The 56,607-nt window shown below is 70.4% G+C and carries 53 protein-coding genes (1 of these 53 only partly in view); 20 read left to right on the forward strand and 33 right to left on the reverse strand.

Annotated elements, in window-relative coordinates; genetic code table 11:
- Positions 1–329 precede the first annotated feature (329 nt).
- Positions 330–2,450 (reverse strand): MMPL family transporter, encoded by a 2,121-nt coding sequence (locus tag F0U47_RS00005; protein ID WP_149748270.1) that lies wholly within the window; start codon positions 2,448–2,450, stop codon positions 330–332.
- 132 nt (positions 2,451–2,582) lie between these two features.
- Here F0U47_RS00005 and F0U47_RS00010 point away from each other — a divergent pair, with 132 nt between their 5' ends.
- The 3 genes from F0U47_RS00010 (at position 2,583) to F0U47_RS00020 (ending at position 5,445) form a co-directional block, all read left to right on the forward strand.
- On the forward strand, positions 2,583–3,713 hold the full coding sequence (locus F0U47_RS00010) for a sensor histidine kinase (protein WP_149748271.1): 1,131 nt from the start codon (positions 2,583–2,585) through the stop codon (positions 3,711–3,713).
- On the forward strand, positions 3,710–4,378 hold the full coding sequence (locus tag F0U47_RS00015; RefSeq protein ID WP_149748272.1) for a response regulator: 669 nt from the start codon (positions 3,710–3,712) through the stop codon (positions 4,376–4,378). The genes F0U47_RS00010 and F0U47_RS00015 overlap by 4 nt, the downstream gene beginning before the upstream one ends.
- A 299-nt stretch (positions 4,379–4,677) precedes the next feature.
- A complete protein-coding gene (locus F0U47_RS00020) occupies positions 4,678–5,445 on the forward strand; it encodes a YqjF family protein (RefSeq protein ID WP_149748273.1) in 768 nt (255 codons plus the stop codon).
- A gap of 29 nt (positions 5,446–5,474) precedes the next feature.
- On the opposite strand, the gene F0U47_RS00025 is transcribed toward F0U47_RS00020, so the two are convergent.
- From F0U47_RS00025 to F0U47_RS00040, 4 genes are all read right to left on the reverse strand, one after another.
- A complete protein-coding gene (locus F0U47_RS00025) occupies positions 5,475–5,720 on the reverse strand; it encodes a hypothetical protein (protein ID WP_149748274.1) in 246 nt (81 codons plus the stop codon).
- A 134-nt stretch (positions 5,721–5,854) separates the two neighbouring features.
- The gene (locus F0U47_RS00030) at positions 5,855–6,601 is read right to left on the reverse strand and encodes an ANTAR domain-containing protein (protein ID WP_149748275.1); all 747 of its coding nucleotides are present in this window, start codon (positions 6,599–6,601) and stop codon (positions 5,855–5,857) included.
- Positions 6,598–7,287: a GAF and ANTAR domain-containing protein gene (locus F0U47_RS00035; RefSeq protein WP_149748276.1), complete on the reverse strand. Its 690-nt coding sequence runs from the start codon at positions 7,285–7,287 to the stop codon at positions 6,598–6,600. Before F0U47_RS00035 ends, F0U47_RS00030 begins: the two co-directional genes overlap by 4 nt.
- A gap of 102 nt (positions 7,288–7,389) precedes the next feature.
- Complete coding sequence (locus F0U47_RS00040; RefSeq protein ID WP_246159339.1) at positions 7,390–7,962, reverse strand: DUF488 domain-containing protein; 573 nt, start codon at positions 7,960–7,962, stop codon at positions 7,390–7,392.
- Between the two features lie 37 nt (positions 7,963–7,999).
- Between F0U47_RS00040 and F0U47_RS00045 the strand changes: the two genes are divergently transcribed.
- Entirely contained in the window at positions 8,000–8,986 is a 987-nt protein-coding gene (locus tag F0U47_RS00045; RefSeq protein ID WP_149748278.1) for an NAD-dependent epimerase/dehydratase family protein, read from the forward strand.
- A 323-nt stretch (positions 8,987–9,309) separates the two neighbouring features.
- Positions 9,310–9,792, forward strand: coding sequence for a hypothetical protein (locus tag F0U47_RS00050; RefSeq protein WP_149748279.1), 483 nt, complete (start codon positions 9,310–9,312; stop codon positions 9,790–9,792).
- 206 nt (positions 9,793–9,998) lie between these two features.
- On the opposite strand, the gene F0U47_RS00055 is transcribed toward F0U47_RS00050, so the two are convergent.
- From F0U47_RS00055 to F0U47_RS00070, 4 genes are all read right to left on the reverse strand, one after another.
- Positions 9,999–10,568, reverse strand: a complete 570-nt coding sequence (locus tag F0U47_RS00055) for a hypothetical protein (RefSeq protein ID WP_188111096.1) — start codon at positions 10,566–10,568, stop codon at positions 9,999–10,001.
- A 9-nt stretch (positions 10,569–10,577) separates the two neighbouring features.
- Positions 10,578–11,726 carry a zinc-dependent alcohol dehydrogenase gene (locus F0U47_RS00060; RefSeq protein WP_149748280.1) on the reverse strand — a complete coding sequence of 383 codons (1,149 nt, stop codon included), beginning with the start codon at positions 11,724–11,726 and terminating at the stop codon, positions 10,578–10,580.
- A gap of 13 nt (positions 11,727–11,739) precedes the next feature.
- Positions 11,740–12,051: a DUF1360 domain-containing protein gene (locus F0U47_RS00065; RefSeq protein ID WP_188111097.1), complete on the reverse strand. Its 312-nt coding sequence runs from the start codon at positions 12,049–12,051 to the stop codon at positions 11,740–11,742.
- A 189-nt stretch (positions 12,052–12,240) separates the two neighbouring features.
- Entirely contained in the window at positions 12,241–13,029 is a 789-nt protein-coding gene (locus tag F0U47_RS00070; RefSeq protein ID WP_149748282.1) for an MOSC domain-containing protein, read from the reverse strand.
- Positions 13,030–13,112: 83 nt separating this feature from the next.
- On the opposite strand from F0U47_RS00070, the gene F0U47_RS00075 reads away from it, so the two are divergent.
- Positions 13,113–15,476: an ATP-binding protein gene (locus F0U47_RS00075; RefSeq protein ID WP_149748283.1), complete on the forward strand. Its 2,364-nt coding sequence runs from the start codon at positions 13,113–13,115 to the stop codon at positions 15,474–15,476.
- A gap of 10 nt (positions 15,477–15,486) precedes the next feature.
- On the opposite strand, the gene F0U47_RS00080 is transcribed toward F0U47_RS00075, so the two are convergent.
- The 9 genes from F0U47_RS00080 to F0U47_RS00120 form a co-directional block, all read right to left on the reverse strand.
- Positions 15,487–15,666, reverse strand: coding sequence for a hypothetical protein (locus tag F0U47_RS00080; RefSeq protein WP_149748284.1), 180 nt, complete (start codon positions 15,664–15,666; stop codon positions 15,487–15,489).
- Positions 15,663–15,914, reverse strand: coding sequence for a hypothetical protein (locus tag F0U47_RS00085; protein ID WP_149748285.1), 252 nt, complete (start codon positions 15,912–15,914; stop codon positions 15,663–15,665). Before F0U47_RS00085 ends, F0U47_RS00080 begins: the two co-directional genes overlap by 4 nt.
- An 11-nt stretch (positions 15,915–15,925) precedes the next feature.
- Positions 15,926–16,126 carry a hypothetical protein gene (locus F0U47_RS00090; protein WP_149748286.1) on the reverse strand — a complete coding sequence of 67 codons (201 nt, stop codon included), beginning with the start codon at positions 16,124–16,126 and terminating at the stop codon, positions 15,926–15,928.
- A gap of 178 nt (positions 16,127–16,304) precedes the next feature.
- On the reverse strand, positions 16,305–16,571 hold the full coding sequence (locus F0U47_RS00095) for a hypothetical protein (protein WP_149748287.1): 267 nt from the start codon (positions 16,569–16,571) through the stop codon (positions 16,305–16,307).
- A gap of 50 nt (positions 16,572–16,621) precedes the next feature.
- Entirely contained in the window at positions 16,622–17,182 is a 561-nt protein-coding gene (locus F0U47_RS00100; RefSeq protein WP_149748288.1) for an NUDIX hydrolase, read from the reverse strand.
- 104 nt (positions 17,183–17,286) lie between these two features.
- Positions 17,287–18,498, reverse strand: coding sequence for a hypothetical protein (locus F0U47_RS00105; protein ID WP_149748289.1), 1,212 nt, complete (start codon positions 18,496–18,498; stop codon positions 17,287–17,289).
- Positions 18,499–18,596: 98 nt separating this feature from the next.
- Positions 18,597–19,880: a hypothetical protein gene (locus F0U47_RS20925; RefSeq protein ID WP_188111098.1), complete on the reverse strand. Its 1,284-nt coding sequence runs from the start codon at positions 19,878–19,880 to the stop codon at positions 18,597–18,599.
- A gap of 37 nt (positions 19,881–19,917) precedes the next feature.
- Positions 19,918–20,313 carry a cupredoxin domain-containing protein gene (locus F0U47_RS00115; RefSeq protein WP_149748290.1) on the reverse strand — a complete coding sequence of 132 codons (396 nt, stop codon included), beginning with the start codon at positions 20,311–20,313 and terminating at the stop codon, positions 19,918–19,920.
- Between the two features lie 74 nt (positions 20,314–20,387).
- A complete protein-coding gene (locus tag F0U47_RS00120; RefSeq protein WP_149748291.1) occupies positions 20,388–20,942 on the reverse strand; it encodes a DUF6529 family protein in 555 nt (184 codons plus the stop codon).
- Positions 20,943–21,140: 198 nt separating this feature from the next.
- Between F0U47_RS00120 and F0U47_RS00125 the strand changes: the two genes are divergently transcribed.
- The 4 genes from F0U47_RS00125 to F0U47_RS00140 all read left to right on the forward strand — a co-directional run bounded on the left by F0U47_RS00125 (position 21,141) and on the right by F0U47_RS00140 (position 25,848).
- Positions 21,141–21,866, forward strand: coding sequence for an anti-sigma factor (locus tag F0U47_RS00125; protein ID WP_188111099.1), 726 nt, complete (start codon positions 21,141–21,143; stop codon positions 21,864–21,866).
- A 40-nt stretch (positions 21,867–21,906) separates the two neighbouring features.
- On the forward strand, positions 21,907–22,584 hold the full coding sequence (locus F0U47_RS00130) for a YcnI family copper-binding membrane protein (RefSeq protein ID WP_149748293.1): 678 nt from the start codon (positions 21,907–21,909) through the stop codon (positions 22,582–22,584).
- Positions 22,581–24,263 carry a copper resistance CopC/CopD family protein gene (locus F0U47_RS00135; RefSeq protein ID WP_149748294.1) on the forward strand — a complete coding sequence of 561 codons (1,683 nt, stop codon included), beginning with the start codon at positions 22,581–22,583 and terminating at the stop codon, positions 24,261–24,263. The genes F0U47_RS00130 and F0U47_RS00135 overlap by 4 nt, the downstream gene beginning before the upstream one ends.
- A gap of 175 nt (positions 24,264–24,438) precedes the next feature.
- Complete coding sequence (locus F0U47_RS00140; RefSeq protein WP_188111100.1) at positions 24,439–25,848, forward strand: glycoside hydrolase domain-containing protein; 1,410 nt, start codon at positions 24,439–24,441, stop codon at positions 25,846–25,848.
- Between the two features lie 16 nt (positions 25,849–25,864).
- Here the strand turns inward: F0U47_RS00140 and F0U47_RS00145 are convergent, their stop codons facing one another.
- From F0U47_RS00145 to F0U47_RS00180, 8 genes are all read right to left on the reverse strand, one after another.
- Positions 25,865–29,251, reverse strand: a complete 3,387-nt coding sequence (locus tag F0U47_RS00145; protein WP_149748296.1) for a pyruvate carboxylase — start codon at positions 29,249–29,251, stop codon at positions 25,865–25,867.
- 150 nt (positions 29,252–29,401) lie between these two features.
- Entirely contained in the window at positions 29,402–30,031 is a 630-nt protein-coding gene (locus tag F0U47_RS00150; protein WP_149748297.1) for an MBL fold metallo-hydrolase, read from the reverse strand.
- The gene (locus tag F0U47_RS00155; protein WP_149748298.1) at positions 30,028–31,113 is read right to left on the reverse strand and encodes an S-(hydroxymethyl)mycothiol dehydrogenase; all 1,086 of its coding nucleotides are present in this window, start codon (positions 31,111–31,113) and stop codon (positions 30,028–30,030) included. The genes F0U47_RS00150 and F0U47_RS00155 overlap by 4 nt, the downstream gene beginning before the upstream one ends.
- Positions 31,114–31,162: 49 nt before the next feature.
- Positions 31,163–32,029: a formyltetrahydrofolate deformylase gene (gene purU / locus F0U47_RS00160; RefSeq protein WP_149748299.1), complete on the reverse strand. Its 867-nt coding sequence runs from the start codon at positions 32,027–32,029 to the stop codon at positions 31,163–31,165.
- Between the two features lie 100 nt (positions 32,030–32,129).
- On the reverse strand, positions 32,130–32,468 hold the full coding sequence (locus F0U47_RS00165) for a DUF202 domain-containing protein (protein ID WP_149748300.1): 339 nt from the start codon (positions 32,466–32,468) through the stop codon (positions 32,130–32,132).
- Positions 32,453–32,839 (reverse strand): YidH family protein, encoded by a 387-nt coding sequence (locus F0U47_RS00170; protein ID WP_149748301.1) that lies wholly within the window; start codon positions 32,837–32,839, stop codon positions 32,453–32,455. The genes F0U47_RS00165 and F0U47_RS00170 overlap by 16 nt, the downstream gene beginning before the upstream one ends.
- A gap of 11 nt (positions 32,840–32,850) precedes the next feature.
- Positions 32,851–33,792, reverse strand: a complete 942-nt coding sequence (locus F0U47_RS00175; RefSeq protein ID WP_149748302.1) for a formylglycine-generating enzyme family protein — start codon at positions 33,790–33,792, stop codon at positions 32,851–32,853.
- Positions 33,793–33,808: 16 nt separating this feature from the next.
- On the reverse strand, positions 33,809–36,172 hold the full coding sequence (locus F0U47_RS00180) for an arylsulfatase (RefSeq protein ID WP_149748303.1): 2,364 nt from the start codon (positions 36,170–36,172) through the stop codon (positions 33,809–33,811).
- 201 nt (positions 36,173–36,373) lie between these two features.
- Here F0U47_RS00180 and F0U47_RS00185 point away from each other — a divergent pair, with 201 nt between their 5' ends.
- The 4 genes from F0U47_RS00185 (at position 36,374) to F0U47_RS00200 (ending at position 40,522) form a co-directional block, all read left to right on the forward strand.
- Positions 36,374–37,270, forward strand: coding sequence for a LysR family transcriptional regulator (locus F0U47_RS00185; RefSeq protein WP_149748304.1), 897 nt, complete (start codon positions 36,374–36,376; stop codon positions 37,268–37,270).
- 147 nt (positions 37,271–37,417) lie between these two features.
- On the forward strand, positions 37,418–38,389 hold the full coding sequence (locus tag F0U47_RS00190; RefSeq protein ID WP_188111101.1) for an ABC transporter substrate-binding protein: 972 nt from the start codon (positions 37,418–37,420) through the stop codon (positions 38,387–38,389).
- Positions 38,386–39,618, forward strand: coding sequence for a quaternary amine ABC transporter ATP-binding protein (locus F0U47_RS00195; protein ID WP_149748306.1), 1,233 nt, complete (start codon positions 38,386–38,388; stop codon positions 39,616–39,618). The genes F0U47_RS00190 and F0U47_RS00195 overlap by 4 nt, the downstream gene beginning before the upstream one ends.
- Positions 39,611–40,522: an ABC transporter permease gene (locus F0U47_RS00200; protein WP_149748307.1), complete on the forward strand. Its 912-nt coding sequence runs from the start codon at positions 39,611–39,613 to the stop codon at positions 40,520–40,522. Before F0U47_RS00195 ends, F0U47_RS00200 begins: the two co-directional genes overlap by 8 nt.
- A 111-nt stretch (positions 40,523–40,633) precedes the next feature.
- Here F0U47_RS00200 and F0U47_RS00205 read toward each other — a convergent pair whose 3' ends face one another.
- The 6 genes from F0U47_RS00205 to F0U47_RS00230 form a co-directional block, all read right to left on the reverse strand.
- Positions 40,634–41,623, reverse strand: coding sequence for an ABC transporter substrate-binding protein (locus tag F0U47_RS00205; RefSeq protein WP_149748308.1), 990 nt, complete (start codon positions 41,621–41,623; stop codon positions 40,634–40,636).
- Positions 41,624–41,662: 39 nt separating this feature from the next.
- Complete coding sequence (locus F0U47_RS00210) at positions 41,663–43,663, reverse strand: ABC transporter permease (protein WP_149748309.1); 2,001 nt, start codon at positions 43,661–43,663, stop codon at positions 41,663–41,665.
- Positions 43,660–44,736 carry a quaternary amine ABC transporter ATP-binding protein gene (locus F0U47_RS00215; protein ID WP_149748310.1) on the reverse strand — a complete coding sequence of 359 codons (1,077 nt, stop codon included), beginning with the start codon at positions 44,734–44,736 and terminating at the stop codon, positions 43,660–43,662. Before F0U47_RS00215 ends, F0U47_RS00210 begins: the two co-directional genes overlap by 4 nt.
- Positions 44,733–46,433 (reverse strand): choline dehydrogenase, encoded by a 1,701-nt coding sequence (gene betA, locus F0U47_RS00220; protein WP_149748311.1) that lies wholly within the window; start codon positions 46,431–46,433, stop codon positions 44,733–44,735. Before betA ends, F0U47_RS00215 begins: the two co-directional genes overlap by 4 nt.
- A 12-nt stretch (positions 46,434–46,445) precedes the next feature.
- Complete coding sequence (locus F0U47_RS00225; protein ID WP_246159340.1) at positions 46,446–47,885, reverse strand: aldehyde dehydrogenase family protein; 1,440 nt, start codon at positions 47,883–47,885, stop codon at positions 46,446–46,448.
- 241 nt (positions 47,886–48,126) lie between these two features.
- Positions 48,127–48,939, reverse strand: coding sequence for an IclR family transcriptional regulator (locus F0U47_RS00230; RefSeq protein ID WP_149748313.1), 813 nt, complete (start codon positions 48,937–48,939; stop codon positions 48,127–48,129).
- A 303-nt stretch (positions 48,940–49,242) separates the two neighbouring features.
- On the opposite strand from F0U47_RS00230, the gene F0U47_RS00235 reads away from it, so the two are divergent.
- Genes F0U47_RS00235 through F0U47_RS00250 form a run of 4 tightly spaced genes read left to right on the forward strand, consistent with a single transcriptional unit; the run spans position 49,243 to position 53,195 of the window.
- Positions 49,243–50,142, forward strand: coding sequence for a bifunctional methylenetetrahydrofolate dehydrogenase/methenyltetrahydrofolate cyclohydrolase (locus F0U47_RS00235; RefSeq protein WP_149748314.1), 900 nt, complete (start codon positions 49,243–49,245; stop codon positions 50,140–50,142).
- Positions 50,139–51,011 carry a dihydropteroate synthase gene (folP, locus tag F0U47_RS00240; RefSeq protein WP_149748315.1) on the forward strand — a complete coding sequence of 291 codons (873 nt, stop codon included), beginning with the start codon at positions 50,139–50,141 and terminating at the stop codon, positions 51,009–51,011. The genes F0U47_RS00235 and folP overlap by 4 nt, the downstream gene beginning before the upstream one ends.
- Before the next feature lie 7 nt (positions 51,012–51,018).
- Positions 51,019–51,864: a methylenetetrahydrofolate reductase gene (locus F0U47_RS00245; protein ID WP_149748316.1), complete on the forward strand. Its 846-nt coding sequence runs from the start codon at positions 51,019–51,021 to the stop codon at positions 51,862–51,864.
- Positions 51,861–53,195: a bifunctional folylpolyglutamate synthase/dihydrofolate synthase gene (locus F0U47_RS00250; protein ID WP_246159341.1), complete on the forward strand. Its 1,335-nt coding sequence runs from the start codon at positions 51,861–51,863 to the stop codon at positions 53,193–53,195. The genes F0U47_RS00245 and F0U47_RS00250 overlap by 4 nt, the downstream gene beginning before the upstream one ends.
- Before the next feature lie 44 nt (positions 53,196–53,239).
- On the opposite strand, the gene F0U47_RS00255 is transcribed toward F0U47_RS00250, so the two are convergent.
- Complete coding sequence (locus tag F0U47_RS00255; RefSeq protein ID WP_149748317.1) at positions 53,240–53,887, reverse strand: anthranilate synthase component II; 648 nt, start codon at positions 53,885–53,887, stop codon at positions 53,240–53,242.
- A gap of 117 nt (positions 53,888–54,004) precedes the next feature.
- Here F0U47_RS00255 and F0U47_RS00260 point away from each other — a divergent pair, with 117 nt between their 5' ends.
- Together F0U47_RS00260 and F0U47_RS00265 are read left to right on the forward strand one after the other, a co-directional pair.
- A complete protein-coding gene (locus F0U47_RS00260) occupies positions 54,005–56,443 on the forward strand; it encodes a GcvT family protein (RefSeq protein WP_149748318.1) in 2,439 nt (812 codons plus the stop codon).
- 52 nt (positions 56,444–56,495) lie between these two features.
- Positions 56,496–56,607, forward strand: the beginning of a protein-coding gene (locus F0U47_RS00265) for an aromatic ring-hydroxylating oxygenase subunit alpha (RefSeq protein ID WP_246159342.1). Its footprint extends 1,208 nt past the window's final position; the window shows 112 of its 1,320 coding nt (coding positions 1–112); it begins with the start codon at positions 56,496–56,498; the stop codon falls past the right edge of the window.

The following is a 56,607-nucleotide window of genomic DNA, read 5'->3' on the forward strand; positions in this document are numbered from 1 at the left end:
CGCGGACCAGCGCGACCAGGAGGCTGCGCCGGAGGGGGAGCGGACGGACGAGCCGTCCGAGGAGGAGACCGGGGAGTGACCCGGATCGCGCTGTTTCGATTTGGAGTGCCTCCGCCCCATGCCGTAACGTTGGGTTCACCGACGCGGGGTGGAGCAGCTCGGTAGCTCGCTGGGCTCATAACCCAGNNTGACCTGCGGAAACGCAGGTCACGGGCCACTTGCCATTTGAACCGTTCCGGCTTGTGTCGCGGTTGGGGACTCAGAAATCCCGCGCCAGGGTGAGCGAGGGCTGTCCCAGGGGCCCGGCGATGGCGACTTGGGTCCGGCGATCAGGCGCCGTCGGATGCCGCTCCGGTAGTGACCTCCACCGGCTTCTCCACCAGCACGGAGTCCAGCTCCGGCAGCAGCCGATCCAGCCACCCTGGCAGCCACCAGTTCGCGTCGCCCAGAAGCTTCATGGTGGCCGGGACGAGCACCAGGCGTACGACGGTCGCGTCGAGGAAGATCGCCGTGGCCAGTCCCACTCCCATCATCTTCACCACCGGGTCACTGCCCAGGACGAAGCCCGAGAAGACCGCCACCATGATCAGCGCGGCCGCGGTGATGGTGCGCCCGGTGCCGGCGATCCCCGCGATCACCGCGCGGGTGTTGTCGCCGTGGCCGCGGTACTCCTCGCGCACCCGCGACAGCAGGAACACCTCGTAGTCCATGGAGAGACCGAACAGGATCGCGAACATGAACAGCGGGATGAACGACACGATCGGCACCGTCGACTCCACGCCGATCAGGCCGGCCGCCCAGCCCCACTGGAAGACCATGACGAGTACGCCGTACGCCGCGCCGACGCTCAGCAGGTTCAGCACGACCGCCTTCAGCGGCACCAGAACCGACCGGAACAGCACCGTGAGCAAGAGGAACGACAGCAGCAGCACGGCCACCACGAAGCGTGGCATCCGCTCCTGCACCCGGTCACCGAGGTCGGTGAAGGTGGCCGTCTGACCGCCGACATGGGCGGTCGCCGCGGTGCCGTCGAGCACCGTCGGGAAGACCTCGCTGCGGAGCCTCGCGACGGTCTCCTGGGTGGCAACGTCTTGGGGCGACGTGGTCGGCTGCGCCACCAGAGTCGCCACCCCCGCTGCGAGGTCAAGGGTCGGTTCGCCGACCGAGTTGATGCCCGGGTCGGCTGCGATCGCCTCGGCCAGCGGCGCCACGACGGACCCGTCCTGGGAGATGTCGACCGCGATCACCAGCGGCCCGTTGGCCCCGGGGCCGAACCCGTCAGCGACCAGGTCGTAGGCCCGGCGTTCGGTCCTCGACTCGGGCTTGGTCCCGTCGTCCGGGAAGCCCAGGTTGAGCGCGAGAACTGGTGCGGCCAGGGCCAGCATGAGGACCGCTCCGCCGACGAGGTACGCCGTCGCGTTGCGGGTCACGTGAGCGCCCCATCGGTACCAGCCGGTGCCCGGCCGGTGCGGCGTGCGCCGGCGTCCGTTGATCCGGTGCCCCGCCAGTCCGAGAAGTGCCGGCAGCAAGGTGACCGAAGCGAGCACCATCACGAGCACCATCGCGGAGATGGCGACCCCACCACCGGTCACGAACGGGATCCCTGCGACGAGCAACCCGAGGATCGCCACGACGACCGTGCCGCCGGCGAAGATCACCGCCTGTCCTGCTGTTGCCAGGGCTCGGCCGGCCGCTTCGGCGACCGGCATCCCCAGGGCCAGGTGCTCGCGGTGCCGGGTGACCAGGAAGAGCGCGTAGTCGATGCCGACGCCGAGCCCGACCATGGCCGCAAGCTGCGGCGCCCACGCCGGGATGTCGATCAGGTACGTCACCAGCTTCATCGAGGTGACGCCGATGACCAGACCGAACAGCGCCATCCCGATCGGCAGCCCCATCGCGACGAAGGAGCCGAAGGCGATCAGCAGGACGATCATCGCGACGACGATCCCCGCGACCTCCCCGAGCCCGGTGGGTGCTTCCTCGAACGCGAAGAACAGATCGCCTCCGGTCTCCAGCGTCAGCGACGACTCGTCACGTAGGTCGGCGACGGCGTCCTTGAGGTTGTCCAGGTCCGAGGCATCGAGGTGCTCGATCGCGGGGTACTGCACGCGCACGAGTGCGATGGCGCCGTCCGGCGAGACGCTGCTCGTCGTACTCAGCACGTTGGGGAGGTCTGCGAGAGCGGCCTCCACCGGCGCCAGCTGCGCCGCAGCGTCCTGGTCTTCAAGCACGACGTGGGCGGTGATCCCGCCCTCGTCGGCCTCGGTCTCGGCGAGCAGCTCCGCCGCCCGGTGGGAATCAAGGCCGGGTGCCTCGAAGCTCTCGTCCAGCTCGCGCCCGAAGGCGACCGACGATGCGATGACGACGAGCGCGAGGACGACCCAGGCGCTGATGGCGACCCAGGGTCGGGTGGCAGCAGACCGGCCGAGCCGGTACAGGAAATTGGACATGTCTCCACGCTGTCGCGGCGGCGAACGATCCACATCGGGCCAAGGAGGGACCGGCGCCTCGGCCGAAAGTACGACGAGCGGCTCGTCCTTGTGCCCCGTGCGACGGGGCTGGCCGCTCCCTAGGCTGGCGTGGTGGTAGCCGCCTTCATCCGCTCGGTACTTGCCGAGCCCCGTGCCCCGGACCCGCCGGCGCGGGTGTGGTGGGACTGGGCGTTGGTCGGCGCTCTGCTGGTCACGGCCGTGGCGGAGGCGATCTTCCGCCCGGACGTGGCGTGGCGTCCCTTGGCCACCGTGGTCGCGCTCCTGGTGATCCCGGTCCTGCTCTGGCGGCGTACCCATCCGTTGCTGGTGACTGCGGTTGGCTTCGGCGGCGCGATGGTGCTGCACATCCCGGCCTTCGTCGAGGACGTCGTCGACGTGGGGCTGTACTCCATGGCCGGCATCCTGTTGCTGCCCTACGCGTTGTACCGCTGGGCTTCTGGACGCGAGGCGCTGGTCGGGACCGCGATCGTCGCCGTTCCGGCAGGCCTGGGTCTCGCGACCACCGCGACCCTCGGGGACGTGATCGGCGGCACCACCCTGCTGGTCGCGGTGTTCGCGCTCGGAGCCGCGATGCGCTACCGCGCGGTTGCGCGCCAGCGCGAGGTGCAGCAGGTCCGGACGCTCGAGCGCGGTGAGCTCGCCCGCGAGCTGCACGACACCGTCGCGCACCACGTGTCGGCCATCGCGATCCAGGCCCAGGCGGGGCGGGCGGTGGCAGCCACCGACCCGGCTTCGGCGGTCGAGGCGCTGGCAGTGATCGAGGCGGAGGCGTCGCGGACCTTGTCCGAGATGCGCACGATGGTCCGGGTGCTCCGCGACGGCGAGGCGGCCGACTACGCGCCGCAGCGGGGCATCACCGATCTGGACGAGCTGACCCGGATGAGCCCGGTGGTGCAGGTGCACCACGGCGGCGACCTCGCTGGCCTGCCGCAACCGGTGGAGGTGGCGGTCTACCGGATCTGTCAGGAGTCGGTCACCAACGCGATCCGGCATTCGCTGAACGCCACTGCGGTCACCGTGGGGGTCACCGGCGACGTCGGCGTCGTACGGTTGCGTGTGCACGACGACGGAGAAGCAGCCCGCCCTGCGACCACCGTGGGCTACGGCCTGCTCGGCATGGCAGAACGAGCCAAGCTGCTCGGCGGCGCCTTTAAGGCCGGGCCGGACCCGGTCGGCGGCTGGACCGTCGAGGCCACTCTCCCGCGGGAGGTGCCGCAGTGAGTGATCGGGCGACCATCCGGGTGGTGGTCGCCGACGACCAGCTCCTGGTCCGCACCGGGCTCACCATGATCCTCAACGCGCAGCCCGGGATCGAGGTCGTCGGCGAGGCAACGGACGGTCACGAGGCGGTGGCCGTGGCACGCGAGCTGCGTCCCGACGTCTGCCTCTTCGACATCCGGATGCCCGGCATCGACGGTGTCGAAGCCACCCGCCAGCTCGCGGGCCCAGGGGTGGAGGACCCCCTGGCCATCGTGGTCATCACGACCTTCGATCTCGACGAGTACGTCCACGGAGCTCTCAAGGCCGGCGCCAGAGGCTTCCTCCTCAAGGACGCCGGGCCCGAGCTGCTGGTCCAGTCGATCCACGCGGCCGCGAACGGCGACGCGCTCATCTCGCCCACCATCACCCGCCGCTTGCTCACCACGCTGGCCGGCCTGGAGCGCGCCACCCCGCCGGCCCAGCCGATCGAGCCGCTCACCGACCGCGAGGAGGAGGTGCTGCTCACCGTCGCCCGCGGCCGCACCAACGCCGAGATCGCCGAGGAGCTGCACATCACCCTGAGCACGGTGAAGACCCACGTCGCTGCGCTGATGAACAAGCTCGGCGCCCGCAACCGCGTCGAGGTCGCGATGTGGGCCTACGAGACCGGGCGGGTCAAGGAGTAGGGCCCGGCTGATCTCTGGTCGCGGCTACCTGGTCCGTTTACGGAGCGAGATCTACAGACGGGGCCCCTGAATGGCCAAGCGCGATGTGGCTACCTCCCTGCCGTCGACCGTGCCCTCGGCGCTCTCCACCGGCCGACAGGATGGAGGTCATGTGACGTGGTTGGTCTCACCGACCGTCCCTGAGTACGGCCGCCCGATAGCGTCCTCTGCTCGCGGTACATCCGGATGCGACCAGCTCTGGTACCAGGCGGCTGCAAGGACGCTTTGGCCGCGATGGCGATAGGAAGAGGCATTGCCCGATGGTCTCCATCACCGCAGAGCAGCATGTGTCGGTCCCGGTGCTGCGCGCATCCTGGCTGGACATGACGTTGGTTCATTGGCCGGTGCCCCCGGACCGTGTCCAGCGCCTCCTTCCCGCCGGGCTGAGGATCGATGAGTTCGACGGTACGGCGTGGGTCGGGTGGACCCCTTTCGTGATGGCGAAGATGCGTCCGCTGGCCGTCCCCGATCTGTCGTTCGGGTCCTCAAGCGTCCCCGGGCCTCGAAAGGTGTCGCGTATGCGGGACCTCTCCAGCACCGCGGAGACCAACCTCAGGACCTACGTGCGCGGACCGGACGGCCGCGACGGGGTGTGGTTCCTCAGCCTCGACATCGGCAACCCAGTTCTCGCTGCCGTCCTCAGGGGCGCCGTCGGCGCGCCCTACCACTACGCCCGCCTGACGGTGCAACGCCAAGGCGACACCATCACCTACGCCGGCTCCCGGGTCGGCGCCAGCCAGTCCTACCGACTCCAGACACGACCAGGAGCGTCCATTCACGAGCCGTCGGGCCTCGAGGTCTGGCTGAGCGGCCGATGGCGCGCCTACACCAAGCACCTCGGCCGACTCCTCGTCACGCCCGTGGAACACGAGCCCTGGCCGCTCCGAGCGGCCAGCCTGGATCTGGCCGAGGAGAATCTCACCGATGCAGTCGGCCTTTCCGGCCTGTCCGACCCGCCGCTCGTGCACTTCTCCGACGGCGTACACAAGGTCCGGCTCGGGCGGCCGACGCTCGTGCCCGGCCAGTGAGGGATCGTCGGCAGGGCTTTAGTCGGCGGCTACGCCGGCTCCGGGGTGAGCGGCGTCCTGACCAGCGCCAGGCAGACCTGGACGCCGCCGCCGCGTCGCGGACTTGCAGCCATGGTCACCTCGGCCCCGATCTCCTCGGCCGCCGCCCGACCCAGGCGGCCGAGGTGCTCGGCGCGAGCGGAGTCGTTGCGATCGATCGTCTCGAAGTAGTACCCGTGCCGTTCGAGCGAGGCCCGGATGGCTAGGCGTGTCAGTTCTTCATCGACGTCGTTCATCGTCGAGCCGACCCTTCTGGACCAGGCGCCGGACGACCCCGGGTCTAGAGGTCATGGCGCGCTCGGAATCTAGTCGGAAACGACGAGACCCGCCACTTTCGGGCCCACGGTGGCCAAGCAGAGGCGCCGGCGGTTCATGCCTGTCGGCGCTGGTGCGCGAGCACCACCGCCTCGGCGAGGTCACTGAGGTCGACGCCCGCCCGACGCGCAGACTCGTGCAGCGTCCGGGTTGCCTCGTCGATGCTGATGGCGTCGCGCTCGGCGATCATCCCGGCGGCGATGTTCACGCGGTGCTGCGCGCGCAGCTTCTCGGGGGCGTTGGCGGCACGGTGCCGGGTGTGGAAGGAGAGGTCGGCGTTCGTGACCGCCCCGGGCGCCCAGGCGGCGAAGATCTCAGCGAGGGCGACATGCTGGCCGTCGAAGCAGTGGGGCGCAGCGCCGTAGAGATTCACGCTGCTGGTGACCCGTCCCCTCATGTCGAGCATGGGCAGGGTGAGGGTGCTGGCCACGCCAGCAGCGGCGCTGGCGTCGGCGAACAACTGCCAGCGACGCTCGGCGAGCTCGTCGAGCGTGTACTGACGCGCGGCTTGGTCGTCGACGATGTTGGCGCAGGGGCCACCGTCGAGATACTGCACGGCGTTCAGGACCGCCACCGTGTGATCGGTCGCGACCAGGGTGAAGGTCAGGTCTTCGTCGAGGAGCGTGATGCTGAGTCCGATGCAGGCGGGGACCAGCTGTCGGACACGGGCGGCCCGCGCAAGGAACGTGCCGAGCATGTCGTCCTCGCCGATGGGGTCGAGCTGCCCGACGGCATCCCTGGTGGGCGGGATCGGCTCCATGCGGAGCTGTGAATCCTCGGTGTCGGTGTTCGACTCGCTCAACGCCTGCCCTCGGAATCTGGTGCGTCGGTAGTGGCGGTGAACTCGTTGGCGATCTCGCGCAGCTTGACGTTGCGGTCCTGGGAGAGGCGGGCGAGGAACGCGAACGCGCGCTCCTCGCTGAGGTCGTAACGCTCCATCACCACACCGACCGCAGTGCCGATCCGCTGGCGGGTGGCCACCGCCTGACGGAGGTCGGAGATCTCCTGGGCATAGCTGATGGCGACGGCGGCCTGGTGGGAGAACAACGCACCGAGCGGGCCGAGGTCGTCGAACGCACCCACGTGGTGGGAATAGAGGTCCAATGCACCCTGGAAACGCGGGGCGTCGAAGAGCGCGATCCCGGCTTGGGCCCGGATGCCCGCGTCGAGCGCCACTCGCGTGTAGTCGGGCCATCGCGGGTCGGCCTCGAGGTCCGACGAGACGACGTAGGCCTCATCGGTTGCGGTCTCGTAGCAAGGACCCTGCTGAAGGTCGTACTGCTTCGCATCGACCTCGCAAAGCACGTCGTGGGTCGGCGAGAAGGTCTCCAGCCGGTTGTCCCTGTGCCGGATCGTGATGCTTGCCATCGTGACGTCGGGCAGCACCTCGACGGCCGCCGCGGTGATCCGGCTCAGGGTCTCCTCGAGGTCCCCGGGGGACAGGGTCTGTGCCAGCCGGCGTGCGTGATCGAGCAGTTCGTCGTTCATCGGCCATCTCTTCCCGGCGCAGGATCGCCACCGTGCGCTGATTCGGGTCCCATCACTCGGTCGTTACCCCGTTGCGGTTCAGCCATGACACGAAAGAGCCCACTAACGGTCGTAGTACAAGCCATCAGTGGTGACGCGGGCACCGGCCGCCGGAACGTGTGTGGTGAGGCTGCCGTCGTGGCCGAGATGCGCCACCGCCACCCGGTGGAGCAGCACCAGCACGTCAGCGACCAGCCTGCGGTGGCAGCGCCACCACAAGCTCTCGCTGCACATCACAGCGACTCGTTCCTCAGAGTCGGCGGGGACTTCCTGCATGAGCTCGACGATCGCTGCCTGGAACTCCTCGGTGCGGGTGTGGGCGGCGTACGCGCGAAACGCCTCGACCCTCCACCACGGATCGCTTCCGGCCTGAGTCGGTGCAAGTCGCCGTCGACCACCCAGCCGCGGCTCCCACCGGTACCTGATGCCGCGGTCAGGCAGCCACCGCGCCAGCTCGTCCGTGGCGACGTGCGGTTGACGACGGCTTCCGGGGAACCTGCGTACGTCGACGACCAGCCCGACCTTCGCTGCCTCGAGCAGCGCCGTGAGGTGGGACTGGTCAGCGGTGCCATGCCCGAAGGTCAGCACGGTCGGAGTCACGTTCACAGCGGCCTCGAAGGAGTAGGTCGGAGCCACTATGCCCTCGTGGCCCACCGGCATCTACGGTGAACGGATGGCGGCTGAACACGACCTTCGCGTGGCAGTGACCGGTCCCACGGGCACATTCGGCCTGGCACTGGCGCCAGCGCTCGAGCAGGACGACCGGGTCTCCCGGGTCATCGGCATCGCACGACGGCCCTTCGACCCGCAGGAACGCGGGTGGAAGAAGATGGACTACCGGCGCGGAGACGTGCGCGATCCCGAAGCCCTCAGGGAGGCCTTCGACGGCGTCGACGTCGTGGTCCACCTCGCCTTCCTGATCATCAGCGGCGGCAGGGAGACGACTCGTGCGATCAACGTCGAAGGAACGCTCAACGCCTACCGGGCGGCAGCCCAGGCAGGCGCGCGACGTTTCGTGTATGCCTCGTCGATCGCGGCGTACGGCTTCCATCGCGACAATCCGGTCGGCATCCCGGAGGACTGGCCGACCCGACCCGCAGATCGGCTCTTCTACGCCCAGGAGAAGGCCGAGCTCGAGCACCTGCTCGAGGACGCGGCCGCCGCCCATCCTGATACCGAGCTCTACCTGCTGAGGCCCCCGATCGTCCTCGGTCCGGACGCCGTCGGCGCGAAGGTCCAGCTTCCGCGGCTCGTGAGGGAGGTCGCCGGCACCGTCCTCAAGGGGGCGCGCCGCCTGCCCGGGGTTCCGACGTTGGTCCCCGACCTGCCGGTCCAGCTCATCCACCAGGACGACGTCGCCTCGGCAGTGCACCTCTGCATCCTCGGGGCGGGCCCGGCAGGGGCATACAACATCGCCGCCGACGACGTCCTGAGTCTCGTCGACGTCGCGCGGGAGCTCGGACTGCGTGCGCTCCCCGTTCCCCGGCGACCGGTCTCGGCTGCGGCCCGGACCCTGTCGAAGCTGCCGCTGCCGTCGGCGGGCCAATGGGTCGAGGCCCTGAGCCACCCCGCGATCATGGACACGACCAAGGCGAAGGAAGAGCTCGGCTGGACGCCCCGATACTCAGCCCGTCAGTCATTGCGGGCGACCTTCGGTTGACGGGTCCGGTGGTCCGAACGGGATGGACTGCGGTCGACGCGGCCGGGTACTTGCCCCTGGGACACGTCCAGCCTCGGCGTGGCACCCAGCGCCCGATCTCGGTGCGCGATCTCCAGGAGAGTCGTCATGGCTCAGCACGTTCAACCCCCACCTCAGGCCGACCCGGCCCTGGTGCACCAGTTCATCCGACTTGTTGGCCGCAGACCGACGGCTGAGGAGCTGGTCCGGTACCAAGAAGCTCGCTCGCGGCGGGTCCGGCGTCGTGCCGACCAACTGCGTCGCGCAGCGGCACGAGTTCTCACCCGATGGTGAGCCGGGATGTCGTGAGCCCCTATCTCGGCATCTACCTCAGGGACCAGCTCGCGTTGGGCGTGCTGTGGCGCGAGCTGGCGCGGAGGGCACACCGTCGCAACCGTGGGACACCGCTGGGTGACGCCCTCGGACGTGTCGCCGAGGGCATCGCCGAGGACGTCGATACGTTCGAGTCGATCATGCGCGAGCTGGGGACGAGGACAAACCCGGTGAAGACCGGTCTCGCGGTGGTGGCGGAGCGGTGCGGGCGGCTGAAGCTCAATGGACGGGTCAGGTCCTACTCGCCGCTCAGCCGGTTCGAAGAGCTGGAGTTCCTGGCGATGGGCATCGACGCCAAGAAGCAGCTGTGGACGACGCTGCGGGACCTCGGGTCACTTGGTTCCCGCCTGCCGGGCGTGGACTTCGATGACCTCATCGACCGGGCGGAGGGACAACGGGCCGTGCTCGAGCCCTTCCGCGTCCGTGCGGGGAGGGACGCGTTCGGCCGCGACTGATGAAGACCGGGCCGATCCCCAGCGATGAGGACCGACCACCCCGCTCAACGGTTGCGCATGGCGGGAAGCACGAACTTCCACAGGACGAACAGCGCGACGAGGATCAGTACGACGAAGAGGATGAACTTCAAGGCGACCTCCTTGGGTTGTCGAGATGGTTCCCGGACCGCGAACCGTCATACCGATCTCGGGCATTTCGAACCGCGCTAACGCAAGCGGCGCAGGACCCGCAGCGTCGCCCAGGCGCCGAGCACCCAGGGTGCGCCGACGATGACCGGGTCGAGCGGGTGGTGGACGACGTCCACCCGGTTGTGACCGACGCGCGAGGACAGGCCGTGGTGGCGCGCCTCGGACAGGACGCCGGTCTCCGTGACCGGGTTGTCCGGTCGCCGGGTCGCGAGCGACCGCAACGCGTGGGCCTTGCTCTCGACGCGGTCCGCGGCCAGGAGCAGCAGCCAGTGCGCGGCGCGGGCCTCGCTGTAGCGCGCGTACGCGAGCTTCCGGATCGCGCCCGAGACGCCTCTCGGTGGGCACGACGTCCCGAAGACGGGGGTCAGCCGGGCGTGCTCGATCGAGCGTTCGCGGGGCTCGTGCTCGGTCTGCTCCTCCGGCAGGTCACCTGATGTGCCCTCCGGGATCGTGCCGTCGATCTCGCGCGGCACGGAGGGCCGGTCGGCCGGGTCGAGGTCGGCACCCCAACCCGGGATGCGCGACCGCAGCTCGTCCGCGGACGGGATGCCGCTCCTGCTTCCGTTGACGTACGGGACGGTGGACACGAGCCCTCCTCAGGCGGCCGGCGGTACGACGACCGGCTTGACGCAGCCGTCGAGCTTGGCGGAGAAGATGTGGTAGCCCTCGGCGATGTGGTCGAGGGGGATGCGATGGGTGATGATCTCGCTCGGTTTCAGGTAGCCGTTGCGGATGTGCTCGAAGAGCCGCGGCCACTGGCGCTTGACCGGACACTGGTTCGCGCGGATCGTCAGGCCCTTGTTGAAGGCGTCCCCGAACTTCACCGCGCTGAACATCGGGCCGTAGGCGCCCATGACCGACACCGTCCCGCCCTTGCGGACCGCGTCGATCGCCCAGTTCAGCGCGATCGGTGATCCCCCCTGGAGCTTCAGCTTTGCGCTGGTCAGGTGCTGGAGCAGGTTGCCGTCGGCCTCCGCCCCGACCGCGTCGATCACGACGTCGGCGCCGAGGTGGTCGGTCAGCTTCTTGAGCTCGACGACGACGTCGCCCACCTGCCCGAAGTTCAAGGTCTCGGCGTGTGCGAATGTCGCTGCGAGGTCCAGCCGGTAGTCCAGGTGGTCGACGACGATGACCCGTCCGGCGCCCATCAGCCAGGCCGACTTCGCGGCGTACAGACCGACCGGGCCGGCGCCGAAGACCACGACGACATCGCCCTCGGTGATGTCACCCAGCTGGGCTCCGAAGTACCCGGTCGGCAGGGCGTCGGTGCACATCAGCGCGTCCTCGGAGTCCATCCAGTCCGGGATCTTCGTCGGGCCTACGTCGGCGAACGGCACCCGGACGTACTCCGCCTGCCCGCCGTCGTACCCGCCGGTCGTGTGGGAGTAGCCGTAGATCGCGCCGACCGCCGTCGCGTTCGGGTTGACGTTGTGACAATTGGAGTAGAGACCACGAGCGCAGAACCAGCAGGTCCCGCAGAACACGTTGAACGGCACCATCACCCGGTCACCCGGCTGCAGCGTCTGCACCGAGGGACCGACCTCGTCGACCACGCCGATGAACTCGTGACCGAACGTCGTGCCGACCCGGGTGTCCGGCATCATCCCGTGGTAGAGGTGCAGGTCCGAGCCGCAGATGGCCGCGAGCGTTACCCGCACGATCGCGTCGTTCGGATGCTCGATCCTGGGGGGTGCCTTCTCCTCGACGCGGACGCGGTACGGGCCGCGGTAGACCATCGCTCTCATCGGCGGTTGCTCCTCAGTCCTGGTCCAGGTGCTGGGTCGTGAGACCGGTCAGCGCAGACACGGCGAACGTGCGAGCCACGGCGTTCGTGGCCCTGGGCCAGAGCAGCCGCCCCGCCGTCAACGCGGCGCCGAAGTAGATCGACAGGCACCACGGGCACGTCATCAGGTACGCCAGGCTCGACTCCTCGGGTGGCCCGGTCCGCTTCTGCACGGCCTCCCGGGCGGGCTCGGTGATCCGGTCGTCCCGGACGAGCTTCGCCAGGCGGTACGACGCAAGCCCGTCCACGACGAGCCCGGCCAACCGGTCCCCGCCCCGCTCACGCATGGTGGCCGGCCTCCGCCAGCGTCGGCACGAGAGCGTCATCGGTCTGCTCGGAGATCGGCTTCACGGGGGGTCCTTCGGAGAGTGGGCGTGCGACGCCAGGGGCTGCACCGCCACTTCTCGACGAGAGTCGAGTGGTACCCCGCGGACCCGCGGTCAACCCCTCCTCCGTGCGCGGGGTGCGAACCAGGCTCAGGCGTCCGTGCAGACTCTCAGGCTGTCTCCGACCGAGATCTTCCCGGGCTCGAGGACCGCGCCGTAGATGCCGAAGTTCGCGCCAGTCCCGAGCTCGGACTTCTGACGGCCTCGGTAGGCCGTGATCAGACGGAGCGTCTGGAGGTCCACGGTCCCGGAATCGGGATGCCGCGTAGTGGCGGCACACCGCTTCACCGGACCACCGGCGCGCAGGTTTGCGTCGCCGATCTGGAGCCGCTTCCCGTCCCAGGAGTCCTCGACGTGGGGGGTCCCGCCCGCGAACTCGATCAACATGCGGAAGCGACGCGAGTCGATGCGCGGGACGCCCGCGTGCCGCGCCAGCTCCTCGACCGAACCCGTCCCGAGCAAGGTCGCCGGCTGGACGTCGAAGGCGGATCCGCGGGCCTGGACGAGGTGGACCCGCCGGCTCACCATGTCGGAGAAGAAAGTGCTCCAGGCGGGGTCCGCGACGAGGTCGCCCACGAGGGTGCGGAGTCCCCACATGTCGGTATCGACGGTCGCGGCCGGCTCAGCCGCCCCTTCGGCCAGGACCTCATCTCCGCGAGAGACGACTAGTCGTCGACTCTCCCTGTCGTACGCAGCACTCAGGCCGTACAGCCCAGGATTGCGCGTGCAGCTCTGAAGCGTCCCGGTGTCGTCGACGAGGTAGAAGAGCCGATCGCCAGCGGCACCGTGCATCGTGAGGTCGATCGCATCAGGATGGTGGAGCGCCAGTCCCTTGACAGGAGTCACCGACAGGCGGGTGATGGTGTAGTCGATCGGCACGGGCTCAGCCTCCCATCACGTCGCCCGTCGCCGCCGCACTTCGCTCGTGGCGGCATCCGGCCGGGCAGTGCGACGATGACCTCATGGGTGCGTTGGCCTCGGAGACCCTGGCTCGACGGAAGGACAACCTGCCGGTCGAGGTGACGAGCTTCGTGGGTCGGCGCCGGGAGCTGACGGAGCTGAGGCAGCTGCTCACCACCGCCAGGCTGGTGACGGTCACCGGTCCGGGCGGGGTGGGCAAGACCCGGCTGGCGCTCCGCCTGGCCGCAGATCTTCGCCGCGTCTTCCCCGACGGTGTCTGGATGGTGGGGCTCGACGCACTGACCGCGTCGGGGATGGTGAGCCATGCGGTCGCGGCCAGCCTCGATGTCCAAGAGCTGGGGTCGGCGGATCCCGTCGCCTCCCTCGCGGCACAGCTGGAGGACCGCCGGCTGCTCCTGGTCCTGGACAACTGCGAGCACGTCCTCGACGAGTCCTCGGCCCTGGCGACGCACCTGCTGCGGACGTGCCCGGAGGTGCGGGTGCTGGCGACGAGCCGGCAGGCCCTGGGCGTTGCGGGGGAGTTCATCTTCAACCTTGCGCCGTTCAGCGTCCCGAAGGCCGAGGACCTCGACCAGCCGGAGCTCGACGTGCCCGGGCGCGACGCGGTCAGCCTCTTCACGGAGCGGGCTCGGGCCGTGGTGCCGGGCTTCGAGCTCACCCGGGACAACCGCGGCGAGGTCGCGGCTCTCTGCGCCCGCCTCGACGGCATCCCGCTGGCCATCGAGCTGGCATCAGCCCGACTGCGGGCACTGTCGCTGGCCCAGATCGTCGAGCGACTCGACGACCGCTTCCGCCTGCTCACCGGGAGCCGGAGCGCCGAGCCCCGCCAGCAGACGCTTCGGTCCGTGGTCGACTGGAGCTTCGACCTCTGCACGCCCGAGGAACGACGCTTGTGGCAGCGGGCCTCGGTCTTCGCCGGGGGTTTCGACCTGGCCGCCGCGGAGGCGATCTGCTCGGGCGACGAGCTCCCACGAGAAGCGGTGCTCGACGTCGTCGCCAGCCTGGTGGACAAGTCGATCCTCAACCGGGAGGACCATGGGGCATCGGCTCGCTACCTGATGCTGGACACGTTGCGCGAGTACGGCGGCACCCGTCACGCGGCGTCGGGCGAGGAGCGATCCACCCGCGAGCGACACCGTCGGTACTTCGCGAGCATCGCCGACGACCCCGTTTTCGGGCCGAGCGCGCGCGAGGTCCTCGACCGGCTGAGGCTGGAGCAGGGAAACCTGCGGGCGGCGCTCGAGTTCTGTGCGACCGACCCGGAGCAGGTCGTCCCCGGGCTCGACCTCGCCAGCTCGCTGTGGAAGTTCTGGACCGCGATCGGCGCGTTCGCCGAGGGCCGCACCTGGCTCGGTCGCCTGCTCGACGGTGCCCCGCAGGAGGCGGGGCCGAGCCATGCGCGAGCACTCTGCACGGCGGGTTGGCTGGCCTCGCTCCAGAACGACCTGTCCACGGCGGCCGAGCTGTTGCAGCGGAGCGCGACCGAAGCCGCCGACCTCGGCGACCGGTCGCTGGACGGCTACCTCGCGCTGTTCTCCGGCGGAATCGCCACCAGCGAGGGTCGGAACGCCGAGGCGAGAGCGTCGTACGAGCAGGCTCTCGAGGCGTTCCGGGCGACGGGCGAGCCGACCGGCATCGTCATGACGCTGCGCAGGCTGGCCATGGCCGAGTCGATGGAGGGTCGTCACGATCGCGCAGCGGCGTACTACGAGGAGTGCCTCCAGGTCTGCAACGACCACGGCGAGGTCTGGGAGAAGGCGTACACGCTCTGGGGGCGGGGCCTGGAAGCGTGGCGGCAGGCCGACCACGGACAGGCCAGGAAGCTCCTGAGGGAGTGCATCAGCATCAACTCGTCCTTCGGGGACGATCGAGGTGTCGCACTCGGCATCGAGGGGTTGGCGTGGGTCGCGGCGGACGAGCAGGAGGCGGAGCTCGCGGCCGGCCTGCTGGGCGCGGCCGACGCCATCTGGCGGACCTTCGACGCGCCGATGTCGGGATACCTCCACCTGGCGCATGCCCACGCGCAGTGCGAGGACGTCGTACGCCACACCCTCGGGAAGCAGGCCTACGCGGCGGCCTTCGAGCGCGGAGCCCAGCTCACCCCGGAGCGTGCGACGGAGTACGCGCTCGATCCGGACCGGTTCAGCGCCAGGTCGGGCCGTCGACCGCGTCCTGTGGACGCGTCGACACCGTTGACCCGGCGCGAGCAGGAGATCGCGGGTCTCGTGGCCAAAGGACTCACGAACCGGGAGATCGCCAGCCAGCTGGTCATCTCAGATCGCACGGCCGAGGGTCATGTGGAGCACATCCTCACGAAGCTGGGATTCCGGTCGCGCACCCAGATCGCGGCCTGGGTCATGGAGCAGGGGCTGCACCACGATCACGACGACCGGACCCGCGACTAGCTCGGCGGGCTCATCGACCGCCCGCGGGGCGGCCGGTGGTGGGGGCGTCGACGCACGAGCCGTCGGTCCAGGTCACGTGCACACCGTCGACGTCGGGCCGGGAGCCGGCGATGGTGCCGCCGGCGTTCCGGATCCTGTCCAGCAGCGGGACGAGGCGGTCGGCGGGGACCGTGGCCGCGTGCCAGTTCATGACGCCCGTCCGATCAGGTTCACCATGCTGCCGTGCATGACCTTGCCCGCAAGCGGGTGCGCGTCCCTCGTCGACGTCACGCTGAACCAGCCGTCCCAGTAGAGGGAGTCGGGACCGCGGCGGGTGCCGAACTCGAGGCGGACGTAGCCGACCTGGCGGTCTGCGTCGAGGACGCAGGAGCCGTCGCGCAGCGGGGACCCGAACGCGTCGCGCAGGTACTTCTCGTTCTGCGGGTGCACCGATGTCATCACTGCCTCCCTCAGCTCGCGTCGAGCAGACGGTCGGCCTCGGCGCGCAGGACGTCGGCCGCCGTGCGGCGGCCGTGGACCGCGGGTGCCTGGGGCTTCCAGTACGGCGTCGCGGCGGCCTCGTAGGCCGCCAGCTCGTCCTGCCGGCGGGCCAGGTCGAGCAGCCGCGAGCGCAACAGGTTGGCCGTCGCCGCGTCAATGGTGGTGGTCATGACTTCTTGCCTTCCTGGTGTCCGAGATGTCGGGGGCCTGCACTGCTACCAGTGAAGACTCGGCACCGTCCGTCCGCGACCGCAGAACTACCCACATCGGTACCTACGTGGTGTTCTGCGTAGCCGGCCCGAAGGAGGACGACCTGTCGGCGTCGATGAGCGGAACAGGCATGCCGGCTCACGATGCGCGCCCGATCAGGTGGACCATGCTGCCGCGCATGACCTTCCCGCTCAGCGGATGTGCGTCCCGCGTCGACGTCACGCTGAACCAGCCGTCCCAGTACAGCGAGTCCGGGCCACGGCGGGTGCCGAACTCGAGCCGGACGTAGCCGACCTGCTGGTCGGCGTCGAGGACGCAGGACCCGTCGCGCAGCGGCGCGCCGAAGGCGTCACGCAGGAACTTCTCGTTCACGGGGAGGACGGGGCCGAGCCTGGTGGTGTCCATGTCGACCCGCCTTCCCCGGGGAGCCCCTAGGCGGACTGTGTCCCCTCTCCCTAGGTGTTCGCTCCGGACGGCCCATCGGATTGCCGACGGCCTCCGCGATCGGTCTCACGGAGCCGCCGCAGCCGCGAGTACGCCTCGAGCCCGTCGGGCACCCAGGGCCATTCGTCCAGCCGCCGCTGCAGCTCGTCCTCCGGCAGGAACGCGCTCCAGGCGACCTCCTCCGCCTGGGGGCGCACCGGCACGTCGCACCGCACCTCGTAGACCGCCGACCACCAGCGTCGTACGCCGCCGTCGTCGAAGAGGAACCTGAAGAGGAGGACTGGTCTCGGCAGCCCGGAGACGCCGAGCTCCTCCTCGGCCTCCCGGAGCGCAGCGTCGTCGTAGGCCTCGCCCGCCCCCACGACCCCGCCGACGAACATGTCGTAGAGGGAGGGGAACACCAGCTTGGTGGCGGTGCGCCGATGGACGAAGACGCGACCCTGCGGGTCCTTGACCTCGATGAACACACATCGGTGCCGCAGCCCTCGCGCGTAGGCGTCGGCGCGCCGCGCCTGTCCGACGACAGCGTCGTGCTCGTCGACGATGTCGAGCATCTCGTCGGCGGAACTCATGACACCTCCACGTGACCGGACCGCGCGCCCGCTGGCCCATCCTCACGCACAGACTGCCCGGCCCGCGGCGAACGCCGCGAGCCGGGCAGTGACTCTGGTGGCTCCTACTGCAGAGACTTGTTCTGCGCGATGCCTCCGGCCAGGGTGGCGGCGGTCATCGACATGTGGTGGGCGGCGGCGTAGAGCCTGGCGAAGACCTTGCCGTCACCGGCGACGAGCGAGTCGATGGTGACGAACACGCTCTTGACGTGCGGCTTCAGCTCGTCCGCGACGGCATCGGCAGGCAGCTCGGGGACCACGGAGTTGATGATCTGTCCGAAGGAGGTGCGGTACTTGTTGAGATCCTTGGTCGCCTTGGCGACCATGGCTTCGTCTCCGGTCGCCTTGCCCAGGGTGTAGTTGACGAAGAAGCCGATGTGCTGGCGCCAGGACTCGAGGAACGGCTTCCTGGCCTCCGGGTAGGCGGATCCGACAGCCTTCGACAGGGCGACGGAGTTGTCGTCGAGGGCGGCGACTGCGGCCTGGACGGAGGGCTCTTCGAGGTCTCCACCCTTGCTGACGGCCTGGGCCAGGGCGATCCCGGCCAGGTAGACGTGCTCGTCGAGCAGGTAGGTCATGCCGGCGCGCAGCTCGGCGGCGTCGCTGTCGGCGGCGCCTTCCAGTCCCTTGTTCTCGGCGATGCCGCCGGCCAGGATCTCCGCGGTGTGCGGCATGTGTGAGGCCGCGACGGCCAGCTTGGCGAAGACCTTGCCGTCGCCGGCCACCAGGGAGTCGATCGCGGCGTAGACGGTGTTGACGTGGGGCTTGAGCTCGTCGGCCACGGCGTCAGCGGGAAGCTCGGGGACCACGGAGTTGATGAGCTGCCCGAAGGAGGTGCGGTACTTGTTCAGATCCTTGGTCGCCTTGGCGACCATGGCCTGGTCCCCGGTGGCCTTGCCGAGGGTGTAGTTGACGAAGAAGCCGATGTGCTGGCGCCACGACTCCAGGAAGGGCTTCTCGGCCTCGGGATACGCCGACCCGACCGCCTTGGACAGCGCGACCGAGTTCTTGTCCAGGGTGGTGACGGCGGCCTTCACCGTGGGTGCCTCGAGGTTCCCGCCCTCGTCGACGGCGGTCTTCAGGGCGATGCCGGCCAGGTAGACGTGCTGCACCAGCAGGTCGGTCAGCCCGGCCCGAAGGTCTGCTGCCGGCGTCGCCGTCGCAGCCTGGCCGGACTCGTTCTTGTCATCGGCGTCGGAGTCGGAGCATCCGGTGAGGGCGAGAGCCCCCACCAGGGCCACCGAGACAACTCCCGCAAAACGGCGGTACGACTTCATCTTCTTCTCCTCGTTGCGAGAGCCCTCGTGCCTGGAAACGGTTGGGTGCAGACACCTGCCGGCTCCCCGGCACGATGGGGAGCCGACAGGTGGGTCGGTCAGTTGAGCGACTTGTTCTCGGCGATGCCTCCGGCCAGCGTGGCGGCGGTCATCGACATGTGGTGGGCCGCGTCGTAGAGCTTGGCGAAGACCTTGCCGTCGCCGGCGACGAGCGAGTCGATGGTGACGAACACGCTCTTGACGTGCGGCTTCAGCTCGTCCGCAACCGCATCGGCAGGCAGCTCGGGCACGACGGAGTTGATGATCTGCCCGAAGGAGGTGCGGTAGCCGTCGAGGTCGTTCTCGGCCTTCGTCACCATCGCCTTGTCACCGGTTGCCTTGCCCAGGGTGTAGTTGACGAAGAAGCCGATGTGCTGGCGCCAGGACTCCAGGAACGGAGCCTCGGCGTCGGGGTAGGCGGCTCCGACAGCCTTGGACAGGGCCACCGAGTTGTCGTCCAGTGCGGCGACTGCGGCCTGGACGGAGGGCTCTTCGAGGTCCCCACCCTTGCTGACGGCCTGCGCAAGGGCGATCCCGGCCAGGTAGACGTGCTCGTCCAGCAGGTAGGTCAGACCGCTCCGCAGGGTCGCTGCGTCGCTGTCGACGGTGCCTTCCAGTCCCTGGTTCTGGACGATGCCGCCGGCCAGGGTCTCTGCGGTGTGCGGCATGTGCGAGGCGGCGATCGCCAGCTTGGCGAAGACCTTGCCGTCGCCGGCCACCAGGGAGTCGATCGCGTCGAACACGGTGTTCACGTGAGGCTTGAGCTCCTCCGCGACCGCGTCAGCAGGCAGCTCGGGGACCACGGAGTTGATGATCTGTCCGAAGGAGGTGCGGTAGCCGTCGAGGTCGTTCTCGGCCTTCGTCACCATCGCCTTGTCCCCGGTGGCCTTGCCCAGGGTGTAGTTGACGAAGAAGCCGATGTGCTGGCGCCAGGACTCCAGGAACGGAGCCTCGGCGTCGGGGTAGACCGACCCGACGGCCTCGGAAAGCGCCACCGAGTTCTTGTCCAGGGTGGCGACCGCGGCCTTCACCGAGGGAGCCTCGAGGTTCCCGCCCTCGTCGACGGCGGTCTTCAGGGCGATGCCGGCCAGGTAGACGTGCTGGACCAGCAGGTCGGTCAGTCCGGCCCGGAGCTCTGCTGCCGGCGTGACTGTCGCAGCCTGCCCGGAGGTGGTGGTGCTGGTGTCGGACGCGGTGGGCTCGTCGGCCGGCTCCGAGCTCTGCGACTGAGACTGACCGCTCGGCTCCTCGGAGTCGGCGGAGCCGGTGCATGCGGACAGGCTGACCAGGGTGGCCACGGCCAACGCAGCCATGCCGGCGCGGACGGTTCGGGATGACTTCATGTTCTTCTCCATTGCGAGTTGAGGTGGTTGGTGCCTGTCACTTGGTGACTTCGACTACGCCCGACATCCCTTTGTGGATGGAGCAGTAGTACGTGTAGGTGCCGGGCTCGGTGAACGTGTAGGAGACGTCCTCACCGGCCGCGAGCTGGCTGTCGATCGTGCCGTCGGGGTTCTCGGAGGTGCGCAGCCCGTCGCCGCCGAGCTCGAAGGTGCCGGTGGTCACGGTGTGGCCGATGCTGTCGCTCACGGTCCAGGTCACCGTCGTACCGGCCTTGACGGTGAGCTCTTCCGGCTCGAAGGCCAGAAGCTTGGTGGTCACCGTCTTGCCGTCGCTGGGGGATGCGGGGTCCGCGCCGGCGTCGTCCGAGCTGCAGGCTCCGAAGGAGATCGCAGCGCCGAAGAGGAGGGCCAGACCTGCTGCTCGTTGGTTCATGTCCAGGGATTCGGAGCCGCCGCACAAAGGGATTGGTCGGGATCGGTGGGGATCGGTCGGGTTCGGGAACCCGGTCACCGGCCGTACCCGACGAGCTGGAACCACCACCAGGAGCTGAGGTACCAAGCGACGACGAACGCGGTGAACAACGTGCCGCCGAGGACCGGGATCAACCAGCCAGGCAGCCGAGCCATCCGCAGGCCGATCATCTTGCTGGCGAAGGCGCCGTAGAAGACGCAACCGGCGACGGAGTGAAGGGTGGTGCGCGGAGTGAGGGTGTCGAACCCGAAGGCGTACACGCAGTAGTACGCGACGGGCAGGCTGAGGAGGAATGCCAGCACACCGTTCACGCGGTGGATCGGGCCCACCCAGGCTGGGGCGCGTCGGACCAGGGGTAGCCGGCCGTACATCCAGCTGGCCGTCAGCACCTGGGCGACGATCATCAGCAGCACCGCGGAGCTGAGCCACGCCTTCATCGACTGCATGCTCGTGAACCACCAGACAGGCAGGAGGCGCGGTTGTCCCTGCTGGGCGCCGACGACGCCCAGCGTGGTCGCCACGGCGACACCTGCCAGGAGACAGACGGCGAGACCAGCTCGGTCGAGCCCGGTGCGGTGTGCGTCGGCCATGTCGCGCCTCTCAGAGGGATGCCCGGTGATCGGACTCCGATGGGGTGCTGGTGCTTCGAAGTCGCCGCGTCCATCGGATTGGTCACGTCTCCCGCGTGCCCGACGAGCAACCTGCGCGAAGGACCAATCCGAGAGGCGCGTCGTCGCGAACTCCACCTGTCATCTCAACACCGACCATTGCCAGGAACGGAGGTCCTCGTGCGTCCACCGAAATGGCACCCGGCCCGTCGGGCACCGGGCGTCGTGCCCGGCGACGACGGGCACGCGCTCTCTGGTGCCTATGTCCTGGACGCAGTGAAGCCCCTCGAGCGACGACGGTTCGAGGCGCACCTGGCCGAGTGCGCCAGCTGCCGCCTCGAGGTCGCCGGCCTGCGCGAGACCGCGGCAGAGCTCTCCCAGACCGTCGCCACCGACCCTCCCTCCGACCTGAAGCCGCGCGTGCTGGGGGCGTCCGGACGGCTGGCGCAGGGACGTACGACGCTCGGCCGCCCGCAGCAGTGGAGCCCGAGCCGGTCGACCCGACTGCTGGTGGCAGCAGCGGCCGTTCTGGCCATCGGCGGCTCCTCGTACGCCCTCGGCCAGCAGCACGAGAACCCCTCGCCGGTGACCGCCGAGGCGGTCTTCGAGGCACCCGATGCACGAGTCCGCGGCGTTGCGCTGGAGGACGGGGAGTTCCGGATCGCGCTCTCCCCGAAGCTGGGCCTGGTGGCTGTCCAGGCCGACATGCCGCCGCTCCCGGCCGGCCGCACCTACCAGGCGTGGGTCATCGCCGACGAAGCGCGATCACTCGGCGTCCTCGAGGACGGCGAGGGCTTCGTGCCCATCCCGAGTGACGGCCGGCTCGCCGTGACCGTCGAGCCGGAAGGCGGATCCATCCAGCCCACCACCGTTCCCCTCTTCGCCCTCCCGCTTGAGAACGTCTGACCCCCCTCGCGCCCCCACGCCCTGATCGAGAGAAATCGCCATGACCCCCCGGAACCTGACCCGCATTCTCACCCCGATGGCAGCCGCCGCCACCTTCGGCCTGACCCTGGTCGCGCCGGCCGCCGCGCACGTCTCCATCACCCCGTCGACGACCACCGCCGGTGCCTACTCCGTGCTGACGGTGAGCGTCTCGCACGGCTGCGACGGCTCGGCCACGACCGAGGTCGAGATCCAGCTGCCCGAAGAGGTCCTCTCCGTGACCCCGACCCGCAACCCCTTCTGGGACGTGAGGACCACGACGGTCCCCCTGGACGAGCCGACCACCGACGCCCACGGCAACACCGTCACCGAGCGCATGGGCAGCGTCGTCTACACCGCGAAGGACCCGTTGCCCGACGGACAGCGGGACGCGTTCGATCTCTCGCTGCAGCTTCCCGACCAGGTCGGCACCCTGACCTTCCCCACGGTGCAGACGTGCGTGAGAGGCGCCACCGGGTGGGTCGAGTCTCCTGCCGAGGGCCAGAGCGCCGACGAGCTCGACCATCCCGCGCCCACCGTCACCGTCACCGAAGGTGACGCCGGGGCTGCCCCGGCAGACACCGTCGCCGGCCCGGCATCCGAGGGCGTCGACACGATGGCCGCACTCGGAGTCGGCGCCGGCGTCCTCGGACTGCTGGTCGGTGGCGCGGCACTGACCCGCGCGCGGCGCAGACCATGACCTCCGGCGACAACGGGCCCTCGTGGCAGTGGGTCGCCCGGCTCATCGCCGGGGTGGTCGCGGCTCTGGCCTCGGTCGTGATGTTCGCCGGACCGGCTTCCGCCCATGCAGCACTGGTCGACACCAGTCCCGACGACGGCGCGGTGCTGGCCGAGGCGCCCGACGACGTACGGCTGACCTTCAACGGGCCGGTGCGCCTCCTTGCCGACGGGATCCGGCTCTACGACGCCGCCGGTGAGGACTTCCCCGTGGCCGCGGAGGGCGAGGGTTCCGAGATCGTCGTGGAGACGCCGGCGGAGCTCGGAGAGGGCAGCTTCGTCGTCAGCTGGCGCGTCGTGTCCGCCGACGGGCACCCGCTCTCGGGATCGTTCACGTTCTCGATCGGCAGCCGCAGTGACACGGTCGCGCCCGCACCGGCGAGCGCCGACCCCTCCGCCGACGCACAACGGCTGCACAGCGTCACCCAAGGCGGTCAGTACGTCGCGCTGCTCCTCGCCGCGGGGCTGGTCGTCTTCCTCGGACTGCTTCCCCGCTCCGCGCCGGCCGCCGTGCGACGACGCGTGGCGAAGGTCGGCCTCGTCATGTCGGTCCTCGCGTCCGTCGCGAGCCTGCTGCTGGTGCCGCTGTCGGCTGCGATCGAGCGCGGAGCCGGCGTGGCAGCGATCTTCTCCACGACCGCGCTCTCGGATCCGGGCCCGGTGGCTGCCGAGTGGCTCGTGGCGTTCCTGGTCACAGGCGGGCTCTTCCTCGCAATGGCTGCCAGCAGGGGCGGCGGCGGTGCCCGGCCCGGCCGTCGGTGGTACGGCGTCGCGCTCATCGGCGTCACTGCCGCCCTCACCGGCCCCGCGCTGGTCGGGCACACCCGCTCCTTCGGCCCGGAGATGCTGTTGGTCCTGACCGACGTCGCGCACCTCGCGGCCGGAGCCGTCTGGCTCGGCGGGCTGGTCGGACTCGTCATCGCCCTACCGCGGCTCGCTGGTCACGGGCATCTGGGAGCCCAGGTCCTGTCCCGCTTCTCGACCGCCGCTGCTGCCAGCCTGCTGGTGCTCACGGTGATGGGCAGCGTGCTCTCGTGGCGCATCCTCGCCTCCTGGGACCTGCTGTTCCACACCTCCTACGGCATCCTGCTGCTGACCAAGATCGCCATCGTGGTCGTCGCGATCCTCGTCGCCGCAGCCAACAGGTTCGTTCTCCTGCCGCGCGTGCAGGACCCGGAGCGGCGTGACGAGACGGGGGCCGGCACCCACCCGATCCGCCGGGCGATCGCGGTGGAAGGCGTGCTCCTGGTCGGCGCTCTTCTCGTGACCGGGTTCCTGACCAACCAGGCTCCGCACCCGAGCCCCGACCTGGTCTCCGCGCCCGCCGCCAGCTCGCACGCGCAGTCGATCGGAGACCTTCGTATCGTCACCACGCTGGACTCCGGCACCGTCGGACCGAACACGGTGCGCATCGAGACCGAGGACACCTCCGGCGCACCCCGGACGCTCCCGCACCGCCCGGTCGTCAGCCTCAGCTCCGACAGCCACGACCTCGGCAGCCTCCCGATCACCCGTACCGGTCCGGCGACCTACGAGGCATCGGCGATCCTCCCCAGCACCGGCACCTGGGAGATCCAGGTCAGCCTCCGCCTGAGCAGGTTCGAGAACCCCGTGTTCACGGTCCCGGTCACCGTGAGCTGACCGGCCATTGCGGTCCGTGCTCCGGAGAGCGACACTCGTCGGAGTGCTGACGCGACCTGTTCGAGGCGGCAGACACCGACTGCGGGGGAACCGACAGCGAGCTCTGCCGATGAGGCGCGCGCTCACATCGTGGCGTACGCTGCGCGCGCCCGTGCCACCTCATGATCGACCGCCCATGCACCTCGACCGTCGCGTCACGCTGCCGCCAGCCGTCCTGGCCGTCCTCCCACTCGTCCTCTTCCTGCTCGCCGTGACGGTGGTGGGGCAGTGGCCCACCGACGCGCCGTCGGACGCCGGCGCCGCCAACCGCGGTGCGGTGACCGGCCGGGACGACGTCCAGCGACGCAAGCAGGTCGCCGCCGTGCCGCCGGCACCGCGCGGGTCGGCGTGGACCGGTCACGCGTTCGATGCCTGCCGCGCGCCCAGCCAGCGGGTGATGGACCGCTGGCGCACCGCGTCACCCTTCACCGGCGTCGGGATCTACCTCGGCGGCATCCACCGGGCGTGCGAGCAGCGCCACCTCACCCCACGCTGGGTGACGCGGCAGCTCCGCGCGGGGTGGAAGCTCCTGCCGATCTGGGTGGGGCCCCAGGCCTCGTGCACGGGCTTCGACCACCGCATCGTCTCGAGGCCCGGCCCGCTCGACCGCTACGGCGCCGCCCGGGCCGACGGCGCCCGCCAGGCCCGGTGGGCCGCGGCGACCGCCCGGTCCCTGCGCCTCCCGCGCGGCGAGCTGATCTTCTACGACCTCGAGGGTTTCGACACCCGCAACGAGCGGTGCCGCCGGTCGTCGCTCGCCTTCCTCGAGGCGTGGACCGAGCAGATCCATCGCAGCGGCTACCGCTCCGGCGTGTACTCCCACGTCAACTCCGGCATCGCCCTGCTGAGCCGGACGGGCTCGGCCTACACACGTCCCGACGCCGTCTGGTACGCCTGGATCGACCGGGTCGGTGGCATGCCGGGGGAGTACGTCGCCGACCCAGCGTTCATGCGCGCCAGCCGCGTCCACCAGTACGCGCTCGACACCAGTGTCGAGTTCGGCGGCATCGAGATGAGCATCGACTGGAACTTCGTCTCCCTGGGCGCCACCAGCCGGCCCTCGCGCCCGACGAGCTGCGAGGCGCTGGCGGGGCGCGTGCCACCGCGACAGGTGCGCGCGGGCGAGCGCGGGCCGGTCGTCAGAGCGGTCCAGTGCCTGACGTCGGCGGGGGTTGTGCACCCCGCGAAGGTGAGCGGACAGTACGACGCCGCCACGGTCCGCGCGGTGCGCCGCTTCCAGGCCCGTCAGGGTCTGCGCCCGACGGGCGCTGTCGACCGATCCACCTGGACCTCACTGCACGCGCGGGGCCACCAGCCGGTGCTGCGCAAGGGGGCACGCGGCGAGCCGGTCGCACGGCTGCAGCGGAGCCTCAACGCCGCGGTGAGAGCCCGGCCCCTCCGGGTCGACGGCTCGTTCGGTGACGCCACGAGCCGCGCCGTCGTGCGCTACCGCAAGCACCTCGGGCTGAAGGGCAAGAGCGTGGTCACGCCACGCGTCTGGACCGCGCTGAAGCGCGGCAAGGTGGTGCCGCCCCGGGGCAGGTAGCGGCCGGACGGGGCGGTCACAGCACCAGCAGCAGGTCTCCACCTTCGACCGACTGCGGCCGGCTGACCACCGTGCGCGACACCGTGCCTGCGATCGGAGCCGTGATCGACGCCTCCATCTTCATGGCCTCGATCGTGGCGACGACCTGGCCGGCCTCGACGGTGTCGCCCTCGGCGACCACGACGGTGGCGACGCCCTGGAAGGGCGCTGCCACGTGTGCGGGGTTGCCGGGGTCGGCCCGCTCCTGGCTCGGCGCGTCCACGTGGACCGACCGGTCCCGGACGGTGATCGGCCGGAGCTGCCCGTTGATGGTGCACATCACCGTGCGGTAGCCGCGCTCGTCGGGCTCACCGATCGCCTCGAGGCCGAGCAGGAGGGTCTTCCCGGGCTCGAGCTCGATCTCGTGCTCCTCACCTGCGCGCAGCCCGTACAGCCAGTCCACGGTGGGGAGCACCGAGGTGTCGCCGTACTGCTCCCGGGACTCGGCGAACTCGCGGGTGGGGCCGGGGAAGAGGAGCTCGTTGAGCGTCGTACGACGGTCGTCGGCGAGGCCCTTGCGCTGGGCGTCGGTGAGGGCCACCTCGGGCGGCGGGCCGGTTCGTCCCTGGAGCGCGCGGGTCCGGAACGGCTCGGGCCAGCCGCCGGGCGGGTCGCCGAGGTCGCCGCGCAGGAAGCCGATGACCGAGTCGGGGATGTCGAACCGCTCGGGCTCGGCGCCGAACTCGTCGGGGTCGGCGCCGACCGCCACCAGGTGCAGCGCGAGGTCGCCGACCACCTTCGACGACGGCGTGACCTTGACGACGTTGCCGAGGATGCGGTTGGCCGCGGCGTACATGTCCTCGATCTGCTCGAACTTCTCGCCGAGGCCGAGCGTGATCGCCTGCTGCCGCAGGTTGGAGAGCTGCCCGCCGGGGATCTCGTGGGTGTAGACGCGGCCGGTCGGTGCCGGGAGACCCGACTCGAAGGGCGCGTACAGCCGCCGGGTGGCCTCCCAGTAGGGCTCCAGCGCGCACACCGCGTCGAGGGACAGGCCGGTCTCCCGATCGCTGCGGTCGGTCGCGGAGACCAGCGCCGACAGCGGGGGCTGGGAGGTGGTGCCGGCCAGCGCCGCCGAGGCGGCGTCGACGGCGTCGACCCCGGCATCGATCGCGGCCAGCAGGGTCGCCAGCTGTCCGCCCGAGGTGTCGTGGGTGTGCAGGTGCACGGGGAGGTCGAACTCCGAGCGCAGTGCGGTGACGAGGGTGCGTGCCGCGGGCGCGCGCAGCAGCCCGGCCATGTCCTTGATCGCCAGGACGTGCGCGCCGGCCTCGACGATCTGCTCGGCCAGCTTCAGGTAGTAGTCCAGCGTGTAGAGGCTCTCGTCGGGGTCGGAGAGGTCGCCGGTGTAGCACAGCGCCACCTCGGCCACCGCCCGTCCGGTCGCCCGCACGGACTGGATCGCCGGCCGCATCTGCTCCACGTCGTTGAGCGCGTCGAAGATCCGGAACACGTCGACGCCGGTCTCGGCCGCCTCCTCGATGAAGGCGTCGGTCACGTCGGTGGGGTACGGCGTGTAGCCGACGGTGTTGCGTCCCCGCAGCAGCATCTGCAGGCAGATGTTCGGCACCGCCTGGCGGAGCGCGGAGAGGCGCTCCCACGGGTCCTCGTGGAGGAACCGCAGCGCGACGTCGTACGTCGCCCCGCCCCAGCACTCCAGGGACCACAGCTGAGGGGTGAGGCGGGCGACGTGTCCGGCCACCGCGAGCAGGTCGTGGGTCCGGACCCGGGTGGCCAGCAGACTCTGGTGCGCGTCGCGGAAGGTGGTGTCGGTGACCGCGACATCGGTCCGCTCCCGCAGCCGGCGCGCGAACTCATCGGGGCCGTGCCGCAGCAGCTCCTGCCGCGACCCGTCCGGCGCCGGCACCTCCAGGGAAACCGGCGGCAGCTTCGTCGCAGGGTCCAGCGTCGTCGGCGCCGGACCGTGGGGCTGGTTGACCGTGACGTCCGCCAGGAAGCTGAGGAGCTTGGTGCCCCGGTCGCCGCCCGCCCGGGCGCCGAGCAGGTGCGGGTGGTCCTCGATGAAGCTCGTGGTCACCCGACCGTTCTCGAAGTCGGGATCGGTGAGGACGGCCTGCAGGAAGGCGAGGTTCGTCGCCACGCCCCGGATCCGGAACTCCGCGAGGGCACGGCGGGCCTTCTCGACCGCGAGCTCGTGGGTCCGGCCGCGACAGGTCAGCTTGGCCAGCATCGAGTCGAAGTGGGCCGAGACCTCGGCGCCGGTGTGCGTCGTGCCGCCGTCGAGGCGGACGCCGGGGCCGCCCGGGGAGCGGTACGACGTGATCTTGCCGGTGTCGGGCCGAAAGCCGTTGGCCGGGTCCTCGGTCGTGATCCGGCACTGCAGCGCGGCGCCGCGGAGGGTGATCGAGTCCTGGGTCAGCCCGAGGTCGGCGAGCGACTCGCCTGCCGCGATGCGCATCTGCGACTGCACCAGGTCGACGTCGGTGACCTCCTCGGTGACCGTGTGCTCGACCTGGATGCGCGGGTTCATCTCGATGAAGACGTGCCGGCCCTCGCGGTCGACGAGGAACTCCACCGTCCCCGCGTTGCGGTAGCCGATCTCGCGCGCGAACCGGACCGCGTCGGCGCAGATCCGGTCCCGCAGGTCGGGGTCGAGGTTCGGGGCGGGTGCGATCTCGACGACTTTCTGGTGGCGGCGCTGCACCGAGCAGTCCCGCTCGAAGAGGTGAATCGTCCCCTCGTCGCCGCCCGTGCCGTCAGCAAGGATCTGCACCTCGATGTGCCGTGGGTCGACGACCGCCTGCTCGATGAACACGGTCGGGTCGCCGAAGGCGCCCTCCGCCTCACGCATGCAGGTCGTCAGCGCCTCGCGCAGCGAGGACCGGCGGTCGACCCGGCGCATGCCGCGGCCGCCGCCGCCGGCCACGGCCTTCACGAACAGCGGGAAGGGCATCTCCGCCGCCGACGCCATGAGCTCGTCGACATCCTTCGACGGCGCGACGCTGGCGAGCGTCGGGACGCCGGCGGCCTGGGCCGCCGCGACCGCGCTGGCCTTGTTGCCGGCGAGGGTCAGGACGTCCGCGCCCGGCCCGATGAACGTGATGCCGTGGTCGGCGCACGCCTCGGCGAGCGCCGGGTTCTCGGACAGGAAGCCGTAGCCCGGGTAGACCGCGTCGGCGCCCGAGCGCAGCGCGACCTCGACGATCGCCTCCGGGTCCAGGTAGGCGCGCACGGGGTGCCCGCGCTCGCCGATCTCGTAGGCCTCGTCCGCCCGGAGCCGGTGCTCGGACCACCGGTCCTCGTGGGGGAAGACGGCAACGGTGCGGGCGCCCATCTCGTACGCCGCCCGGAAGGCGCGCACCGCGATCTCGCCGCGGTTGGCCACCAGGATCTTCGAAAACGCCACGAGTGCAGTCCTCCTACGCAGTTCGGTTCTCGGGCACGAGCAGCGCTCGGTGCCGGTCGGTTTCGTCCGGCCGAGGCAGCCGGGAACGGTCTCTTGGATCCGGATCCCGTCGACGAAGGCGTCGACGTCGGCGAGACTGCAGCGACAGCGTCAGTGGCCGCGCTGGATCCAGGTCTGGAGGTCCGGTGCCTCGGCACCCACCGTGGTGTCGTCACCGTGACCGGTGTGCACCACCGTGCCCGGCGGCAGCGTCAGCAGCTTCTCGCGGATCGAGTCGATGATCGTGGGGAAGTCGCTGAACGAGCGGCCGGTGGCACCGGGACCTCCCTGGAACAACGTGTCGCCGGTGAACACCGCCCCGAGCTCCTCGGAGTAGAAGCAGCAGGCGCCCGGCGCGTGACCCGGCGTGTGCAGGGTCTGCAGGCGCGCGCCGCCGACCTCGAAGACGTCGCCGTCGGCCAGCTCGTGGTCCGGGGCGGACGCGTGCACCCGGTCCCACAGGACGCGGTCGCCCGGGTGGAGGTACGACGGCGCGCCGGTCGCCGCGCACAGCTCTGCCGCGGCGCGGATGTGGTCGTCGTGGGCGTGGGTGAGCAGCACCGCCCCCACCCGGCGGCCGGCGACGGCCTCCAGGATCGGCTTGGCGTCGTGCGCGGCGTCGATGACCACGCACTCGTCGTCGTCACCGACCACCCAGACGTTGTTCTCGACGTCCCAGGTGCCGCCGTCGAGGCTGAACGTGCCGGCCGTGACGACCTGGTCGCAGCGCACTCCGGTCACAGCTCCACCACCGAGCGCAGCACGTCGCCCTTGTGCATCTTCTCGAAGGCGTCCTCGACGTCCTTGAGACCGATGGTCTCGGTGACGAAGTCCGACAGCGGGAACCGGCCCTGCTGGGCGAGGTCGACGAGCATCGGGAAGTCGCGCGAGGGCAGGCAGTCGCCGTACCAGGAGGACTTGAGGGCGCCGCCGCGGCCGAAGACGTCGAGGAGCGGCAGGGTGACCTGCAGGTCGGGCGTGGGAACGCCGACGAGCACCACCGTGCCGGCGAGGTCGCGGGCGTAGAACGCCTGCTCGTAGGTCTCGGGGCGGCCCACCGCGTCGACGACCACGTCGGCGCCGAAGCCGCCGGTGAGCCGGCGGATCGCCTCGACGGCGTCCTCCTCGCGGGAGTTCACGGTGTGCGTGGCGCCGAAGCCCTTGGCCCACTCGAGCTTCCGGTCGTCGACGTCCACGGCGATGATCGTGCTGGCACCGGCGAGAGCCGCACCGGCGATGGCGGCGTTGCCGACGCCGCCGCAGCCGATCACCGCGATGGAGTCGCCCCGGCTGACCCCTCCGGTGTTGACGGCCGCGCCGAAGCCGGCCATCACGCCGCAGCCGAGCAGGCCGGCGGCGCTGGCAGGCGCCTGCGGGTCGACCTTGGTGCACTGGCCGGCAGCGACCAGTGTCTTCTCGATGAAGGCGCCGATGCCGAGCGCGGGGGAGAGCGGGGTGCCGTCGGTGAGCGTCATCGGCTGTGCGGCGTTGTGGGTCGCGAAGCAGTACTGCGGCTTGCCCTTGGCGCACGCCCGGCACTCGCCGCAGACCGCGCGCCAGTTGAGGACGACGAAGTCACCCGGCTCCACCTCGGTGACGCCGGGGCCGACCGCCTCGACGACGCCCGCCGCCTCGTGGCCGAGCAGGAACGGGAACTCGTCGTTGATGCCGCCCTCCCGGTAGTGCAGGTCGGTGTGGCACACGCCGCAGGCCTGCACCCGGACGACCGCCTCACCGGGGCCGGGGTCGGGGACGACGATGTCGACGACCTCGACCGGGGCTCCCTTGCTGCGGGCGATGACTCCCTTGACGGTGCCGGGCATGAGTCTCCTTGTCGGGCCTTCGAGCGAGTGGAAGCGGTGGGGGTGTTGGTCAGCGGAAGACGACGGTGTGGTGGCGGTCGAGGAGCACGCGGTGCTCACTGTGCCAGCGGATCGCCCGCGCGAGGACCTGAGCCTCGACGTCGCGGCCCGCCGATGTCATCGCCGCTGGGTCGAGCGAGTGGTCGACGCGGACGACGTCCTGCTCGATGATCGGTCCCTCGTCGAGGTCCGCGGTGACGTAGTGCGCGGTCGCGCCGACCAGCTTGACCCCGCGGGCGTGCGCCTGGTGGTAGGGCTTGGCGCCCTTGAAGCTCGGCAGGAACGAGTGGTGGATGTTGATCGCGCGGCCCTCGAGCTTGCCGCACAGCTCGTCGGACAGCACCTGCATGTAGCGGGCGAGCACCACGAGGTCGACGTCGAGCTCGTCCACCAGCTCGAGGAGGCGGGCCTCGGCCTCCGGCTTGGTCTCCGGGGTGACCGGGATGTGGTGGAACGGGATCCCGTTGGCCTCCGCGACCCCCTCGAAGTCGCGATGGTTGGACACGATCGCGGGGATCTCGATGTTGAGCGCGCCGGTCGACGTACGGAACAACAGGTCGTTCAGGCAGTGCCCGAACTTGGAGACCATCAGCAGCGTCCGGGTCGGGGTGCGCACGTCGTGCAGCTGCCACACCATGGCGAACTGGCGCGCGACCGGAGCGAACTCCTGGCGGAGCTGCTCGGCGTCCACGCCGTCGAGCCGGAACTGGACGCGCATGAAGAAGCGGTCGGTGAGCCGGTCGTCGAACTGCTGGCTGGCGCTGATGTTGCCGCCGTGCTCCATGACGAAGCGGCTGACCGCGAAGACGATGCCCGGGGCCTCCGGGCAGGTCAACGTGAGGACGTACTCGGTGCCGTCGGGGGAGTGGTCGGACATCGGATCTCCTTTTGCGTAATGCACAACTCGCTGAGCGATACGCAACAGACTGCCGTGACGAGTGCCAGAGGTCAAGAGGCATCTCGGAGCAAATTCGTCGTCAGGGGGTCGCGTGCCACAGCCAGTGCGCGGCGAGGGCGGCCGTCAGGCTGCTGAGAGCGAGCACGTCGAGGAGAGGCGGCCGGGTCCGGCCGGTCTCCAGCTGCCGCAGGTCGCCGGCGTAGCGCGGCACCCGGCGCAGCGCGACGACGACCGCCACCCCGAGGAACGCGACGGCGGAGACGACCGCGGACGCGCCGCTCAGAGGCGCCGCCTTCAGGCACACGGTGGCCACCAGCAGGTAGCCGAGGATGGTTCGGCTCCAGGCCAGGCTGGTGCGCTCCGGCTGCAGGCCGGAGTCGCGCTCCGGCGCCACCGGTCCGTCTACAGGTCCTGCCACATCGTCACCCCCAGCGCACCGGCGCTCCCCAACAGCACGACCAGCGCGAGCATCGGGACCAAAGGCGACAGCGGGAGAGGGCGCCCGGTGCGGAGGGCGCGCTCGACCGCGAGCCAGCGGACGGCTGCGCTCGCACTGATGGCGGTGCCTGCCGCGAGGAGCAGGACCGCGATGCCCTGCCGGACGGCGTCGGGCCACACGTCGACCATGACCGCGTCGGTGGCCACCGCGGCCGCGATGACCGCCAGCGAGGTGCGGATCCAGGCGAGGAAGGTTCGCTCGTTCGCGAGGGTGAAGCGGGGGTCCGGCTCGGCGTCTCCGCCGAGCAGGCGCCGCCGCATCCGCGAGCCGAGGCCGGCGACGGCTTCCATTGCTCCTCCTCTCAGGCGTCCTTGGCACAGCGGAAGCCGATGTTGCCGCTGCACGAGCTCGGGTCGTTGTTCGTGCGGGCTGCGACCCGGTAGCGGTTGCAGTAGGAGTGGTGGCAGAGGTACGAGCCGCCGCGCATGACGCGCATCTCCCCGCCGTCGGGACCCTGCGGGTCCCGCACACCGGACGCTGGGTGCTCCGTGGTCCACCAGTCGGCGCACCACTCCCAGACGTTGCCGGCCACGCAGTAGAGGCCGAACCCGTTCGGCTCGAAGCTCTCCGCCGGCGCGGTGCCGCGGTAGCCGTCGTCGGCGGTGTTGCGCACCGGGAACTTCCCCTGCCAGATGTTGCAACGATGGTCACCGTCGGGCGTGAGCTCGTCCCCCCACGGATAGCGCTTGCCCTCGAGCCCCCCGCGAGCGGCGTACTCCCACTCCGCCTCGGTCGGCAGCCGCAGGCCGGCCCAGGCGCAGTACGCCGCGGCGTCGCCGTGGTCGACGTGGACGACCGGGTGGTCCATCCGTTCGTCCACGTTGCTCCCGTCTCCCTCCGGTGCGGCCCAGTAGGCGCCGTCGACCCGGCACCACCACGGGGCGGCGTCGGGGCGTTGAGCCCCGCGTCGCAGGTGCGAGGGCAGGAACGCGGCGAAGACGTAGGACCAGCCGAACTGCTCTGCTCCGGTCCGGTAGCCGGTCGCCTCGACGAACTCGGCGAACTCCGCGTTGGTGACGGTGTGCCGACCGATCCAGAACGGCGAGAGCGTCACCTCCCGCACGGGACCCTCGCCGTCCGCGCGGTTCACGTCCGCGTCGGCGGACCCCATCCGGAAGGTCCCTCCGTCGAGCCGGACCAGCCCGTCCGGCGTGGAGCCGGCGGCGGAGGAGGCCTTCGTGGCCGGGGCCGAGCGGGTGTCGCCAGCGGGACGCGGAGCGGAAGGGGCGCAACAGGCGTGCATCGTGGTCCTCCGTGCCCTACTGGGAGACGTACACCCGTTGGCGGCGCTGGGCTTCCTCCGCGGGGCTGCTCGGCGGGGTCGGGCCGTCGAGGTCGATCCGCACCGTGTGCACGGTACCCGTGAACGCGTTGTCGACGGCCGGATAGTCCTCGCTCACCGGGGTGCCGAGGTCGACGCCCACGTCGAGGGTCTCGTCGAAGGAGAAGTAGTACGGGATCGTCTGCTCCACCCGACCGTCCGCCACCTTGGTGCCGTCGACGACCAGGGCGACGTCTCCGCCGAGCCCGTGGCCGCCACCGTCGTAGTGGAACTCCATCCGGACCTCGTGGCGCCCCGGGCTGAGCTCATCGTCGGAGCCGACGATGAAGTGGACCAGGTCGAAGTAGTTGTAGGCGTACCGGACCCGGCCCTCGGCGCAGTACAGGGACCACCCGCCGAACCGCCCGCCCTGCGCCACGATGACGCCGCCCGCGCCGGTCGGGGGGATCTCGACATCGGCGGTGATGCTGTGCGACCTGTTCTTGACGTTCGGCGTGGTCTCCTCCGTGAAGCGCCGCATGCCGCCGCGGTAGGTGACGGACTGCCGGTCGCCGAGCAGGTCGATCCGGCCGGCCAGGGTGGGGTTCTCGCGCTCGGTCACCCGCGGGTCGAGAGGGAAGACGTTGTACTTCGCCGCCTCGATGAGGAACAGGTCCTGCAGCTCGCGCAGTCGCTCCGGGTGGTCGCCGGCCAGGTCGTGGGCCTGCGAGAAGTCGGTGTCGACGTGGTAGAGCTCCCACACGTCGTCGCTGAACGACCGGCCGCCCTCGGGGATCATCTCCCAGGGGATGCCGTGGCGGGTCACCGCCATCCAGCCCTCGTGGTAGATGCCGCGGTTGCCGCACATCTCGAAGTACTGCGTACGACGCCGGTCGGCCGCGTCGGCGTCCGCGAACGTGTAGCGCATGCTCGTGCCCTCGACCGGCTGCTGGTCGACACCGGCCACCGTGGTCGGCTGCGGGATGCCGGCGCAGTCGAGCACCGTGGGCAGGATGTCGATGACGTGGTGGAACTGGTGCCGGACGGCTCCTCCGTCGGGGACGCCGGCGGGCCAGTGCACGATCAGTCCGTCCCGGGTCCCTCCGAAGTGGGAGGCGACCTGCTTGGTCCACTGGAACGGCGTGTTCAGCGCCAGCGCCCACCCGACCGGGGCGATCGGATAGGTCTCGGGACCGCCGATGCGATCGAGGTCGGCGAGCATCGCCTCCGGGTCGTCGACGATCCCGTGGCCGAGGCGGTGCTCGACGGTGGTGCCCTCGATGCCGCCCTCGCCGGACGCGCCGTTGTCGCCGAGCAGGTAGATGAACAGCGTGTTGTCGAGCTCGCCCAGCTCCTCGAGAGCAGCGACGAACCGCCCCACCTGGTGGTCGGCGTGCTCGGTGAAGCCGGCGAAGGTCTCCATGAACCGGCTCGCCAGCCGACGCTGGGTCTCCGACAGCTCGTCCCAGTGCGGGACGTTGTCGGCCCAGCGCGCGAGCTCGGTGTCGGCAGGCACCACGCCGATCTGCTTCTGCTGAGCCAGGGTGCGCGCGCGCTGCTCGTCCCAGCCGTGGTCGAAGCGGCCGCGGTACTTCTCCTGCCACTCGGGGGCGACGTGGAGCGGCGCATGGGAGGCGCCGAAGGCCAGATAGGTGAAGAACGGGCGGTCCGGGGTGAGGGTGCGCTGGGTCCGCACCCAGTCGATCGCCCGGTCGGCCAGGTCCTCGGACAGGTGGTAGCCGTCCTCGGGGCGCCGGGTCGGCTCCACCGGCGTGGTGCCGTCGTACAGCAGCGGGTGCCAGTGGTTCATCTCCGCACCCATGAAGCCGTAGAAGGTGTCGAAACCCTCGCCGGTCGGCCAGCGGTCGAAGGGGCCGACCGCGCTGATCTCCCGGGGAGGGGTCTGGTGCCACTTCCCGAAGGCGGCGGTGCTGTAGCCGTTGCCCTGCAGGATCTGGGCCAGCGTCGCGGCCGAGCGGGGGCGGAAGCCGTTGTAGCCCGGCGCCGACGTCGCCATCTCCGTGGTCCCGCCCATCCCGACCGAGTGGTGGTTCCGACCCGTCATCAGCGCCTGACGTGTCGGCGAGCAGAGCGCGGTGACGTGGAAGCGCGAGTAGCGCAGCCCGCCCCGGGCGAGCGCGTCGGCAGCGGGCATGGCGCACGGTCCGCCGAACGCGCTCGAGGTCCCGAAGCCCAGGTCGTCCATGACGACGATCACCACGTTCGGCGCGCCGTCAGGTGGTGCGGTGGGGCGGACGGGATCGAAAGCGGCGGTCTGGCTCTCGACGCCGAGCGCCGTGGTGACGACCTGTGCCCGGTCGGGCTCGGGAAGGACGTGGCGCCCGGCGTGGAAACGGGTCATGGATGGGGACTCCTCGGGAAGAGCTCGACTGAACGGGGCGGGGCCGCGGACGCGGAGCGCGGCGTCTTCGACGGTGGCAGGGGCCCAACTCCCCGAGCAAGGGCTCGGACGATCGGACCAAGACCGGTTTCCGATGCGAGCCATTCACCATGTCTATGCGAGGTCTGCCCGTCGAAGGCTGTCGAGGGCTAGAGTCACGCCATGGAGAGGCGGCACCTCGAGTACTTCCTGGCGGTCGCCGAGTCGGGGAGCTTCACCCGCGCCGCTGCGATGCTGATGATCGCGCAGCCGTCCTTGTCGCACTCGATCGGAGCGCTCGAGCGCGAGCTCGGCACCGAGCTCTTCGAGCGGCTGGGGCGAGGCGTCAAGCTGACGCCGGCAGGCGAGGCCCTGATCGAGCCGGCCCGGCGGGTCCTGCGGTCGTTCATCCTCGCGAAGGGGTCCGTCCGGAGCGTCGCCGACGCCGGCTTCGGTCGGCTGTCGATCATCTCGGGAACGCTGTGGGCGATCGAGCCGCTCGTCGGGATGATCGGTGAGTTCCGCCGGGTCCACCCCGCGGTCCAGTTCACGGTCGCCGACCCCCTGTCGCGCTCCGAGGTGCTGGACGCGGTCCGGTCGGGCGAGGCGGACTTCGGGCTGCTCGACGGCACTCCTCCGGGAGGAGCCCTCGCCAGTCGTTGGCTCGTCGACCACGAGCTGGTCGCCGTGCTCCCCAGCCAGCCGTCGTTGTCCGCGCTGTCGATGACCGTGGGGGACCTGGCTCGCCTCGGCCTGATCAGCACACCCAAGGGCACACCGCTGCGCGCGTTGCTCGACGAGCAGCTCGAGCTGGCGGGACTGCCGGACGAGGTCGCCGTCGAGACAGCCCACCTGGCATCGGTGATCCCGCTCGTGCTCGCGGGGGCAGGCGCCGCCCTGCTTCCCGAAGGTCTCGCCTCGGACGCCGCGGCCAAGGGGGCCCGGGTGGTGAGGCTGACGCAGGCCACCCGCGCGTCCGTGCACCTGCTGTGGCGGGCCGGCCGGCTCAACAGCCTGGGCGAGCACTTCCTCGCCGTGGGGAGCGATCTCTACGGACAGGCCGGCCCCGGCAACTCATAGACAGTGTCTATGTGGCAGTTAGGCGGCTGGTCTAAGTCTCTGGACCCTCCACCCTCCAATTCCGAGTGTGAGTGGTGTCACGATGACGGCGTCCGCATCCGCCTTCTTCGGATCTTCCGGGCCGCCAAGACTTCCAGGAGCTACATCATGAGATCGATCCGTTCGTCATCGACCCTCGTCCTCGCGGCGGTGTGCGTCGCCGCCCTTGCCACGGGCTGCGCGTCCGACGCGCAGAAGGGCGACGACTTCGCCGCGAAGGACGACGGAGGCGGTCCCGGCTCCGTCACGTTGATCGAGCAGCCGTGGGTCGACCTGCAGGTCGAGAACGAGATCGCCCGGCAGCTGCTCGACGAGCTCGGCTACACCGCGTCGATCGAGTCGGTGTCCGTGGAGCTCGGCGCGCAGGCGCTGGTCACGGGTGACGCCGACGCCTACCTCGGGAACTGGTGGCCCTCCCAGGAGCCCACCTACGGCAGCCTCATCGACAGCGGCCAGATCGAGGTCGTCAACGAGGAGCTGCTCACCGGTACGCAGTACGGGCCGGCCGTGCCGGGAGCCGTCGCCGAGGACCTCGGCATCTCCTCGCTCGCGGATCTCGACGAGCACGCGGAGGAGTTCGACCGCAAGATCTACGGGATCGAGCCCGGCTCACCCGGCAACGAGACGATCCAGGCCGCGATCGACGACGACGCCTACGGGCTCGGCGACTGGACCTTGGTCGAGAGCGGCACGCCGGCGATGCTGACCCAGGTCGACAAGGCCGTCAAGGACGGTGACGCGATCGCCTTCCTCGGCTGGAGCCCGCACTGGATGACGGTCGAGTTCGAGACCGTGTTCCTCGAGGACCCCGAGGGCGTGTGGGGCGGGGGAGGGCAGATCCGCACCGTGATGCGCTCCGGGTTCGCCGACGAGGCCCCCGACATCGCCACGTTCCTCGCGAACCTCGCCTTCACCACCGAGGAGACGGGCCAGTTCTACTACGACCACGACAAGGCAGGCATGAAGATCAGCGACATCGCCAGCGCGTGGATCGAGGCGAACCCGGACAAGGTGAAGACCTTCCTCGAGGGCGTGAAGTCCGCCGACGGCGAGGACGCCGAGGCGGTGGTCTTCGGATGACCGCCGGCAACGTCGCTCATGCCGACGACGGCGAACGCTTCGCCATCGTCGGGCGCCACCTGACGAAGGCGTACGGCATCAGCGAGCGCAAGGCGGCCAAGGCGCTCGCGGCGACTGACCCCGCCGCGGCCGTCGCGGCTGAAGGCGGGTTCCTGGGAGCCCACGACGTCAGCTTCAAGGTCCGCGAGGGCGAGATGTTCGTCGTGATGGGCCTATCGGGGTCCGGGAAGTCGACGCTGCTGCGGATGATCAACCGGCTCAACGAGCCCACCTCGGGTGAGCTCCTCATCGACGGCGAGGACATCGTGACCGCGCCGAAGGCGCGACTTCGCGAGCTGCGCAACAAGAAGATCGGCATGGTGTTCCAGCACTTCTCGCTCTTCCCCCATCGGACCGTGCGGGACAACGCCGCCTACGGGCTGAAGGTCCGCGGGACGCCCAGGACCGAACGCCTCGAGCGCGCCGACGCGGCCCTCGCCCGCGTCGGCCTGGGCGGGAAGGGTGACAAGTTCCCCCACGAGCTCTCGGGCGGGATGCGCCAGCGCGTCGGTCTCGCCCGGGCCCTGGCCGTCGACCCGCCGATCCTGCTGATGGACGAGCCCTTCTCGGCGCTCGACCCGCTGATCCGGCGTGACATGCAGGACCTGTTGGCCGGGCTGCAGGCGGAGGACCGGCGTACGACGGTGTTCGTGACCCACGACCTCAACGAGGCCATGCGGATCGGTGACCAGATCATGGTGATGCGCGACGGAAGGGTCGTCCAGGTCGGGCCGGGCATCGACATCGTCGCCAGGCCGGCGGACACCTACGTGAGCGAGTTCGTGTCCGACGTCGATCGGGCCCGGGTGCTCACCGCACGGGACCTGCTGCGGCCGGCGCTGCTGAGCCTCGACGTCGAAGAGCTCCCCGAGGTCGCGCTGCGCAAGCTTGCCGACAACGAGGCCAACGGCGCCTTCGTGATCGACGGCGACGGACGACTGGTCGGTGTCGTGTCCGACACGGACCTGCACAGTGCGGTCAACGCGAGGCGACGGGACCTGTCAGCCGTGGTGACCAGTGACTACCACCCCGTCGAGCCCGACGCGGTCGTCGGCGACTTCATGCACCATGCCGGCCGCCACCTCGTGCCGATCACCGTCGTCGACCCGGACGGTCGCCTGGCGGGCGTCGTGCCCCGCGCCGCCATCCTGTCCGCCCTTTCCAGCGCCCGGGAGGCCGCTCATGCCTGACTTCAAGATCGGTGAGCGAGGCGAAGAGCTCATCACCTACCTGCGCGAGCACTTCGGTGGCTTCTTCGACCTCGTCCAGCGGGTCATGACCGACCTGCTGCGGTTGACCTACGAGGTCCTCGCCGCCCTGCAGCCGCTCGCCATGATCGCGATCCTGGTGGCCGTCGCCCTGCTCGCGACCCGCCGGGTCGGCGTCACCGCGGTGCTGGCGGTCGGGCTGCTGCTGATCGAGTCCATGGACCTGTGGTTCGACACCATGGAGAGCATGGCGACCGTGCTGGTCGCGACGGCGGTCGCCCTGGCCGTGGGGATCCCGATCGGCATCTGGGCGGCATTCAACTCCGTCGTGCGCGCCGTCGTGACGCCGCTGCTCGACTTCATGCAGACGATTCCCGTCTTCGTCTACCTGCTGCCCACGGTGCTGTTCTTCGGCATCGGCCCGGTCCCCGGGGTGATCGCGACGATCGTCTTCGCGGCACCGCCGGCCGTGCGCCTGACCCAGCTCGGGATCCGGCAGGTCGACGCCGAGACGGTGGAGGCGTCCATCGCCTTCGGCGCGTCTCGGTGGGAGGTCCTGCGCGAGGTGCAGCTGCCGCTCGCGAAGGCGACGATCATGGCGGGCGTCAACCAGGTCATCATGCTGGCTCTGTCGATGGTGGTCGTGGCGGGACTGGTCGGCGGCGGCGGCCTCGGCAGCATCGTCGTCAACGCCGTCCAAAGCCTCCAGATCGGCGCGTCCATCGAGGGCGGTCTCGCGGTCGTCATCCTCGCGATGTACCTCGACCGGGTCTCGGCGGCGCTGGGCGGCCAGGGGCGCGGCAACCCCGCGTGGTGGCCGCGGCGTCGGGCCGCTGCCGCGGTCGAGATCGCCCAGGCCGAGACGAGGGAACCCGTTGCGGCCTGAGCCGACCGGTCCGGCACCGGGCCGGTGCGGACGAAAAGCCTCGCGCCCGGCCGGGAGTCGATGCCCGGCCGGGCGCGTGCTGGTCCTTCGTCGGACGGACGTCCGCTCAGGTCACTGGGGAAGCCAGGCCTCGACCTTGTCGGGGTTCTCCTCGACCCACAGGGCGGCCGCGTCCTCAGGGGACATGCCGTCCTCGGAGATGTACTTGGCGACCTGGTTCTGGTCCTCGTTGGTCCACTCGAAGTTCTGGACCAGCTCGACGCCGGGACCGCCCTCCTCGACCCAGGAGGTCGAGAGGATCTTCTTCAGCACGGTCTCGGGATAGTCGCAGTCCACCTCGGCCGGGTCGTCCTGGCAGCCCTCCTCGAAGGGCGGCAGCGCCACCTTGGCCAGCGGGAGCTCGGCGAACAGCCACTGCGGCTCGTAGAAGTAGCCGATCAGGAACTCCTTGTTCTTCTCCGCCTGCTGGAAGGCGGTGATGCTCGCCGCCTCGCTGCCGGAGAAGACGACCTCGAAGTCGAGGCCCAGGTTGCTGATGATCGCCTCGTCGAACTGGACGTACGACGGGTCCGCGCCCAGGAACTGGCCCTTGTCACCCGTCTCGGACGTGGCGAACTCCTCGGCGAAGTCGTTGAGGTTCTCCCAGTCGAGGACCTCCGGGTGCTCCTCGGCCAGCCACGGCGGGACGTACCAGCCGATGACGCCGACGTTGCCGTTGGGACCGCCGTCCATCGCGCTGCCGTCGCCCTGCTCGGCGAAGAACTTCTTCTCCAGGTCCGGGTGGCCCCAGTCCTCGATCACGACGTCGACGTCGCCGGTGCCGAAGCCCTGCCAGGCGACGTCCTCCTTCAGGTCCTTGTAGGTGACCTTGCAGCCGAGGGTCTCCTCGGCGACGTGCCCGACGACGTAGGCGCTCGCCTCGTAGCCGACCCACGGGTTGATCGCCATGTTGATGTCGCCGCAGTCGCCGAACTCGGCGGCCCGCTCCTCGTTGGCCTCGGTCTCCTCGGCGATGCTGCCGCCGCCGCACGCGGTGAGCGTGAGCGTCATGCCCGCCGCGACCGACGTCAGGGCGGTCAGCCGCCTTCTTGGACTACGCACTTTCGATCTCCTTGGTTGTTTGGTGTTGCGTGTGCACTGCTACCGAGACGTCTTCTGCGCGGCCCCGCGGGCGATCCGGTCGACCATGATCCCGAGCAGGACGATGCTGAGGCCGGCCGCGGCGCCGAAGCCCCACTCCTCCGAGCGTGCGAAACCGAGCACGACGTCGTAGCCGAGGCCACCCGCGCCGACGAGGCCCCCGATGACGGCCATGGCCAGCACGTAGAGCAGGCCCTGGTTGGCAGCCAGCACCAGGGACCCGCGGGCCATGGGCAGCTGGACCTTGGTGACCTCCTGCCAGGTCGTCGACCCGGTGGAGCGCGTCGCCTCGAGCGTCGTCGGCGAGACCGCCTTGACGCCGTCGGCGACGAGCTTGATCGCGACCGGCGCGGCGTAGACGACGCCGGCGACGATCGCCGTGAAGCGGGTCGGTCCGAAGAGCGCCAGGACCGGGATCAGGTACACGAAGGGCGGGATCGTCTGACCGGCGTCGAGCAGCGGGCGTAGGGCCAGGTCAACCTTGGGACTGCGGGCCATCCACACTCCGAAGACCAGCGCCAGCGCCATGACCAGCACGGTGCCGACCAGGGTCATCGTGAGCGTGATCATGGCGTGGTTCCAGAGCCCGAAGTACAGCAGGCCGGCCACGCAGACCAGCGTCGGTACGGCGGCGCGGAAGCCACCGAGCACGAAGGCGAGCAGGAGCAGCGCTCCTGCCGCGAGCCACCACGGCGACTCCGCCAGCAGGGACTCCAGCGGGTTGAGCAGCACTGTGCTGATCGCGTCCTTGAAGCCCTGCGTGAGGTCACGGAAGGTGTCGGTGAACCAACCGAAGAACTCGTTCACGGCGTCGGCGAGCCGGGGCCCCCAGGTCGAGTCGCCGAACTCCGCCGCCCAGGAATAGGTCCGGGACAGGTAGAGGCAGACGAGGACGGGCACCCCCGCGACGGCGAGCATGATCCGTCGCCGCTTCCGGTCGACTCCGCCCCGCGCAGCCCGCTCGCCGTACTCGCTCGCGGCGGTGGTGGTCCGGTCGAGCATCACCGCGATCACCACGATGAGCGCGCCGGGCACGAAGGCGCCGCCGACGTTGACGGTCTTGAGGAAGTCGAGCACCGGCTGCCCGAGCCCGGGCCCGTCCACGAAGGCGGCGATCGTCGCCATCGAGAGGGCAGCGAGGGTCGTCTGGTTGAGCCCGACGACGATCGTCTTGCGGGCCATCGGCAGCTGGACCTTGGTGAGCCGCTGCCAGCGGGTCTGGCCCGCTGAGTCGGTGGCCTCGATCGTCGTCGCCGAGACGGTCCGGATGCCGTGGCCGGCAACCCGGATGATCGGTGGCAGGGCGTAGAGCAGCGTGGCCACGACGGCCCCTGACGCGCCGATGCCGAAGAACAGCGCGATCGGCGCGAGGAAGACGAAGGTCGGGATCGTCTGGAAGACGTCGAGGATCGTCGTCATGACCGCGTTGACGGCCCGGTTGCCGGTGCCCATCAGGACCGCGAGGGGCATGCCGACCAGAACGGCGATCGCGACGGCGACGAAGGTCACGATCAGCAGGTCGACGGCGTCCGACCAGTAGCCGAAGATCCCGAAGGACAGGAAGGACGCGGCGACCAGGAGCGCGATCCGCCAGCCCGCGACGGCGAGCCCGATCCAGACGGCGACGGCCGTCACGCCCAGCCAGCCGATCTCGGGCACCGGACGCGGGAAGTTCTCGACCGACACCATCCGCTGCAACCAGTCGACGACAGAGGTGAACCAGGAGCCGATCTCGTAGGTGAGCTGGATGAGCGGGTTGTCGGCGCGGCTGGCGATCACCGAGTCGCGGAACTCGGCGAGGGCGTCGTGGACGCCGGTCCGCTCACGGCCGGCGAGTGCGAGCGTGTCGTTGCCCTTCGTCAGCGCCCAGATGACCACCCAGAGGACGACGACGCCCAGGGCCCAGGCCCAGCGCGAGGAAGGCACCCACCGCTTGACCTCGACCGGCGGCGACTTGTCCGGCCGGGCGGCCCCGGGACGGGGAGGCGCGAGCGTGCTCATGCGTGGTCTTCCTCCGCCACGACCACCCGCAGGATCGCGTCGTCGTCGACGATGCCGATCACCCGCTCCTGGCTGTCGACCACCCGCACCGGGTGCTCGGAGGCCAGCGCAGCCTTGGCGGCCTGTCGCACGATCGTGTCGCAGGACATCACCGGGCCGTCCATCGAGTCGTCCGGTCGCGGGGCCCGCATCACCCACTTGAGCGTGAGCACGTGGGAGCGCGGGACCTCCGAGACGAAGTCGCGCACGTAGTCGTCGGCCGGAGCGCCCACGACCTCGTCCGGAGCGCCGATCTGCACGATCTCGCCGTCGCGCATGATCAGGATCCGGTCGCCGAGCTTGAGCGCCTCCTGGAGGTCGTGGGTGATGAAGACCATCGTCTTGCCGAGCTCGCGGTGGAGCCGGATCACCTCGTTCTGCATGTCGCGGCGGATCAGCGGGTCCAGGGCGGAGAACGGCTCGTCGAAGAGCAGGATGTCGGGGTCGCCTGCCAGCGCGCGGGCCAGTCCGACCCGCTGCTGCATACCGCCGGAGAGCTGGTCCGGGTAGGAGTGCTCGAACCCGTCCAGGCCGACCAGCGAGACGATCTCGGCGGCCTTCGCCCGCCGCTCCTTCTTGCCGACCCCCCGGATCTCGAGGCCGTAGGCGACGTTGTCGATGACCTGGCGATGGGGCAGCAGCCCGAAGTGCTGGAAGACCATCGACACCTGCTTGCGGCGCAGGTCGCGCAGCTCGGCCTCGGAGGCGGTGGTGACGTCGACGCCGTCCATCCGAATGGTGCCGGCGGTCGGCTCGATCAGCCGGGTCAGGCAGCGGACGAGCGTCGACTTTCCGGAGCCCGAGAGCCCCATGACGACGAACACCTCGCCCGGTGCGACGTCGAAGGACACGTCCTTCACGCCGGCGACACAACCCGTCTTGCGCTTGAGCTCGGCGCGCGGCAGGTCGGCGTCCGGCGTGCCGATGATCTTGTCCGCTCGCGGACCGAAGATCTTCCAGAGGTTGCGCACCGACAGGGCGGGCTCTCGTTCGTCCACGGCGGTCTCCTCCACGCGCTCGGACATGATCGTCATGGCTGCTCCTCGTTGTTGCGGCTGTCGCCGGGCGGGTAGAGAGGCGTGTCGTCGCGGTAGCGGTAGTACGGCACGTCAGCCGGGGGGAGGGGAGTGTTGCCGGCGATCAGGTCGGCGGCCTTCTCGGCCACCATCATCACCGGCGCGTAGATGTTGCCGTTGGTGACGAACGGGAAGACGGAGGCGTCGACGACCCGCAGTCCTTCGGTCCCGTGCACCTTCATCGTGCTCGGGTCGACCACCGACATCTCGTCGATGCCCATCTTGGCGGTGCACGAGGGGTGAAGCGCGGTCTCGGCGTCCTCGGCGACCCACTTCAGGATCTCCTCGTCGGTCTCGACCGACGGTCCCGGCGAGATCTCTCCGGCGTTGTACGGCGCGAACGCCGGCTGGGTGAGGATGTCGCGGGCCACCCGGACCGCCTCCACCCACTCCTTGCGGTCGGTCGGCGTCGACAGGTAGTTGAAGAGCAGGGACGGGTGCTCGCGCGGGTCGGTGGACTTGATCCGCACGTGACCGCGGGTGTCGGCGTACATCGGGCCGATGTGCACCTGGTAGCCGTGCCCCTCGATGGGCGAGCTGCCGTCGTACCGGATGGCGATCGGCAGGAAGTGGAACATCAGGTTGGGGTAGTCCACCTCGTCGTTGCTGCGCGCGAAGCCGCCGCCCTCGAAGTGGTTGGTCGCGCCGAGGCCCTTGCGCTGGAACAGCCACTGGTAGGCGATCTTCGGTCGCTGGTGCCAGCGCAGGCCGGGCGCGATCGAGACCGGCTGCTTCGAGGCGTACTGGATGTAGACCTCGAGGTGGTCCTGCAGGTTCTCGCCGACGCCCGGCAGGTCGTGGACGACGTCGATGCCGAGCCCGCGCAGGTGCGCCGCGTCGCCGACGCCGGACAGCTGGAGGAGCTGTGGCGTGTTGATCGCGCCACCGCAGAGGACGACCTCGCCCGCCTCGACGCTGCGACGCCGGCGACCGGCGCGCTCGTAGTCGACGCCGACGGCGCGCTGGCCACGGAACCGGACCCCGGTCACGAACGCCATGGTCTCGATGTCCAGGTTCTTCCGGTGCCGCACGGGATGCAGGTACGCGCGGGCGGCGGAGAGCCGGCGACCGCGGTAGACGTTGCGGTCGAATCGGGCGAAGCCCTCCTGCCGGTAGCCGTTGACGTCGTCGGTGAGGTGGTAGCCCGCCTCCTGCACGGCCTGGAAGAACGCGCCGAACAAGGGGTTCTCGGCCGGACCGCGCTCGAGCTTGAGGGGGCCCTCGCCGCCGCGCCAGTCGTCGGCGCCGGCCAGGCAGTTCTCCATGCGCTTGAAGTACGGCAGGCAGTGGAGGTAGTCCCACTCCTTCATCCCGGGCTCGGCCGCCCAACGCTCGTAGTCGAGCGGGTTGCCGCGCTGGAAGATCATCCCGTTGATGCTGCTCGAGCCGCCCAGGACCTTGCCGCGAGCGTGGAAGACCCGGCGGCCGTTCATGTGCGGCTCGGGGTCGGTCTCGTACTTCCAGTCGTAGAGCCGGTTGCCGATCGGGAAGGGGAGCGCGGCCGGCATGTGGACCAACGGGTCGAACCGGTAGTCGCTGTGCCCCGCCTCCAGCACCAGCACGCTGGTGCCCGGGTCGGCCGAGAGCCGGTTGGCGAGGGCGCATCCCGCCGAGCCGCCGCCCACGATCACGAAGTCGTAGCGCTTCGAAGCCATATGTCGTCGTCCTTATCCCGCGAACCAGCGCTGCTCGGCCGGTCGGATGTTGTGCCAGATGTGCTTGGTCTCGCGGTACTCCTCGAGACCGGCCAGCCCGAGCTCACGCCCGATGCCGGACTGCTTGAAGCCGCCCCATTCCGCTTGCGGAACGTAGGGGTGGTAGTCGTTGATCCAGACCGTGCCCATCCGCAGCCGGGCGGCGACGCGCTGCGCCCGACCGGAGTCCTGGGTCCACACCGCGCCCGCCAGCCCGTAGATGCTGTCGTTGGCGATGGCGACGGCCTCGTCCTCGCCGGTGAACGTCTCCACGGTCAGCACCGGGCCGAACGACTCTTCCTGGGTGACGCTCATGTCGCTGCGGCAACCGTCGAGGATCGTCGGCAGGTAGTAGTAGCCATCGGACAGGGCGGGATCGTCCGGGCGTCGTCCGCCGCAGCGGAGCACGGCACCTTCGGCGAGGCCGGCGGCGACGTACGCCTCGACCTTGTCGCGGTGGGCGGCGCTGGTGAGGGGCCCGGACTCGGCCTTCTCGTCGAAGGGCCCGCCCAGCCGGATCCGCTCGGCGCGGTCCACGAGAGCGTCGACGAACTCGTCGTGCACGGACTCCTCGACGAGGAGCCGGGCTCCGGCCGAGCAGACCTGGCCCGAGTGGAGGAAGACCGCGGTGAGGGCGAAGTCGAGGGCCACGTCGAGGTCGGCGTCGGCGAAGACGATGTTGGGGTTCTTGCCGCCGAGCTCGAGGGCGACCTTCTTCACGGTGCCGGCCGCTGCGGCCATCAGCAGCTTGCCCGTGGACAGTCCGCCGGTGAACGATACGAGGTCGACGCGGGGGTCCTCCGAGAGCGGAGCGCCTGCCTCGGGACCGGCGCCGAGGACGAGGTTGCCGACTCCAGCGGGAAGCCCGGCCTCGGCGAGCAGCTTCATCAGGTGGATGGCCGTGTGGGGGGTCAGCTCACTGGGCTTGAGGACGAAGGAGTTGCCGGCAGCCAGGCACGGCGCGACCTTCCACGAGGTCTGCAGCAACGGGTAGTTCCACGGGGTGATGAGGCCGCAGACCCCGATCGGCTCGTGCACGACCCGGCTGACGACGTCGGGGTTGCCGGTGTCCACGACCCGGCCGGAGTCCTCCGCGGCGGTGCGGCCGTAGTGCCGGAAGACCGCGACGACGTCGTCGACGTCGTACTCGGACTCGACCAGGCGCTTGCCGGTGTCCAGCGACTCGAGCCGGGCGAGAGAGTCCTTGTCGCGCTCGAGGAGGTCGGCGACCCTGAGCAGGAGATCTCCGCGTTCGCGGCTGGAGGTCCGCGGCCAGGGGCCTTCGTGGAAAGCCCGGTGCGCAGCGCCGATGGCGTCCTCGGTGTCCTCGCGACCGGCCTCGTCGACCTCGCCGACCAACGTGCCGTCGGCGGGGCAGACGATCTCGCGGCGGCCCCCAGCGCGGGCGCTCACCCACCGACCGTCGACGTACAGTGCTGGCACGATTCCGACCCCATCTCCAGGGAGCCCGGAGTAGCGCATCGCGCAACCCTTTGCTTCCCTCGCAACTTGTTGGTGCGTCGAGAATGGGTGCGGACGCGTTCCCGTGTCAAGGGTTACGCCCGCCGTAACGCAACGTTCATCGGCGACGTCGCCGGTCGGGAACTCGTGCGCAGCCGGGGCCGGCTGGCCGCTGGCGGGCGGAGATGAGGTGCTAGCCGAGCCAGCCCATGCGCTGGCTGATGCGCTCGCCGGCCGCCTTGAAGTCGGCGGCGATGGACTCGATCCTGGCCTTGTCGAAGCGGTACGCCGGGCCGGACGCGCTCACCGCGCCGACCACGGCTCCGGTGTGGTCGCGCACCGGCACGGCGGCGGCGTTGAGGCCGGTCTCGAGCTCCTCGAACGCGGTCGCGAAGCCCTCCTGGCGCGCCTGGGCGAGCTGCCCCATCAGCACCTTGCGGGAGGTCAGGGTGTGCTCGGTGTAGGGCTTCAGGCCGGCCGCGTCGAGCACGCTGTCGAGCCGCTCCTCGCTCATGTAGGCGAGCAGGATCTTGCCGCTCGACGTCGCGTGCAGCGGCGTCAGCTGGCCGACCCAGTTCTGGCTGGCGACGGCCGCCGAGCCCAGGGCCTGCTGGACGTTCACCGCGTAGTGCTCGCGGACCACGGCGAGGTTGATGGTCTCGTCGAAGCGCTGGGCCAGGTCCTCCAGGACCGGCTGGGCCTGCCGCACGATGTCGAGACGGGCGGGGATCGCGCTCGCGAGCCGCAGCACCCCGAAGCCGAGCTGGTACTTCCCGCGCTCGGAGTTCTGCTCCACCAGGTCGCGCTCCTCGAGCGCGGCGAGGAGGCGGAAGGCGGTGGACTTGTGGACCCCGATCTCGGCGGCCACGTCGCTCACGCCGGCGCTGCCCTCGCGGGCCAGGATCTCGAGCACGCTGACGGCACGGTCGACCGACTGGACTCCGCCGGGAGCCTCGCTGCCCTCGCGCGGGGCTCGGCCGTTCGTCTTCTGCTCGCCGTTGCTCATGGCGCAACTCTACGTGATGCCACTGCGGATCGGGGGACCAAACCGGGTCATGTGACCCGGATCATTCGAGGGACGCGGCGGATCGGGCCCGGACTGACCCCTTGACAGGGGAACGCTGCGACTCGCAGACTGTTGCGCATCATGCACATCGTTGTGTAGTTCGCACCAAGGTGGAGAAATGATCCGAGTCTGCCCGCTGTCTGCACTCCCTCGAGAGGCCCTCCGTGTCGACGCCGAGCCCCCGATCCCGGTGCGGCCGCCCTCCGCTCAACGCTGCCCCCGTGCCGGCCTGAGATGAGCAAGATGACCACTGCGACACGGATCGACGGCAAGCGGGTTGCCGCTGACATCAAGCAAGAGCTGGCCGTGCGGGTGAGAGCCCTGCGCGGTCAGGGGAGCCGACCGGGGCTGGGCACCATCCTGGTCGGCGAGGACCCGGGCAGCCACGCCTACGTGGCCGGGAAGCATCGCGACTGCTCCGACGTCGGGATCGCCTCGATCCGGGTCGAGCTGCCGGCGACCGCCAGCCAGGCCGAGGTCGAGGACGCCGTACGCCGCCTCAACGACGACCCGGCGTGCACCGGCTTCATCGTCCAGCTCCCGCTGCCGGCGCACATCGACACGCACCGCGTGCTCCAGCTGATCGACCCCGACAAGGACGCCGACGGGCTGCATCCGACCAATCTCGGCAAGCTCGTGCTCGGCATGCCGGGCCCGCTCCCGTGCACTCCGCGGGGGATCATCGAGCTCCTCCGCCAGCACGACGTGCCGATCACCGGCCAGCGGTTCTGCGTGATCGGCTGCGGCCTCACGGTCGGCCGTCCGCTCGGGCTGATGCTCACCCGGCCCACCGAGCACGCGACCGTCACGCTGTGCCACGAGGCGACCGTCGACGTCGCGGCGCACACGCGCGCCTCCGACGTGGTGGTCGCCGCTGCCGGCGTCGCGCACCTGGTCAAGCCGGACTGGGTGCGGCCCGGCGCGACCGTGCTGTCGGTCGGGATCACCCGCACCATCGAGGGGATCCTCGGCGACGTCCACCCCGAGGTGGACACGGTGGCGGGCAAGGTCAGCGGTGCGACCGGCGGCGTCGGCCCGATGACGCGCGCCATGCTGCTGACCAACATCGTCGAGATCGCCGAGCGGGGCCTCGACCAGCAGCCCGGCAGCGGCCTGGCCGCGCCCTCTCTCGAACTGGCATGACGACCCTCCAGCACGCCCCGCGCGTGCGACCGTCGGCACCCGAGCTCGAGCGGTGCCGGGTCATGGGCATCGTCAACGTCACGCCCGACTCGTTCTCCGACGGCGGCCGGTTCGGCGACGCGCAGGTTGCGATCGAGCACGGCCTCGCCCTCCTGCGACAGGGCGCGGACCTGGTCGACGTCGGCGGTGAGTCGACGCGGCCCGGCGCGGAGCGCGTCGCCGAGGACGAGGAGCTCCGGCGGGTCGTGCCCGTCGTACACGCGCTGAGCTCGGCCGGCGCCCAGGTGTCGGTCGACACCATGCGCGCGTCGGTCGCGGCCGCCGCGGTCGACGCCGGCGCCACGCTCGTCAACGACGTGTCGGGAGGCCTTGCCGACCCCGGCATGCTGCCGTTCCTCGCGGACGCCGGCGTGGGCTGCGTGCTCATGCACTGGCGGGCGCACTCGAAGCTGATGCAGGAACGGGCCACCTACCGCAGCGTGGTGGAGGACGTCCGCAGCGAGCTCGCCCGCCGCTGCGACGCAGCCATGGCCGCGGGGATCAGCGCGGACCGGATCGTCCTCGACCCCGGCCTGGGCTTCGCCAAGGAAGCGGGCCACAACTGGTCGCTGCTGGCGCGGCTGCCCCGGCTGATGTCCCTGGGCTTCCCGCTGCTGGTCGGGGCGTCCCGCAAGCGTTTCCTCGCCGAGTGCGTCGACTACGGCGGCCTCGACCCAGCCGAGCCGGCCGACCGGGACGACGTGTCGGCCGCCGTGGCCACGGTGGCGGCGGTGACGGGTGTCTGGGGCGTGCGCGTCCACGACGTCCGCCCCGCTGCGGCCGCTGCGAGGGTCGCGGCCCGGCTGGCTGCCGAGCGGCCGGGGCGGTAGGTCCCCGATGCTCACCCGCACCCGTGCCGACGTCGTACGGCGGCTGCTGGCCAACGCCCGCTTCGAGGTTCTCCCGACCGCGCGGGTCGAGGAGGCCGTTGCCACGCACCTCCGGCCCGGCCGCACGGTCACCGTGACGGCGTCCCCGTCGAAGGGACTGGAGGCGACCCTCGCGCTGACCGAGCGGCTCACGGCCCGCGGCTACGACGTCGTGCCACACCTCGCCGCCCGGATGATCACCGGCCGCTCCGAGCTGGTGGAGATCGCCGACCGTCTCCGGGCGTCGGGCGTGACGACGGTGTTCGTGCCGGCCGGGGACGCAGACCCGGTCGGCAGCTACGCCGGCGCGCTCGACCTGCTCGACGACCTGGTCGCCATCGGCAGCCCCTTCGCGCAGGTGGGGATCACCGGCTACCCCGAGTCCCACCCGACCATCCACGACGACGTCACGGTCCAGACCATGTGGGACAAGCGGCGGCACGCCACCCAGATCGTCAGCAACCTGACGTTCGACCCGCGGGTCCTGACCTCCTGGGTGCAACGGGTCCGGGCGCGCGGCGTGACGACGCCGATCCTCGTCGGGCTCCCCGGCCCCGTCGACCGGACAAAGCTCCTGAGCATGGCCACGAAGATCGGCGTGGGGGAGTCGACGAAGTTCCTCGCGAAGAACCGCGGCGTCTTCGCCCGGATCGCGGCCCCGGGTGGCTACGACCCGCTGCGCCTGCTCAACCGCGCGGCGGGGGTCCTCGGCGACGAACGTATGAACGTCACCGGGCTCCACCTCTTCACCTTCAACCAGGTCGCCGAGACCGAGGCCTGGCGCCGCGCCCAGCTGGCCCGGTGGGAGCGGTGAGCGCGGTCACGGCCGGGACGCCGGAGGTCTCGCTGGCAGGCGTCGAGCAGCAGCTGCTCGCCCGCTGGCCCGAGACCCGGATGGACCCCACGCTCGACCGCGTCGCCCTGCTCCTCGGCCTGCTCGGGAGGCCCCAGACGCAGTTCCGGTCGATCCACCTGACGGGCACGAACGGCAAGACCAGCACCGCCCGCATGGTCGAGTCACTGCTCGCGGCGACCGGGAGCCGGACCGGACGGTTCACCAGCCCTCACGTCGAGACCATGCGCGAGCGCATCAGCCTCGATCTGCAGCCCATCGAGACCCAGCGCTTCGTCCGCTGCCACGAGGCCGTCGCCGAGCAGGCGGCCCTGGTCGACGCAGCGTCGGCACACCCGGTTTCTTTCTTCGAGATGACCGTCGCCATGGCCTACCACGCGTTCGCCGACCACCGCGTCGACGCGGCCGTGGTCGAGGTCGGCATGGGTGGCCGCTGGGACGCGACCAACGTCATCGACGCCGAGGTCGCCGCCATCCTGCCGGTCGCGCTGGACCACACCGATTACCTCGGTCCTACGGTCGGGGCGATCGCGGCGGAGAAGGCGGGCATCATCAAGCCGGGCTCCGTCGCTGTCTCGGCGCGTCAGCCGGACGACGTCGCGGCCGTCCTCCGTGCTCGTGCTGACGCCGTCGGCGCAGAGCTCGTGGTCGAGGGCAGGGACTTCGCGCTGGCGCGGCGCTCGCCCACGGCGACCGGTCAGCTCGTGTCGTTCCGCGGGCTCCACCGGGAGTACGACGAGGTGCCGCTCGCCCTGCACGGAGCGCACCAGGCGCAGAACGCCGCGGTGGCGATCGCCGCGGTCGAGGCCTTCCTGGGCGGTCCGCTCGACCTCGGCCTGGTGCGCAGCACGCTGCGACAGGTCACCTCGCCCGGTCGGTTCGAGGTCAGGGCCGGCTCGCCGCCCGTGGTCCTGGACGTCGCCCACAACCCGCACGGCGCCCGCGCCCTGGCGCGCAACCTGGCCGAGCGCGGGCCGGGTCGCACGATCGCCGTGCTCGCGGTGATGGGGGACAAGGACGTCGCGGGAGTGGTCCGTGAGCTGGAGACCGTGGTGGACACGGTCGTCTGCGCCCGCAACTCGAGCCCACGGTCCCTGCCGGCAGAGGAGCTCGCGGCGCTTGCGATCGACGTGTTCGGCGCGAGCCGCGTCCGTCGCGCCACCGACGTGTCCTCCGCGCTCGCCGTTGCACGCGCCCTTGCCGACACCGGTCCCGGGTCGACGGACGTCGTCCTCGTCACCGGGTCGGTCGTCACGGTCGGAGATGCGTGCAGCGTGCCCACCGACGGCTGACGGGTCGCTGCGCCAGCAGCACTGCCCCTGCCCGGGCCCGCCCGTCAGCTCGGGGTTGGGTGTCGACGCCTGCGTCGGCGCCCAACCCCACCTTCCCCGACCGGTGCGTCGCCCGACCGGAGGAAGTTCCGGACCAGCCGGGCGCCGTACTGGCTGAGGACCGACTCGGGGTGGAACTGCACGCCGTGCAGCGGGCGGGTCCGGTGGCGGACGCCCATCACCACCGTCCGCTGCTCCTCGTCCCGGCAGGTCGCCGTGACGACCAGGTCGTCGGGGATCCGGGTGGCGGCGAGGGAGTGGTAGCGCACCGCCGGGTACGGCGACGGGATCCCGGCGAAGACTCCGCTCCCGTCGTGGTGAACCGTCGCGACCTCACCGTGCGCCGGGCGGACCCGCTCCACGGTGCCGCCGTACGTCGTGACCAGCCCCTGCATGCCCAGGCAGACGCCGAGGACGGGGACCGTGGCCGCCCGCAGGACCTCGCTGCCGATCGCGAAGTCGCTCGGCTCGAGGGGATGGCCGGGGCCGGGGGAGAGCACCACGCGGTCGTAGGACAGGACGTCCGCCACCGTCGTCGCGTCGTGCTGGACGACGTCGGGGAGCACGCCCGTCACGGCGGCGATCAGGTGCACGAGGTTCCCCACGTAGGAGTCGTGGTGGTCGACCACGACCACGCGTGGGGTCGGCGTCACGGCGTCCCTCCAACACGTCTGAGAAATCGGGCGGTCAAGCCTCTTGACGCCACACTTCAGCAGAAGGCATTGTTGCTGTCAACGCAATACAGTGCAGATTACGCAACAGGAGGAACCGTGGCTGGACGACGGACGGTCATCATCGGTGCCGGAGTGGTGGGGGCGGCGCTGGCCGACGAGCTGTCCGCGTGCGGCTGGACCGACATCACCGTCGTCGACCAGGGCGACCTTCCCGTGACCGGCGGATCGAGCTCGCACGCCCCCGGACTGGTCTTCCAGGCCAGTGGCTCCAAGGTGCTCACCGAGATGGCCCGCTACACGGTGGAGAAGTTCGTCTCGTTGCAGCACGAGGGCCGGTCCTGCTTCCTGCAGGTCGGCGGCCTCGAGGTCGCGACCACGCCGGAGCGCCTCGCCGAGCTGCACCGCCGGCACGGCTGGCTCACCTCCTGGGGCGTCGAGGCCGAGGTCGTCGACGCCGACCGCTGCGTGGAGCTGCACTCGCTCGTCGACCGCAACCAGATCCTCGGCGGCCTGTGGTGCCCGACCGACGGTCTGGCCAAGGCGCTGTGGGCCGTCGAGGCGCAGATCGAGCGGGCCAAGGGCCGTGGCGTGAAGTTCCTCGCCCGCCACGAGGTCACCGACATCCGCGTCGAGGACGACAAGGTGGTCGGCGTCGTGACGGACCACGGAGAGCTCCCGGCCGAGGTCGTCGTCTCGTGCGCGGGCATCTGGGGCCCGAAGGTCGCCGCCCTGGTCGGCCTGGACCTCCCGCTCACCCCCCTCGCGCACCAGCTGGCCGTGACCGGCTCGATCCCCGAGGTCGCCGGCCAGACCGACGAGGCGATCCGCCCGATCCTGCGCCACCAGGAGCATGGCCTCTACTACCGCGACAACTTCGACGGGCTGACCATCGGCTACTACCACCACGAGCCGATGCCGATCTCGGCGTACGACATCCGGGCGGTCGACGAGACCGAGGAGATGCCGTCCGTCCTCGAGTTCACCCCGGAGGACTTCGAGCCGGCCTGGGCCGAGACGCAGGTCCTGCTCCCCGCCACCAACGACACCAAGGTCGAGGAGGGCATCAACGGCCTCTTCTCCTTCACCACCGACGGCATGCCGCTGCTCGGCGAGTCGCGTGAGGTCAAGGGCTTCTGGGTCGCCGAGGCCGTGTGGGTCACCCACTCCGCGGGCGTCGGCCGTGCCATGGCCGAGTGGCTGGCCAACGGCTACTGCGAGACCTTCGACATCCACGAGTGCGACGTGAACCGCTTCGAGGACTACCAGATCGCCCCGGCGTACGTGCTCGAGCGCGACTGCCAGAACTTCCGCGAGGTCTACGACATCCTGCACCCGCTGCAGCCGATGGACTCCCCGCGCAACGTCCGTCTCTCCCCGTTCTTCAGCCGCGAGGAGGAGCTCGACGCGTTCTTCCTGCCGGCCAACGGCTGGGAGCGCCCGCACTGGTACGGCGCCAACGCCGGCCTGCTCGAGCGCTACGACATCCCGACCCCCAACGACTGGGCCGCGAGGTACTGGGACCCGATCGTCGGCGCCGAGGCGAAGGCGACCCGCGAGGGCGTCGCGATGTACGACATGACCGCCCTCAAGCGGATCAACGTCACCGGGCCCGGCGCCGTCGACTTCCTGCAGCGCCTGTGCACCAACGACGTCGACAAGTCGGTCGGCGCGGTGGTCTACACCCTGCTCCTCGACGTCGACGGCGGCATCCGCAGCGACATCACGGTCGCCCGTCTGGGCAAGCACCACTACCAGGTCGGCGCCAACGGCGCGCTCGACATCGACTGGTTCGAGCGGCACCTCCCCGAGGACGGCACCGTCCAGGTCACCGACATCACGCCGGGCACCTGCTGCATCGGCCTGTGGGGCCCGAAGGCCCGCGACGTGCTCGCCGGCATCACCGACGCCGACATGACCAACGACGGTCTCAAGTACTTCCGCGCGAAGTCCCTCACCATCGGCAACGTCCCGGTCACTGCCTGGCGCCTGTCGTACGTCGGCGAGCTGGGCTGGGAGATCTACACGACCGCCGACCTCGGCCAGCGCCTCTGGGACACCCTCTGGGAGGCCGGCCAGGAGCACGGCATCATCGCCGCCGGCCGTGGTGCCTTCAACAGCCTCCGCCTGGAGAAGGGCTACCGCTCCTTCGGTGGCGACATGACCAACGAGCACGACCCGTACGAGGCCGGCCTCGGCTTCGCGGTGAAGCTCGACAAGGGCGACTTCATCGGCCGCGACGCGCTGATCGCCCGCAAGGAGCACCAGACCAGGACGCTGGCCTGCCTGACGATCGACAGCACCGAGGACGTCGTCCTCGGCAAGGAGCCGGTCTTCGCCAACGGCAAGCCGGTCGGCTACGTCACGTCCGCGGCCTACGGCTACACGATCGAGAAGGGCATCGCCTACGCCTGGCTGCCGCTCGAGGTCGCCGAGGTCGGCACCGAGCTCGAGATCGGCTACTTCGACAAGCGGGTGAGGGCCGTCGTCACCGCCGAGCCTCTCTTCGACCCGAAGATGACCCGCCTCCGCGGCTGAACACCTAAGTCTCTCCTTCCTTCTCAACCCCTTCTTCCTTCGGAGGTTCCCCGTGAGTTTCAAGACCGCCCCCGCGGCCAACATGGCCGAGATCGCCGCCATGGTCGAGCGCCGTGAGGTGGGCTACAGCCTGGAGTCCGCCTTCTACGCCAGCGAGGAGGTCT

The sequence above is a fragment of the Nocardioides antri genome (assembly GCF_008373765.1).
Lineage (GTDB): Bacteria > Actinomycetota > Actinomycetes > Propionibacteriales > Nocardioidaceae > Nocardioides > Nocardioides antri.

Excerpts from the sequence above, each read along its gene's own strand:
- F0U47_RS00005 (WP_149748270.1), bottom strand. The coding sequence starts at position 2,450 with ATGTCCAATTTCCTGTACCGGCTCGGCCGGTCTGCTGCCACCCGACCC.
- F0U47_RS00020 (WP_149748273.1), top strand. The coding sequence starts at position 4,678 with ATGGTCTCCATCACCGCAGAGCAGCATGTGTCGGTCCCGGTGCTGCGC.
- F0U47_RS00025 (WP_149748274.1), bottom strand. The coding sequence starts at position 5,720 with ATGAACGACGTCGATGAAGAACTGACACGCCTAGCCATCCGGGCCTCG.
- F0U47_RS00035 (WP_149748276.1), bottom strand. The coding sequence starts at position 7,287 with ATGAACGACGAACTGCTCGATCACGCACGCCGGCTGGCACAGACCCTG.
- F0U47_RS00045 (WP_149748278.1), top strand. The coding sequence starts at position 8,000 with ATGGCGGCTGAACACGACCTTCGCGTGGCAGTGACCGGTCCCACGGGC.
- F0U47_RS00060 (WP_149748280.1), bottom strand. The coding sequence starts at position 11,726 with ATGAGAGCGATGGTCTACCGCGGCCCGTACCGCGTCCGCGTCGAGGAG.
- F0U47_RS00065 (WP_188111097.1), bottom strand. The coding sequence starts at position 12,051 with ATGCGTGAGCGGGGCGGGGACCGGTTGGCCGGGCTCGTCGTGGACGGG.
- F0U47_RS00075 (WP_149748283.1), top strand. The coding sequence starts at position 13,113 with ATGGGTGCGTTGGCCTCGGAGACCCTGGCTCGACGGAAGGACAACCTG.
- F0U47_RS00080 (WP_149748284.1), bottom strand. The coding sequence starts at position 15,666 with ATGAACTGGCACGCGGCCACGGTCCCCGCCGACCGCCTCGTCCCGCTG.
- F0U47_RS00085 (WP_149748285.1), bottom strand. The coding sequence starts at position 15,914 with ATGACATCGGTGCACCCGCAGAACGAGAAGTACCTGCGCGACGCGTTC.
- F0U47_RS00090 (WP_149748286.1), bottom strand. The coding sequence starts at position 16,126 with ATGACCACCACCATTGACGCGGCGACGGCCAACCTGTTGCGCTCGCGG.
- F0U47_RS00095 (WP_149748287.1), bottom strand. The coding sequence starts at position 16,571 with ATGGACACCACCAGGCTCGGCCCCGTCCTCCCCGTGAACGAGAAGTTC.
- F0U47_RS00100 (WP_149748288.1), bottom strand. The coding sequence starts at position 17,182 with ATGAGTTCCGCCGACGAGATGCTCGACATCGTCGACGAGCACGACGCT.
- F0U47_RS00105 (WP_149748289.1), bottom strand. The coding sequence starts at position 18,498 with ATGAAGTCGTACCGCCGTTTTGCGGGAGTTGTCTCGGTGGCCCTGGTG.
- F0U47_RS20925 (WP_188111098.1), bottom strand. The coding sequence starts at position 19,880 with ATGAAGTCATCCCGAACCGTCCGCGCCGGCATGGCTGCGTTGGCCGTG.
- F0U47_RS00115 (WP_149748290.1), bottom strand. The coding sequence starts at position 20,313 with ATGAACCAACGAGCAGCAGGTCTGGCCCTCCTCTTCGGCGCTGCGATC.
- F0U47_RS00120 (WP_149748291.1), bottom strand. The coding sequence starts at position 20,942 with ATGGCCGACGCACACCGCACCGGGCTCGACCGAGCTGGTCTCGCCGTC.
- F0U47_RS00130 (WP_149748293.1), top strand. The coding sequence starts at position 21,907 with ATGACCCCCCGGAACCTGACCCGCATTCTCACCCCGATGGCAGCCGCC.
- F0U47_RS00135 (WP_149748294.1), top strand. The coding sequence starts at position 22,581 with ATGACCTCCGGCGACAACGGGCCCTCGTGGCAGTGGGTCGCCCGGCTC.
- F0U47_RS00140 (WP_188111100.1), top strand. The coding sequence starts at position 24,439 with ATGCACCTCGACCGTCGCGTCACGCTGCCGCCAGCCGTCCTGGCCGTC.
- F0U47_RS00155 (WP_149748298.1), bottom strand. The coding sequence starts at position 31,113 with ATGCCCGGCACCGTCAAGGGAGTCATCGCCCGCAGCAAGGGAGCCCCG.
- purU (WP_149748299.1), bottom strand. The coding sequence starts at position 32,029 with ATGTCCGACCACTCCCCCGACGGCACCGAGTACGTCCTCACGTTGACC.
- F0U47_RS00170 (WP_149748301.1), bottom strand. The coding sequence starts at position 32,839 with ATGGAAGCCGTCGCCGGCCTCGGCTCGCGGATGCGGCGGCGCCTGCTC.
- F0U47_RS00175 (WP_149748302.1), bottom strand. The coding sequence starts at position 33,792 with ATGCACGCCTGTTGCGCCCCTTCCGCTCCGCGTCCCGCTGGCGACACC.
- F0U47_RS00180 (WP_149748303.1), bottom strand. The coding sequence starts at position 36,172 with ATGACCCGTTTCCACGCCGGGCGCCACGTCCTTCCCGAGCCCGACCGG.
- F0U47_RS00185 (WP_149748304.1), top strand. The coding sequence starts at position 36,374 with ATGGAGAGGCGGCACCTCGAGTACTTCCTGGCGGTCGCCGAGTCGGGG.
- F0U47_RS00190 (WP_188111101.1), top strand. The coding sequence starts at position 37,418 with ATGAGATCGATCCGTTCGTCATCGACCCTCGTCCTCGCGGCGGTGTGC.
- F0U47_RS00195 (WP_149748306.1), top strand. The coding sequence starts at position 38,386 with ATGACCGCCGGCAACGTCGCTCATGCCGACGACGGCGAACGCTTCGCC.
- F0U47_RS00200 (WP_149748307.1), top strand. The coding sequence starts at position 39,611 with ATGCCTGACTTCAAGATCGGTGAGCGAGGCGAAGAGCTCATCACCTAC.
- F0U47_RS00210 (WP_149748309.1), bottom strand. The coding sequence starts at position 43,663 with ATGAGCACGCTCGCGCCTCCCCGTCCCGGGGCCGCCCGGCCGGACAAG.
- F0U47_RS00215 (WP_149748310.1), bottom strand. The coding sequence starts at position 44,736 with ATGACGATCATGTCCGAGCGCGTGGAGGAGACCGCCGTGGACGAACGA.
- betA (WP_149748311.1), bottom strand. The coding sequence starts at position 46,433 with ATGGCTTCGAAGCGCTACGACTTCGTGATCGTGGGCGGCGGCTCGGCG.
- F0U47_RS00230 (WP_149748313.1), bottom strand. The coding sequence starts at position 48,939 with ATGAGCAACGGCGAGCAGAAGACGAACGGCCGAGCCCCGCGCGAGGGC.
- F0U47_RS00235 (WP_149748314.1), top strand. The coding sequence starts at position 49,243 with ATGACCACTGCGACACGGATCGACGGCAAGCGGGTTGCCGCTGACATC.
- folP (WP_149748315.1), top strand. The coding sequence starts at position 50,139 with ATGACGACCCTCCAGCACGCCCCGCGCGTGCGACCGTCGGCACCCGAG.
- F0U47_RS00245 (WP_149748316.1), top strand. The coding sequence starts at position 51,019 with ATGCTCACCCGCACCCGTGCCGACGTCGTACGGCGGCTGCTGGCCAAC.